The sequence below is a fragment of the Burkholderia sp. BCC0398 genome (assembly GCF_902833245.1).
Classification (GTDB): domain Bacteria; phylum Pseudomonadota; class Gammaproteobacteria; order Burkholderiales; family Burkholderiaceae; genus Burkholderia; species Burkholderia sola.
Window position 1 is genome coordinate 1 of record NZ_CADFEM010000017.1, and the last position, 56,916, is coordinate 56,916.

Here is a 56,916-nt window from a genome sequence, read left to right on the forward strand (position 1 = left end):
TGCGTGAACAGGTTGTACGCGATCCGGATCGTCATCTCGCCCGCGTCGTGCAGCTTGCGGATCACTTCGTAATCGTCGGGGTAATTCTGCGAACCGCCGCCCGCGTCGATCACGCCCGTCACGCCGAGCCGGTTCAGCTCTCGCATGAAATGGCGCGTCGAGTTGTATTGATACTCGAACGGCAGCTTCGGCCCCTTCGCGAGCGTCGCGTAGAGGATCGTCGCGTTCGGGTTCGCGAGCAGCAGGCCGGTCGGGTTGCCGGCGGCATCGCGCAGGATCGTGCCGCCCGGCGGCTCCGGCGTGTCCTTCGTGTAGCCGACGACACGCAGCGCGGCCGCGTTCAGCAACGCGCGATCGTACAGGTGCAGGATGAACACCGGCGTGTCCGGCGCGACCGCATTGAGTTCTTCGATCGTCGGCAGCCGCTTCTCCACGAACTGATGTTCGGTGAAGCCGCCGACCACGCGCACCCACTGCGGCGCGGGCGTGATCGCGACCTGCTGCTTGAGCATCTCCATCGCGAGCGCAAGCGACGGCACGCCGTCCCAACGCAGTTCCATGTTGTAGTTCAGTCCGCCGCGAATCACGTGGCAGTGGTTGTCGATCAGACCCGGCAGCACGCCGCGGCCGCCGAGATCGACCACCTTCGTCGCGCGGCCCGCGAGCGGCATCACGTCCGCTTCGCTGCCAACGGCGACGAAGCGGCCGTCCTTGATCGCGACGGCGGTCGCGACCGGGTTCGCGCGGTCGAGCGTCGTGATGTGCCCGTTGTGCAGGATCAGATCGGGTTGAGTATCGGTTGCGCTCATTGACATCTCCTCGATGCGGTCAGAAGCCGAGCCAGTGACGAACCGGCGCGATGGCCTGCACGCCGACCAGCATGCCGGCGAGGCCCACCAACGCGATCAGCGGCGGCGCAGGCGAGCGTACCTTGATCACGCTGTACACGACGCCGATCAGCACGCCGGCGCCCAATGAAACTAGATAAGATTCCATAACGATTTCTCCCGGCCGGATTAGAATGATCCGCATCGCATCGGCCGCATGCTACGCTCCCCTCGCATCCGTTTCGCTTCCCTGCCATCCGTTCCGACCATGCAACACCTTCCTGATCTCGAGGCCTGGGCCATCTTCGCGCGCGTCGCGGAGACCGGTTCGTTCGCAAAAGCCGCCGAGCTGCTCGGCGTCTCGCAACCGACCGTGTCGAAAGCGATCGCGCGCCTCGAAAAGCGCCTCGGCGCGATGCTGCTGTACCGCACGTCGCGCAAGCTGTCGCTCACGCCGACCGGCGAACTGCTGCGCGACCGCGCGATCCGCCTGCTCGCCGACGCGGAACTGATCGAGAACGAGGCCACCGCGCAAGCGCTCGAACCGCACGGCCTCGTGCGCGTGAACGCGCCGATGTCGTTCGGGCTGCACCATCTGTCGCCGGTGCTGCCCGCGTTTCTCGAGCGCTATCCGCACGTCGACATCGATCTCGTGCTCACCGATCACATCGTCGACATCGTATCCGGCGGCTTCGACGTCGCGATCCGCATCGCCGAGTTGAGCGATTCGACGCTGCGCTCGCGTCGCCTCTGCGCGGTGCGCCGGCCGCTCGTCGCGTCGCCCGCGTATCTCGACCGGCGCGGCCGCCCCACGCATCCGCGCGACATCGAACAGCACGTGTGCCTCACGTATACGAACCTGCCGACGCCCGAGCACTGGCGCTTCCGCCATTCGGCATCCGGCGAGGATGTCGGGGTGAACGTGCACGGTCGCATTCGCACGAACAATGCGGACGTGATCCTCCCCGCGCTCGTCGGCGGTCACGGCCTCGCGCTGCAGCCCGAGTTCCTGGTGTGGGACGAACTGCAGCGCGGCGCGCTCGAGGAAGTGATGAGCGACTGGAAGATCGCCGACATCAACGTGAACCTCGTCACGCCGCCCGGCATGCTGCGCGCCGCGCGCGTGACGGTGCTGCTCGATTTCCTCGCCGAACATTTCTCGCGCGCGCCGTGGGCGCTGCCCGCCGCCTGAACGCGTGACGGCCGACGGCACGCGATCGCCGCAGTAACCGTCGCGGCGATCGCGGCGATCGCGGCCGGCGGCCCGTTACTTCGCCGGCACGGCCGGAATCGACTCGTGCGGCGTCGCGGTACGCTGCTGCGCCTTGTGGACCATCGTGTACGCGTAGTCGATGCCCATCCCGTATGCGCCGGAATGCTCCTTGGCGATCGCAACCACGGCATCGTAGGTGTCACGGCGCGCCCAGTCGCGCTGCCATTCGAGCAGAACCTGCTGCCACGTGACCGGCACGACGCCGGCCTGCACCATGCGCTGCATCGCGAAGTCGTGCGCGGCCTGCGACGTGCCGCCCGATGCGTCGGCGACCATGTAGATCTCGTAGTCGCCTTCGAGCATCGCGCACAACGCGAACGTCGTGTTGCAGACTTCGGTCCACAGGCCCGACACGACGACCTTCTTGCGGCCGTTCGCGGCGAGCGCGTCGCGTACCTTCTGGTCGTCCCACGAGTTCATCGACGTGCGTTCGAGCGTCTTCTGGTTCGGGAACACGTCGAGCAGTTCGGGATACGTGTGGCCCGAGAAGCTCTCGCTTTCGACCGTCGTGATCGTGGTGGGGATGTTGAAGACCTTCGCGGCCTTCGCGAGCCCGACGACGTTGTTCTTCAGCGTCTGGCGATCGATCGACTGCACGCCGAACGCCATCTGTGGCTGCTGATCGATGAAGATCAGCTGGCTGTTCTGCGGCGTCAGTACCTCAAGTTTCGGGTTGCTCATGGCGGATGGGTCCTGTGAACGGAAAAAGGGGCCCGCCTCGACCGTGAAAACGGGAGGCGCCCGGAATGCGTCGGCGCCGGATCGTCATCATCCGGGCCGACACATTTAAGCCGCAAACGCTCGGCGCGAACACCCAAGGAATGGAATCGATCCGATTCCCGAATGGATGTCCGTTCGGGGCCGCCCGCCCTTTTTTTCTTCACGCAAACCCGATACGCTTTCAAGACTCTGACGGCGCCGTTCCGGTGCCGCTCGGCCATCACGAGGCGCACCACCATGAAACCGTATGTCCTGTCGCTGCTCGCCGGCATCCTCGCCGGCGTCATCTACGGCGCGATCGGCGTGAACTCGCCCGCGCCGCCGGTCATCGCGCTCGTCGGCCTGCTCGGCATGCTGGCCGGCGAACAGATCCTGCCCGTCGCGCGGCGCATGCTGTCCGGCCATCGGCTGAACACCGCATGGCGCGATGCGAAGTGCAGCCAGCACATGTTCGGCGCGCTGCCGGGCGGCGCCGCGAACGACCGCAAGCCTTCTTGATCCACCCCATCGCCGCCGGCCACGCATGACCAACGTCGAGCTGTTCCATTACCTGTTGCTGTTGATCAGCGGCGCGGGCGCCCTCACCTGGCTCGCCGAGCGAATCTCGATTCCGCCGGCCGTCGTGCTGCTGCTCGGCGGCTGCGTGGTCGCCGTCGCCGGCAAGCGCGTGCCCGACATGGACCCGGCGCTGCTGCTCGCGGCCGTGCTGCCGCCGCTGCTGATGTCGAGCGGGTTCTATACCGCCTGGAAGGAATTCCGGCAGGAGCTCGCCTCGATCGCGTCGCTCGCGCTCGGGGCCGTGGCGTTCACGACCGTCGCGGTCGCGCTCGCCGTGCATGCGGCGAATCCCGCGCTGCCGTGGGCCGCGTGCTTCACGCTCGGCGCGATCGTGTCGCCGCCCGACGCGGTCGCCGCGAAGGCGATCCTGCAGCGCCACCCGCTGCCCGCGCGGCTCGTCGCGGTGCTGGAAGGCGAAAGCCTCGTCAACGACGCATCGGGCCTGCTGCTGTACCAGATGGCCGTGTCGGCCGCGCTCGCCGTATCGATCACGGCGGCGAGCGCGACCGGCCTGTTCTTCTCGCTCACGCTGATCGGCATCGCGGTCGGCCTCGCGTGCGGCCATGCGATGTGCTGGGTGCTGCAACGCCTGCGCGAGCCGATGCTCGGCATCGTCGTGACGTTCGCGATGGCATGGGGCAGCTACGGGATCGCGGAAGCCGTCCACGGCTCCGGCGTGCTGTCGGTCGTCACCTGCGGCCTCGTGCTCGGCGTGCGCCAGCATCGCGTGTTCGGCGCCGACATGCGGATCAAGGCGAAGGCGACGTGGGAGGCGATCGTGTTCGTGCTCGACGCGCTCGTGTTCATCCTGATCGGCCTCGCGCTGCACGCGATCCTCGCGGGCGTGAACCACGAAGGCGCGGTGCTGATGGCCGGCCTGCGGGTCGCGCTGCCGGCGACGGCCGCCGCGATCGGCGCGCGCATCGTGTGGGTGTTCGTCGCGATGTGGCTGCCGGGCCGCCTGCGCGCGCGGCGCGCGGGCCGCGCGGCGTGGTCGTGGCGCGAAGCCGTCGTGCTCGGCTGGTCGGGCATGCGCGGCGTCGTGAGCCTCGCGGCCGCGATCGCGCTGCCGGCCAATTTCCCGGGCCGCGACCTGATCCTGTTCAGCACGTTCCTGCTGATCATCGCGACGCTCGTCGTGCAGGGCGGCACGCTCGCGCCGCTGATCCGCGTGCTGAAACTGCGCCCGGCCGCGCGCCGCACGATGTCCGAACACGCGGTGCGCGCGCACACGTTCGGCGCGGCGCTTGCCGAGCTCGACGCGCGCGAGCAGCGCGGCGCCGGCCTCGAACGCGCATCGCTCGACCGGCTGCTGACCGAATACCGCAGCCGCGTCGCGTTCAACGAACGCGCGCACCGCGACGGCGCGGAGCCCGCGGACGTGCGCGCGCGGATGCTGCGCGTCGAGCTCGAACTCGTCGGCGTGTCGCGCGACGCGCTGCTCGGCCTGCATCGCGACGGCCGGGTCGACGACGCGGTGCTGCACCGCATAGAATCCGAACTGGATTTCGAGGAGCTGCGGCTGCAGCGCCTGCTCGAACCCTGACGTCCGGCCTGCCGGCAGGCCCGCCCCCTTTCCCCACCTGGAATTTCAATGAGCGAACTCACCGTCGAAGCGAGCATCGGCCCGGTCGATTACCTCGTCCACTTCACCGACGGCGTCCACCAGTGGCGCGCCGACGAACCCGCGTCGCTCGGCGGCGGCGATACGGCGCCGACGCCCGTCGCCCTGCTGCTGTCGAGCCTCGGCGCGTGCACGGCGATCACGCTGAAGATGGTTGCGCAACGAAAAGGCTGGCCGCTCGCCGAAGTGCACGTGAAGCTCGCGCACGAATCGGGCAGCGCGGGCAGCACGATCGTGCGCCGCATCACGCTCGACGGCAACCTGACCGACGAGCAGCGTGAACGCCTGCTGCAGATCGCGAACGCGTGCCCGGTGCACAAGATCCTCACGCACCCGATCGCGATCGACACGGCGATCGCCTGAGTACCTCCCGTCACCGCCACCGCCCCCGTCACGAGATTCCCGTCATGTCCGCCTCGATCAAGACCCTGCTCACGCCGCGCGAAAGCGACATCGGCAACCTCGTCGTGCGCCGCGTGCTGCCCGCGCGCGCCGCGCGCCTCGTCGGCCCGTTCATCTTCTTCGACGAGATGGGCCCGGCCATGCTGCCGGCCGGCCGCGGCATCGACGTGCTGCCGCATCCGCACATCGGGCTCGCGACCGTCACCTACCTGTTCGACGGCTCGCTGATGCATCACGACAGCCTCGGCTTCCGGCAGAAGATCGTGCCGGGCGACGTGAACTGGATGACGGCCGGCCGCGGCATCGTGCATTCGGAGCGCTCGCCCGACGAGGATCGGCCGCGCGAGCAGCCGGTGCACGGGATCCAGACCTGGGTCGCGCTGCCGGTCGAGCACGAAGACACCACGCCCGCGTTCGTTCACCATGCGGCCGACACGCTGCCGTCGTTCACGCGCGACGGCGTGACCGTGCGCGTGATCGCGGGCACCGCGTTCGGGCACGCGTCGCCGGTCGCCGTGTTCTCGCCGACGCTCTATGCGTATGCGGAATTCGCACCGGGCGGGCAGCTCGCGCTCGATGCGGAGCACGACGAACGCGGCGTATATCTCGTCGACGGCGACCTCGGCATCGACGGCACACCGCTCGCCCCCGCGACGATGGCCGTGCTCGAACCGGGCGCGACCGTCGCGCTGGCCAGCACGAACGGCGCACGCGTGATGCTGCTCGGCGGCGCGCACCTGCCGGGCGAGCGTTTCATCGAATGGAATTTCGTGTCGAGCGAACGCGCGAAGATCGATGCGGCGCGTGCCGCGTGGGCCGATCAGACGTTCGGCAAGGTGCCGGGCGAAGAAAACGAATGGACGCGGCAGCCGGAACGCAAGGCATGACGCCACGCGCAACGGGCGGCCACGGCCGCCCGGCGATGCGCGCTCAGCATGGCACGAGGCCCACGACCCCGCCACCCGACTGCGTACACCAGCGCTGTTCCTGCCGAGGCTGCGCCTGCGCTTGCGGCGGCGAGTACGGCACGGCCCTCGCCATGGCAAGCGCGTTGGCCAACGCTTTGGACTCTACCTGCCGCTGTTGCTCGATCGACGCGCGCTGCGCGTCGTCCGCCTGCTTCGTCAGCGCAACCAGCCTCGCATACCGGGGATCGCGCGCGTCCTGGAATGGCGGCAGCGGCGGCGGCACCGGCACGGCAGGCGCGGTGCCTCGGTAGCGGGGGATCGACATCTTCGAGGTCTTCCCCCAGATCGCCGCCTCGCCGATATCCCACATCGCCACCCGCATCTCGAGCGCGTGTTCATAGCCGCGATCGACCTCGGCCGTCGTGGGCGTGCCCGTCGGCGCGGGAAGCGGCTGCAGCGACGTCGGCAGCGGCTGCAGCGACGGATGGACGAGCCGCACCCAGCTCACGGCGGCCACCGAGTATTGATACAGGACGCGCTGGTAAGCGTCGAGTATTCTGGCGCGACTGTCGGGCGTGGAGGCCTGGGCGCTCGACACCAGCGCGATGAACGACGTCAGCGTCTGGGTATAGCGTGCGCCGTCTTCCTTCTGCGCCGCCACGCGTTCCGGCTGCGGGCCGGACGATGCGTTCAACATCCCTGCGCACCCCGACAGCGCGGCGACCATGGCCGCGCACAGCCCTGCCGTTCGAAACGCGATCCGAATGTGATACGACATGGCAGCCCCCAACCGATACGAGACAAACACCCAATGAATCTGCGGTGACCGGCACCGGCAGCTGCGACGCGGATCGCCGGACCGCCCTGGCGACGGCGCCGGTCAGAGCCCGACCGTACGACCTTTACGTTCAAGAGAACGGGCCGCCCTGACGCGGCTGCCCCTTGCGATTGCAAACCGGCGGGTTCGTCATGCCGAAAGACAGCAGATTGCCGCCGTTGATCGTGCACGCGAACTCCTTGCCGTCCCTGGCTTTCAGGTTGACGTAGGTATTCGTCCCTTCGGTGCGGCGATTGACGATGACGAGTTCATCGGGCGAGTACCCCAGCGTGCCGGCCGTACTGGACTTGATCTTGTCGTCGGTCAGCATGTTGGTGCTGCCGGCGATACCCGCGCAGCCGGACACCAGCAATACCGTCAGCCCGACGAGAATAGCGCTTGCCGAACGCATAAACCCTCCATTATTTGACTTTTATCGTCCATTTATCGAATAAACATACGCGCTGCTCGCGCGGCTATTCGATGGAATAGCCGAAACAGCCTGGAACGTATGCCCGATGGACTTCGCCAAATGATATAGACCGGTCTAGTTTCGTGTCAACCACGCCTGATTAAAATCGCGGATCTCCCGCCGGGCCGCTGTTCCTTCAGGCCTTCAATCCCATCAGCTTCGCGAGCGTCGGCCAGCGATCGAGCGACGCGTCGAACGCGCGACGCGCCTGTTCGTCGACGTAGCGCTCGGGATCGAGCGCGGGCAGATGCCGCGCGAGGCCGATCACGTCGTTCGGTTGCGACAGGCGATCGTCGTCGCCTTCGCCGGAAATCGTCACTGTTCGTCGATCCATACGCCGTCCGGAGTTTTCACCGCGTAACCCGCGGCCGTCTGCATCGTCACCGTGCCCTCGTTCTCGCCGATCATCCGCGTGCGCGGCAAATCGGCCGCGTATTGCGCGAGCGTCGCGCCCGGCTTGAACGGGCTGTTCGACACGAGATTCGACAGCAACTGCGCGAGCGCGAGGAAACTGGTCGGCTGGTCGATCACGGTCGTCGCGCCGTGGTTGCCCGTGAAGCCGACGAGCCGCACGCCGACCGGCCCGTGCACGATGCGCGGCGTCGGAATCTCGCGCAGCCCCGCGACCTGGTTCTTGTCGCCGCGCAACGCGGCGCCGTGCTCGGGCACGAACACGATCACCGCACGGCGGCCCGATTGCGCGATCAGGTCGGCGAGACGGTCGAAGTCGGTCATCATTTTCGTCGCGCGCTGCGGGTACGAGTCGATGCTCGTCAGCGCGCTGCCGACGACACGGTTGCCGTCGTGCAGGCTGATCGTGTTGTAGTACAGCGCGACCGGCCCCGGCACCGCCGCGCGCTGCGCGTACCAGTTCGCGAGCGTCGAGTAGTCGTCCTTGATCGCCGACCCGTCGAACGCATGCATCGCGACCGGCGCGGCCGCGTTCGAGATCATCGGCGCATCGGTCACGCCGATGTTGTCGTGGATCACCTGCAGGAAATTGTCGAAATGGCCGTCGTGGTTCAGCAGCGACTGCACCGTGTAGCCGGCGCCCGCCAGTTGCGAGAACAGATGGCACTGCTGCGGCGCGCTCTTGTACAGGTCCGCATGCGCTTCCTGCCCGCAGCTCGCGCGCAGCACGCGGATCGCCGCCGGGCCGCTGTAGCTCGCGGCCGTGCTGAAGTTCGTGAACAGGTAGTCGAAGTGGCTCAGCATCGGATGGTTGCGCACCTTCGCCGCATCGAGGTCGTCCCACGATAGCGAGCAGATGTGCAGCACGATCACGTCGAACTGCGCGGCCGGATCGCTGCCGAGATGGCCGAACGCGACCTGCCGCTGCGACTCCTGCGCGCGGAACGTCGCGAGCGCCGCGTTGTGATCCTCAGGCTGGTCGACGCGCGTGGCGCCCGCCGCGTTCGCCTGCGGCTGCGCTGGCGCGGCGACGCGCGCCATCAGCCCGCTGCCGGCCTGCCACAGCGGCATCACGATCAGCACGGCCACCACGAACGTCGCGACGCGCAGCCAGCGATTGACGATGAAATAGACGATCAGCACGCCGACGATCGTCAGCGCCAGCACGGGCGGCAGCAGCCGCGGCAACAGCTCCATCCAGTAGTCGAGACGGAACGTGCTGACCTCGCGCGCGGCCTCCGCGAGACGGGCGAGCGGCGGCGCATGCAGCTCGCGCGCGAGCAGCGGCACCGCGATCGCGATCGCCACGACCTGCCGGACGATGCGCCACGCGCGCGACCGGATCGGCGCGCTCGCCACGAGCGCCACCGCGAACGCGAGGTTCGCGAGCCAGAACGGCTGCAGGCGCCCGGTCGCGAACAGCGCGAACTTCAGGATGAAATACAGATTCCAGAACGTCATCTAACCCACTCCATGATGCGCGCCGCGTCAGTCGCGCGCGCGATCGAGTTTCGGCGCGAGCATGGCCTGCACGCCGCGCGCCGCACCCTTCCACATTCGTACATAACCGTCCAGCCCGATCCGCAGCACTTCCTTGAGCCCGCCGAGCGGCGTGTCGGGCCGCGCGCTTTCGTGCCAGTCGAGCCACGCATCCGCGCGGCCGAACGTGCATTGCACGAGCTGGCGCTCCTGCTCGAGCGTCAGTTCCTCGAAGCTCACGCCGACATGGGTCGGCGTCGCACGGGTCACGCGCACCGGGAACGGAAACGCGCGGTCGCCCCGCGTCACGCACACCGTCAGCGTGTCGCCGACGGCGAGCGGCAGCCCCGGCACCGCTTCGAGCCCGAGGCCGCCGGTCGAGTAGTCGCTCGTGAAGCACGCGGCGGTCGAGCCGTCGGCGAGCAGCAGCATCGCCGGCACGCGCATCGCGATCCGATGCGTGACGCGCACCTGCCTGGTCTCGCGCGCGACGGCCAGCGCCGCGCCGAGCATCGCGAGGTTGTAGACGGTCCAGCCGAGCGTGATCAGGATCGTCGACGCCTCGTCGCCCTGGTCGGCCACGAGCCGCCACAGGCCGGCGACGATCGCGAGCACGTTCAGCGCGAACAGCACGAGATACGGTTTCGACGTCGACCAGTCGACGTAGCCTTCGTCGATCTTGCCGCCCTTGTCGGTCACGTTGAACTTGCCGTGCTTCGGGCTGAAGAACGCGACGGTGGTCGGCAGCGCGATGTACCACGCGAGCACCGATTCGTAGACCTCGGCCCAGAACGAATGACGGTAGCGCCCCTGCATCCGCGAGTTCGCGACGTTCGCGAGCACGAGATACGGGATCACGTAGCTCGCGAGCGCGAACGACGACGCGTTGATGAAGTACAGGTGGAAGAACAGGTACGCGAGCGGGATCGTCAGGAATACCAGCCGCGGAATCCCGTAGAAGAAATGCAGCATCGCGTTGCCGTAGCAGATCCGCTGGATGAAGCCGAGCCCGCGCCCGAGGAACGGGTTGTCGATCCGGAAGATCTGCGCCATCCCGCGCGCCCAGCGCGTGCGCTGCTTCACGTGGCCGGCGAGGCTTTCGGTCGCGAGGCCGGCCGCCTGCACGGTCGGCAGGTACGCCGACGTATAGCCGCGCCGATGCAGCTTGAGCGCGGTGTGCGCGTCCTCGGTCACGGTCTCGACCGCGACGCCGCCCACCTCCTCCAGCGCGCTGCGCTTGAGCACCGCGCACGATCCGCAGAAGAACGTCGCGTTCCACAGGTCGTTGCCCGACTGCACGAGACCGTAGAACAGGTTGCCCTCGTTCGGGACCTCGCGGAACGTGCCGAGATTGCGCTCGAACGGATCGGGCGAGAAGAAATGGTGCGGCGTCTGCACGAGCGCGCATTTCGGGTCGCGCAGGAACACGCCCATCGTCGTCTGCAGGAACGAGCGCGTCGGCACGTGATCGCAGTCGAAGATCGCGATGTAGTCGCCATGCGTCTTCGGCAGCGCGCGGTTGATGTTGCCGGCCTTCGCGTGCAGGTTGTCGTCGCGCGTCAGGTAGTCGATGCCGGCCTCGGCCGCGAATGCCGCGAACTCGGGGCGCCGGCCGTCGTCGAGCAGGTACACGCGCAGCTTCGCGCTCGGCCAGTCGATGCTCTGCGCGGCGAACACGGTCGGCTTCACGACCGACAGCGGCTCGTTGTAGGTCGGGATATAGACGTCGACGGTCGGCCAGGTGTCCGGATCGTCGGGCAGCGGCACGATCGGCCGGTCGAGCGGCCACGCGGTCTGCACGAAGCCGAGCAGCAGGATCATCCACGTATAGGCTTCGGCGCCGTACAGCAGGTAGCCGGCGACGGCCTCGACCGGGCTGCGGAAGTCGAGCGTCTGCGTCGTGCGCCACCACACGTAGCGCAGCGTGGCCAGCAGCGCGAGCGACGCGAGCGCGAGGGTCGGCAGATGGCCCGGCAGGCGGCGCAGCGCGAGCGCGAGCACCGCGACGATCGCGAAGAACGCGAACTGCGCGCCGGGCATCAGCGGCGACATCCCGGCCGCGGCCCACAGCACCGCGCCGGCGACGAGCAGCAGCGGCGCGAGCCACGGGCGCCGGCCGACGCCGTTCGCGCGCGCATCGAGCCAGCCGCCCCAGCGCCCCCACGGCAGGCGCTCGAGCAGCGCATTGAGGCGTCGGCCGACCGCACGGCCGGCCACATAGACGGGCACGACGAACGTATCGAACCACGCGAGCGGATCGCGCGCGGGCCGGCCGTCGGCCGCACGCGGCGCGCGCACGATCGCGCGCCACAGCCATTCGCGCACGCTGAGCGGCTGCAGCACGCCCCAGTCGTACGCGAGCCGCAGGAACGCGACGCGCACCCAGCGGCGCACATGATCGGGGCGGCCGGGCGGCGGTGCGTGGAAGAACAGCCGCACGAACCAGTCCACCCGCGTGCGTTCCGCCGGCAGCCCGATGCCGCGCGCGCACCAGTCGGCCGCGCGACGGCCGAACGCGCGCAGTCGCGACGCGAGCGCGGCCTTCATCGCACGCCTCCCGCGCGGCCGGCGACGGCCGCCGTCAGCCACGTGTCGACCCAGTTCGCGACGCCGTTCAGGTCGTGCGACGCCTGCGAATACGGCGCATCGTCGAAGATCCAGCTGCCGCGCGCGAGCGCTTCGGGCACCGCCGCGTCGACGTGGATGCGCTGCTCGAGCATCGACGCCGGCCCCGCGACCGCGCGCAGCATCGCCAGCGCGTCGCGCTGCATGTCGCGCGCCGGGTTCAGCCGGTTCACGACGATCTGCAGTTCGCCGCGGCCGGCCCGCAGCGCGCCGAGCCGCGCGGCCGTCGTCGCGCACGCGACCGGCTCCGGCGGCACGACGACGAGCGTCAGGTCCGCGCGGCGAATCGCCTGCTCGGCCTGCGGCGACGGATAGCGCGCGGTGTCGACCAGCACGACGCCGTCGGCCGGCAGCGCGATCTCGTCGAGCGCGCGCGACAGCCAGGCCGGATCGGCAGCGAGCCGCGCATCGCACGCGGCGGCGCCGGCCGCATCGACCTGCCCGTACGGCACGAACAGCACGCCGTCGGCGTTGCGCCACGTGTGCGCGTGCCACGGTTCGGCGCCGCCGAGCAGGCCGTGCGCGAGACCGTGTTCGGCCAGCGTATCGAGGCCGAGCGTCGCGCCCATCAGGTTCTGTGCATCGAATTCGACGGCGACGACCGGCCGGCCGCGGCGCGCGAGCAGCACCGCGAGCGCGGCGGCCAGCGTCGTGCGGCCCGCGCCGCCCGTCGTCGACGTGAGGGCGATCGTCTTCATCGTGCCGCCTTGCTGTCGCGTTCGTGGCGTTCGTAGCGTTCGTCGGCTTCTTCGCCGCCGACATCCGGCAGCAGGCGGCCGCGCAGCGCGACCGGCACGAGTTCGCACGGCACCGCGTCGCGCCGGTCGATGCCGCGCGGCGCGTGGAAGCCGCGGCCGATGCCGAGGTGCTGCGCGACGATCCACACCGGCACCGCGATCGCGACACCGACGATGAAGCCGATGACGAGTTCGGCGATCATGCGTCCTCCTGCTTGCGCAGCGGCATCGCGCTGCGGACGGCGCCGCGCGCACGCGCGGCGGGAATGACGGGTTGCGACGGCGACGCGTCGACGGCGTCGATGGCGCCGGACGCGGATGCCTGCGGCACGCCGATCGCGTCGAGCGCGATGACGGTATCGATCGCCTCGATCGCGTCGCTCACCTCGCTCGCGTCGGGCAACGCCGTGCCGGGACCAGCGGGCGCAGGCGCCGCGCGCGCGGCGGCGGCCGGTTGCGGCGCCGCGAACAGGTCGCTGTAGTCGGCGATCGGCGCGCGCCGGTTCTCGGCCTTCAGCGCGTCGAGCTCGGTGTCGATGCTGCCCTGGCCGAGGCACACGACGCGATCGGACAGCGTATCGACCGGCACGTCGAAGATCCGCGCGAGCGCATCGTCGGCGTCCACTGGCTCGCAAGCGAACAGGAACACGAACAGATGCCCTGCATCGGCCGTCACGACGTCGCCCGCGCGGCGCGGCCGGCAGTGCCGCAGCGCGTCGACGTGCGACACGCCCGGCAGCAGCGTGAGCTTCGCGAGCGTGTGCGGCAGCGCGAGCACCGCGCCGCGGTCGAGCACCGCGCGAATCCGCTGGCAGAACGTGCCGACCGGCAGATAGCCGAGCACCGAATCGCCGAGCGCGGCCGCGAGCGCCGCGCGATAGTCGGCCGCGACGGGCCGCGCGTAGAGCTGGCCGCGCAGCGCATGCACGGCGGCCTGCATCCGCGAGACGGGCAAGTCGCGCGCGACGACGCGGTTCGCGCCGACGCTCAGCACGAGCACCTCGAACTGGTGGCGCAGCACCTCGCCACGCTCGACGACCGCGATCTTCAGCGCGCCGCCGCACTGCCGGCGCAGCGCGTGCACGTCCGCGCACAGCGCTTCGAGCTGCGCATGCGAGCGGAACACGAGCACCGCGGTCGCGGCCTGCGCGCTCGCGCACGCGGCGACGACGGCCGCGTTGTCGTCGACGATCTCCCAGCCGTCCGGCACGCGGCTCGCGCCGTCGAGCACCGCGCGGCTGACCACCACGCGATCCTCGTCGCTCGCGAGCTTCATCCGGCGCGCCGGTTCGGTCGCGCCGCCATCGACGCTCGCCGACAGCCGGCCGCCCGGCGCAAAGCGCAGCGGGCGCACCTCGCCGGCCGCGAGCGTGTCGCCCGCGCGCCAGAAATCGACGACCCACAGCAGCTCGCCGTGCGTGCGCTGCAACTGCGCGACGCCCGAGCAGATCCCGTGGAAGCCGCTGCGCGGCGTACGATCCGCGTCGCGCACGAGCGGCGCATCATCGGCGCGCGCGTCGTCGCCCGCCCGGGTCGCTTCGGGATCGAGCAGCAGCACGAGCGCGATCCGGCGCGTGCGGCACCAGTCGGCCAGCGCGTGCGCTTCATCCGCGAGCGCGACCGGATCGTCCCAACTGAACCAGCGCTGCGCACCTTCGACGAAATACAGCGAACGGGCATGCAGCCCGTAGCGCTTCATCGCGCGCAAGCCGCCGGTCAGCCGCGCGAACGGGCCCGGCGCCACGCCGCGCGGCGCAGCGGCGATCACACCGGCGTCGGCCGGCTCGGCCGCCGGCGGCATCGCCAGCACGTTCAGGTTGCGCGGCCAGCCGGCCGGCTGCGCGCCGCCCGCGAAGCCGAGCGATGCCATTTGCGCGGCGACGCGCGCCGGATCGCGCGCGAGCACGATCGTGACGTCGCGCGTGCGCGCCTGGCGCGCGCTTTCCCACACCAGCGCGTCGCATCCCGGCGTGCCGCCGGCCGCGTAGATCGCGTAAAGACCGCCGGCCTCCAGTTGCGTCCAGGTATCGGGCAGGCCGTCGATCGCGAGCCGGCTCAATGCGCCGGCGCGGCCGCGCGCCGACCCCACACGCAGCAGCGCGCGCAGGCGATCGACCAGGCTGACAGCGCCGGACGCGGAGCGGGTGGCATCGAATTCCGTATTCACGGCAGTCCCCTAGTAATCCGAATAAAGCCGCACCGGCGTCGGCGTCACGAGCCAGTTGCGCGGCGCGCGCGCATCGAACGCATAGCGCAGGTACACGAGCGCCGAGCTCGGCGCATAGTCGTGCGACCGGTCGATCTGCAACTGCGCGCCGACGCTCAGGTGCGGGTTCACGCGATACTCGACGATGCCGTTCACGCCGTACGAGAACGACACGCCGCGCGTCGAACTGCCCGCGTACACGAACCCGGCCGCGACCTGCGCGGCGCGCTGGCCGGAGAGCGTCGGGTAATACAGCGAATCCTTCTCGTAGCTGTTGGAGATTCCGCCGGTGACGGTCAGGTCCCACGACAGCGCATCGTGCCGCCCGGCCCATTCGATCGGCACGCCGAGCGACAGATAGCGCTGCGGGCTGTAGTAACCGCCCTGCCCGTACGTGTAGTAGCGCAGGTTCTGCGCGTAGTGCCACGCATTGCCGACGAGCCCGGTGCTGACCTTCATCGTCGCGCGCTCGTAGACGGGCACCGTGAAGCCGGTGCGCAGCGTGACTTCCGCATTGCGTTCGACGTTGCGGCCCGACAGCACGCCCGCGCCGAGTTCCGCGAACAGGTTCGTGCGGCCGACGTCGACCGACGCGCGCAGGTTCACGCCGTCGCGGCGCACGCCGCCCCACACCGCGCCGGTCCACGGGTCGCGCATCCCCGCGTACGACAGCACGCTGCTCGTTTCCGGCCGCCGCGACGCGTTCACCGAGAAGCTCGCGGGGCCCGCGTCGAAGCGGTAGCGCATGCCGCCGACCAGGTAATGCACCGGGAAGCCGAGCGGCGACGTGCCGAGATCGAAGCGCCATGCATCGGACAGGTAACCGGCGCCGAGCGCGACGCCCGTGGTCGACTGGTGCAGCGAGCCCGACGGATTCGCGAGCAGCGCGGCGGCCTGCGGATTCGGCTGGAACGGCGGCGGCAGCCCGTTCGGCGCCCTGAGCCCCGCATACGTGCCGAACGTCTTCAGCGAATACGCGTTCGGGTCGCTCGTATCGAGCGTGCCCGGATCGAGATGCACGGTGTCGATCTGCGCGAACACGTGCCCGTCGTAGCGGATCGGCATCTGCATGTAGATCGGCACCTGCTGCGCACGATACGACGAGATGCCTTCGTCGCCCGACTTGTACGCGGGTATCCAGCCGGTCTCGATCTCGGGATTGCGTCGCTGTGCGAGGTCCGCGAACGCGGCCTGTGCGGGCGTGAGCCCGTCGCGGCCCGGGCTCACGCCCGTCGCGCGTTCCTGCGACTGCGACAGCCGGTACAGCGACGCCGCATCGTCGTAGCGGCCTTGCGCCTCGGCCACGCGCCCGGCCGCGACCGTCACGTCGGCGCGCGCCGGATACGCGGCCTGCAGCCGGTCGGTCACCTGCGCGGCTTCGTCCGGGCGGCGCAGCGCGTTCAGGCGACGCACCGCCGACAATTGCGTGTCGACATCGTCGTCCGGCGTGCGCGCCAGCACGGCCTGCACGCGCTCGCGTGCGGCGGCTCGGTTGCCGCTGTCCTCGTCGATCCGGGCGAGCGCGAGCTGCGTATCGGCATCGTCCGGCGTACGCGCGACGACCGGCGCGAGCGCGTCGCGCGCCGCGTCGTAATGGCCCTGCGCGCGTTCGAGATCGGCGCGTTCGAGCGCGTAACGCTTGTCCGCGCGGCCGGCCGGGCTCGCGCGATCGAGCAGCGTGCGCGCCCGTGCATAGTCCTGTCGTGCGATCGCGTCGTCGGTCTGCCGCAGCACGAGCCGCAGCGACTGGTCCTCCAGTCGCGCCGTCTGCGCGGGCGTCAGCGACGGGTCGCGACGCAGCATGTCGAGCCATGCGGCGAGCGCCTCGTCGCGCCCCGCGCTGCCGAGCAGGTCGCCGTAGCGCAGCCGCACGTCCGCGTCGGCTTCGCGCGGATGCGCGGCGATCCAGTCGCGCAGCGGCGCGAGGCCGCGCTCCGGTTCGCCCGCGTCGATCCACTGGGCGCCGATCGCCGCGAGCATGTCGGGATCGTCCGGCGCGCTCGCCTGCGCGTGCGCGAGCGTGGCGGCAAAGGCCGCGCGGTCGCCGCGTGCATGCGCGCTTCGTGCGTCGGCCAGCGCGCTTTGCGCATCGAGCTTGCGCGCCAGCGCCCGCATCCCGTCCGACCGGTGCGCATCGTCGACCGGCGCCAGCGCGGCCTGCGCGCCCGCGACATCGTCGATCGAGTTGCGGTACAGCGCGCTCGCGTAGCGCATCTCGGGCGTGTCGCTGCGCGCGAGCCCGTCGTCCATCACCGTGCGGCCGAGCTGCGGCAGCCCCATGTCGCGATAGAGGCGCGCGAGCGCGAAGCGCGTCCACGGCGCGTCGGGCGCCGCGCGCACGGCCGCCTCGTAGCGTTGCGCGGCCGGCCCGCGCGCGCCCTTGTCGGCCAGCGCACGCGCTTCGTTCGCGAGCACGTCGCCGCGCAGGCCGTCGAGCGTACGGCGATCGTCGGCGCCCGTCACGCGCCCTTGCAGCGCGTCGAGCAGCGGGCCGATCCGGTCCGCGCGGCCGGTGTTTTCATACAGCGTGGCCGTGTCGCGCACGGCCGACACGCTCGGCGAACGCGCGGCCAGCAAGCCGCGCAGCAACGGCTCCGCCTGCGCCCAGTCGCGCTGCGCGAGCAACGCATCGGCGAGCTGCAGCTTCGCGTCGGGGTTGTCCGGCTGCATCGCGAGCGCCGCACGCGCGGCGCGCTCGGCATCCTGCGCTCGCCCGGCGCTGGCCGCTTCGCGGCCTTGCGCGAGCAGCCCCCAGAACTGCGCGGTCCGGGCGAGGCCCTGCCATTTGCCGCGCTGGTCGGTCGCACGCGCCGCGGCCCGCGCGAACAGCGCGCGCGCTTCGTCGTGCCGCCCTTCGCGCAGACGCAGCAGGCCGAGCCCGCCCAGTGCATCGGCGTCGTCCGAGCGCGCCCGCGCGGCGCGCGCGAGCAGCGGATCGGCGGCGGCCAGGTCGCCGCGCGCGAGCGCCTGCAGCCCGCGCTGCTGCGCGATGTAGTCGGGATCGCGTTCGAGCCGGCGCTGCGCGTCGCGCTGCCGGTCGAGGCCGGCCGCACGATCGCGGAATTCGGTGTCGTCCGGCGCGAGCGCGAGATACGCATGCAGCGCATCGAGATACGCGGGATCGCTGCCGGCCGACTGCAGCACGCGCCGCCACAGCGCCATCGCTTCCGTATGGTCCGCGTCGGCGCGCTTCGCGAGCGACGACGCGATCCGGTTCGCTTCCGCGCGCGTGTCGTCGCGCTGGTTCAACAGCCGCGCGAGCGCGACCGACGCGCTCGTGTCCCGCGGATCGGCGGCGATCGCGCGGCGCAGCGCGGCGATCGCCGGCTCCCGCCCGCCCGGCGCGTTCGACACGATCTGGTAATACTCGGCGCCGAGCGCGCCCGACGGCGCGCCGTTCGGAAACAGCGCGACGATGCGCCGGGCCGCCTCGTCGGCGCGGCCGCTGCGCGCGAGCAGTCGAATCTGCGCCATCTCGCCGCGCCCGCTCGTCGCGACGCGGTATTCGTCGGCCACCCGCCGCGTGGCAAGCGCATTCGGCGATTGCGCCTGCAGCCGCGCGAGCGACGCCTGCGCGCCTTTCGCGTCGCCGAGCCGCAGCAGCACGCGCACCTGTTCGGCCAGCAGTTCGGGGTCGCCCGGCGCGATCAGCAGGCCCTTGCGCAACGCATCGCTGGCGAGATCGTCGCGATGCTTGGTGCCCCACATCCGCGCGGTGTCGAGCTCGCGCCGCGCATCGGCGGCGGCCGAGGTCGCCGGTGTCGCGGGGTTCGCGATCGCCGTGCCCGGCGCCGCCGCGCACACCGACGACGCGAGCCACGCGAATCCCGCGACGTGCGGCGCGGCGCGCTTCAGCGGGCGGCGCACGAACGGCCTCCCCAGCGGGTGTCGAGCGTGCCGTCCGCCCCGAACCGGTAACGGCCGTCGCGCCAGCCGAGGCCGAACAGCGTCAGCACGCTCGTGTAATAGCCGGGCGCCGACTGGCGCGCGAGCGTATCGACGCGGGCCGCCTGTGCCTCCGCGAGCGCATGCTGGCCGCGCGCGTCGAGAAACGGCACGGCCGCCGCGGAGAAACCGCCGTTGCCGTCGTTCGGCCCCGCGACGCCCGTCGTCGTATCGACCTTCTCCGGCGGCGCGCCATGCGCGGCGATATGGTCGGCGAACGGCGCGAACTTCGCGAGCAGCGGCGCGGCAAGCGGATCGGCGCGGTCCAGCGTGCCGGCCCACAGGTACACGCGGATCGCGTTGTACGCACTCTCCGCGTGCGTGTCGGGATCGGGCCCGAAGCCCTTGCCCGCGCGATACAGCGCCCAGTCGGGCGAGAAGCCCTTCGGCGCGGTGTCGAGCAGCACGCGAGCGGTGCTGGAGGCGAGCGCGGCCCAGCGCCGGTCGTCGGGCAGCCGCGCGCCGAGCGCGCGAATCACCTGCGGCGGCGAATAGCTCGGATTCACGCGCCATTGGCCGTTCGCGAGCTTGAACCCGGTCGGCCCCGGCAGCAGCGTGAGGCCGAGGCCCGGCACGGTCGCCGTCTCGTCGTCGAGCACGCGCTTCGCGAGCAGCGCACCGCGCGCCGTATAGCTGCGCTCGCGCCACAGCCGCCCGGCCTCGACGAGCGCATACGCGATCCACAAGTCGGCGTCCGACGCCGCGTTCGCGTCGAGCACGCGCCACGCACCGTCGGGCGCACGGCCCCACAGCCACGCGGGCAGGTGCGCGCTCAGGTCGCCCTGCGCGAGGTTGTTCTCGGTCCATGCGAGGATCGTGTCGAACATGCGCCGGTCGTTCGCGACCAGCGCGAAGAACAGTCCATACGCCTGCCCCTCCGATACCGTGCGCGAATCGGCCGAGCCGACGTCGATCACGCGGCCGTCGGCCGAGATGAAATCGCGCTTGAACGCGTCCCAGCGCGGCCACGCCGCGCCGCATCCCGCGCCCGCCGCATCGGCCACACCGGCCGGCGCGGCGTGCGCGCGCGTGGCCATGCCGGCCGCCGCGCACGTCACCGCAACCGCCAGCGCGAGCATCGCGCCGACACGCCGCGCCGGCTGCGTTGCCCGTCGCTTCGTCATTGCCCGCGCCATCCGTTACATCCCCCGTCGACGCGCGGCGATTCGTTGCAGCACGCTGAACACGCCGAGCGCGAGCAAGAGCCCCGCGACGACGCCGACCGCGCCGAGCACGACCGGATGCCGCGCCGCCTCCGTCCATACGCGCGCATACCACGGCACGAAGCCGACCACGTAAGGCTCGCCGACCCGCAGGCTGTCGACCTGCCCCGGCCGCACCAGCGCGAGGTCGCCCTGCAGTTGCGACACGAGCCCGGCGTTCTCGAACACGTCGAGCAGATCGCCGAGGCGCGGCTGGCCGGTCGCGGTCAGCGCGACGACGCTGCGACCGCGGCTGCCCGGCAGCTCGAAACCGGCGAGCGCCGCGAGCGGACCCGCCTGTTCGATGTGCGCACCGCCGTCGGCGACGCCCACGCCGTTGCGCCAGCGCTCCTTCACCGTGAACGCGACGCGCGTCGTGCCCGCGCCGCCGGCCGCGCCCTGCTCGCCGATCGCGAGCGGCAGCGCCGTGCGCCACTGCGCAAGCAGCGGCGACGCGGGCGAGCCGTCGATCACGAGCAGGTCCTTGTGCCCGGACAGCGCGGCGACGTCGCCGGGCCGCGCGACCTGCACGCGCAGCGCCGGGAAGCCGGTCCATTCGCCCATGTGGCCGAGCATCGTCAGATAGGCCTCGAGCTCCTGCGGCGACGGCCGGTCGGGCATCACGACGGCCGTCTGCGACAGGTCGGCGAAGCGGGTGAACGGGAAGCCGCTGTTCGCGAAGAACGCGAGGTTCGGCAATTGCGCGTAATGGACGAAGTGCGAGAAGTCGATCGTCGAATCGGGATCGATCGCCGCGCGCTGCGGCTCGGTGGCCGTGCTCGAACACAGGCCCGTCTTCTGCGAATCGAGCGTGAAGCGGAACTGCAGCTGGTTGCCGCTTCCGACGCGGAACGCGGGAATGTCGACGTCGCTCGTCACGCGCCCTTCCGGCACCGACAGCAACGGCAGCTGCATGCGGCCGTGCGCGTCCTCCGCCTGGGCCGGCCCGAGCCGGTACGACTTCACGAGCTGATCGTTGATCTCGACCGCAAGCGTCGAATTGTCCTGCACGGTCGGCGCCGTGTAGCGGTAGCGCAGCGTGATCGGCACGCCCGCGCCGTTCCACGAATGCAGATCGGCCGGCACGCGCAGGTTCAGCCGGATCGCGTCGGGCGTCGTGCCGCGCACTTCCAGCTGGCGCGGGTCGTTCACGAGTTCGCGGAACGCGATCGGCCGGTTCACCGGCAGCCAGCGCGGCGCGTCGTACGGCTTGCGCGGCGCGCCGAGATCGACGTGCGCGACCGTCGCCGCCGGCCCCGACAGCGCCGCGCGGCCGAGCACGAGCGTCGCGACCGCGTCGTCGACCTCGGCCGCCGTGCGGCCCGTGACGACCAGCAGCTTGCGGCCCGGCGCGGCCGGGTTGTCGGCGACCGCGAGCAGCGGGCCGTTCACGGGCGGCAGCGCGAGACCGGCCGGCAGCGTCGCGACCGTGCCGACCACGACGGCCTGATCGTCGGCCGGCAGCGCGGTCGACACCGGGAAGCGCGCATGCCGGTAGTCGGCCAGCGCGCCGAACCACGACGCGAGCACGCCCGCGCTGCGCAGCGTCGCCGAATCGGGCGTGGCCGGCAGCACGAACGGCAGCCGCACGCGGCCGTTGTCGCGCCGGTCGAAGAACGGCGCGGGCAGCAGCGCGAGATCGTTCGGCAGGCGCACCGGCGATTCGTCGAGGATCAGCTCGCTCGTCGGGCTCACGTCGGCCCACAGCGCCGAGTTCGTCGGATCCTCGCAATGGTCGAGCGTGTAATGCGCGATCAGGCGCAGGCCGATCTGGTTGAAATCGGAAAAGTAGCGCGGATCGATCGGGATCTCTTGCGTGACCGTGCGGCCCGCGCGCGCGGCGTCGAACGGGACGGTCGCAACCACCTCGCCGTTCACCGACACCTTCAGGTGCGACAGCGCAAAGACCAGCGACGGCGAATACGCGTAGGTCAGGCGCAAGCGTGCGCCGGTGATCACGCGGTCGAGCCGCACGCCGGCGTTGATCGTGCGGGCGTCGTCGGCGCCGCGCAGGCGCAGCGGATCGAACGCGCCGAGCGACGCGAACGGCACACGCACGGTCGTCGCCGGCAGGCCGGCGGCCGGGACGCTGGCCGCCGCCGGCGCGGCCGCGGGCACCGCGATTGGCGCCGCATCGGGCGCCGCCGCGTGAGCGGCCGCGGCCGTCGACGCAGCGGCCGGCACCGCCGGCAGCGGCGCGGCCGACAGCGCGGCCGTATGGAAAGCGCCGGTCATCGCGGCCGCCAGGACGAACAGCGACACGGCCGGCTTCATGCGCGGCCCCGCGTCGTCACGATCGTCCGATCATCCTGCGCGTCGCAACCGACGCGCGCAAAGCAGCTATGCCCGTGAGTGCACATCCCCTCTGCTTCCCCTCATATCTGGCTTGATTGCATTTATCGGGACGACGCGGCGGATGCTTCAATGACCGGTTCGTCGCGCTGAGGGACGCCTGGCACCGGCGCCCATCATTCGTCACACTATCTCAAAAATAGAACAAAACTTACCGTGATTCGCGACTGAGAGGCGAAAAAATCTCAATTCGGTCGGAAATGCCGAGCAGGAAGGGTGAATGGCAAGAATGGCGCCGTTGCCAGCCGGACGGCTGGAACGGCATACTGCCGGCGCGATACGGCTGGCCGGGCATCGCCTGCATTCCGTGCGGACCGCCCGGAATGCGCTGCCGCAAGCGGCGCGTATGCTACCGCAAGTACGCGCCGCGCGACGTACTTTCTTCACGGAAAACTGACTTGGATCAAATCGCCGACGCCGCCACCCCGTCCGCCGGGACGCTGCTGCGCATCATCGCCGCTCAGGCCGAAATCGCGAAACTCGGCCTCGACCTCGGCAGCGTGATGGCCTACGTGGCCGAGCAGGTGCCGCAGCTCACCGGCGCGAGCGCCGCCGCGGTCGAATTCGCCGAAGGCGACGACATGGTGTACCGCGCCGCGTCGGGCACGGCCGCCGGGATGCTCGGGCTACGGTTGCGGCGCTCGGGCAGCCTGTCGGGCCTGTGCGTGCAGCAGGGCAAGCTGCTGCACTGCGTCGATTCGGAAGCCGACCCGCGCGTCGATCGCGATGCGTGCCGCCGGGTCGGCCTGCGCTCGATGCTCGTGATGCCGCTCACGCACGCCGACACGACGGTCGGCGTGCTGAAGGTGATGTCGCCGGACGTCGACGGCTTTTCGCCGGCCGACGCGGCCACGCTGCGGCTGATGGCCGACCTGATCGCCGCCGCGATGTTCCACGCGGCCCGCAACGAAGCGAACGAACTCTATCTGCGCGCGACGCACGACGCGCTGACGGGCTTGCCGAACCGCGCGCTGTTCTACGACCGCCTGCGCCAGTCGATGCACACGACGCTGCGCGCGAGCGGCCGGCTCGGCATTCTCAACATCGACATGGACGGACTGAAACCGATCAACGACGAATTCGGCCACCGCGCGGGCGACGCCGCGCTGCGCGAGGTCGCCATGCGGATGCAGGCCGCGGTGCGTCGCTCGGATACGGTCGCGCGCGTCGGCGGCGACGAATTCGCGGTGATCCTGCCGAACCTCGGCACCCGCGACGATGCCCATACGCAGAGCATGCGGCTCTCGCGGCAGGTCGGCGAGCCGTTCGAATTCGACAGGCATCCGCTGCGGCTCGGCGTCAGCGTCGGCATCGCGATGCTGCCGGACGACGGTACCGACATGAATGCGCTGATCGAGCATGCGGACCAGGCGATGTACGAGGCCAAGCGCACGCGGACGCAACGGACGGCCCGCGCATGACGCATCGCATGCATCGCTAGCCGATCGGCGACACCGCGATCGCGATACCGACGACGAGCCACTGCACGACCGCGACGAGCACGGCGGCCCGGCACAGCCCGACCGCGCCGCGCACGCGCGCGTCGAGCGTGCGCCCGGCCTTCGTCGTATCGATCCAGCCCAGATCGGCGAGCGCGCGGTCGAGCGCCGCCAGCCCGGCATCGACCGACCCGTCGCCGTCCACCGCCCGCGCCAGCGCGGCAAACAGCCGCCGATCGATCTCGACGCGCACCGCGTACCACAGCGCCGCAATCCCCGATCCGGTGCTGACGACGGCCAGCAGCACGCGGGCAAGCGTCGCCGGCGGCCAGCCCGCCGCGAGCCATCCGCCCGCGCCGGCCGCGGCCAGCGCGACCGCAATCGCCCACGCACCCGCATCGAGCGCGCCGCGCGCGGCGGCGATCCTGAACGGGCCGGACGGATCGCGCATCACACGCGCCCCGCATCGCGACGGCGATCGATCCACTGCTGCAGCACGGCCACGCCGTCATCCGACCACACCGCGCGCGGCCGGACCGCGCGCACCGAGGCCAGCGCGTCGCGCGCATCCGTCAGCCCGCGCCGCGCCGCGAGCCACGCGGCCGCGCACAGCACGCTGCGTCCGTAGCCGAGCGCGCAGCAGACCAGCACGTCGCGCCCGTCGCCGTGCAGCCGATCGAGCGCCGCGACGGCCTGCGCGAGCTGCGCCGCCGTCGGCGCGACGAGGTCGAGCTGAGGCACGCACGCATACGCGAGCGACGCATCGGCCGCCGCCCAGCGCGGCATCTCGGCGGTCAGGTCGACCAGCGCGGTGAAGCCGTGGCGCCGGATCTCGCGCGTCGTCGGCGTCCGGCCGATCGACACGCGCTCGTCGATCCGCACCGGCGCCGGCTGCCGGAACGTCCACAGCCGCGAATTGACGAACGCGCCGGCGATCGTCGGCGCGAGCAGCCAGCCCATGAAGACCGGAAACCGCCCGTCCGCATCCTTCTGGAACGCGCCGGGCGCGCCGCGCCGGTACGCCCATGCGACGCAGGCGAGCGCCAGCGCGACCCACCCTGCCGCCAGCGCCCAGCCCGGCGCGCGCGCCACGCACGCCAGCGCCGCGAGCGCGACCAGCGCGGCGCCTAACGCATAGCGGCGCGCGAGCGCGCGACCGGCGGCGGACGGCGACGCATCGGCGCCCGGCAAGCGGCCTGCGGCATCGCGCAGCGGAAACAGGAACAGCGCGAGACAGCCGACGGCCGCCCCGGTCGGCACGTCGATCGCATGATGCTGATAAGTCGTCAGCACCGACACGCCGATCGCCGCGAACCACAGATGCAGCACGACGCGCGCGAACGTGCCACGCAGGTGCTTCGCATAGACGGCCCACAGCACGACGAGCAACCCGATATGCAGCGACGGCGCCTGGTTGAACGGCTTGTCGAAGCCCATCAGCAGCGTGAACAGCGCGCCGGCCACGCCGCCCGCGTCGGGCCGCTCGAAGCCGAAGCGCAGCGGCCACGCGACGAAGCACGCGACCGACACCAGTTGCACGGTCAGCAGCCGCTTCACGTGATCGAGCAGATCGTCGCGGCGCGTCCAGAAGAAGAACGACAGCGCATACAGCAGGTCGATCGACCAGTAAGGCACGATCGTCCACGGCACGAACGGGATCGCATGCTCCCAGCCGAACGCGAACGTCGGCACCGCGGCGCGGCGCGCGGCGAGCCAGTTCGCGAAGCCGTACGTCGAGAAGAACACGGCGCCCATCGCCGCGAGCCAGCACAAGCGCAGCGCGAACGACGCGTCGCGCGCGCCGGCTGCCGGCTCGGCCAGACCGCCGCTCGCGTCCGCATCCACACCCGCGCCGCCGCCGAGCGCGCTCATGACGCGTCGACCCGCTGCGCAAGGCTGACCGTGAAGATGCCCATCTCGTCGATGCGCTGGTCGAGCTTGCGGAAACCCGCCCGCGCAACGAGCTCGTCCATTTCGGCTTGCGAACGACGGCGCATCACCCAGGTCGACTCGCCGCGGTGATTGTTCAGCGCGCGCGCGATGAATTCGAGCTGCGGATGCCACGGCTGCCCCGTATAGACGAGATAGCCGCCCGGCGGCACGGCCTGCGCGAGCCCGCGCAGCGAGCGCTCGATCAGCGCGTTCTCGCCGAACAGCTCGTACAGGCCCGACACGATCGCCAGCGTCGGCCGCGGCTCGAGCGTCGCGAGCGACGCCTCGTCGAACGCATCGCCGCGCTCGAAGCGCGCGATCGGCTCGAGGCCGCGCTGCGCGATCAGCACGCGGCCGGCCTCGACGTTCGGCGGGCTGTAGTCGCGCAGCGTGATGTCGTCGGGCGCCGCGCCGTCGCGCTCGGCGGCCATCGCGATCGCGTCGAGCACGTAGCGCCCGTGGCCGGCCGCGATGTCGACGATCCGCACCGGCGTGCCGTTCCCGCGCAGGCGGCCGATCGCCGTGCCGATCAGTTCCTGCAGATGCACCTTGCGCTGGCGGATGCCGACCCAGCCCGGCGAATCGAGATACGTGCGGTCGATCAGCGCGCCGATGCCGAACCGCCCCTGCGCGCGATTGCGGTACACGTAGTCGAGCGTCGAGCCCGAATCGAAGCCGAGCCGCAACCCGAGCGCGATGCCGTCGGACAGCGCGCCGCCGGCTTTCAGGCCGGCGCGCGTGAGCGCCCAGTACGTCCGCGCGAACACGTTGGCCGGCGGCCGGCCGAGCGCCGCGTATTCGTCGTGGAACGCGCCGCGGCGGTCGGCATCGGCGAGCGACACGCGCGGGCTCGGCGCATCGAACTCGCGCAGCACGAACGCACGCAGCGGCGCGAGCGCCTGCGCGCGGTCGCGCTCGCCGAGCGTGTCGTGGTAGAAGCCCGGCAGCACGATGCGCTCCTTGCGCGCCGAGCCGAGCCGCTCGAAGAAACGGTCCTGCGGGCCGCGATGCACGACCCAGTCGGCGCCCGAGATCAGCAACTGGGTCGGCACGGTGATCGCGGCCGCGTCGGCGACGATCCGCTGCGCGGTATCGTGCAGGTCGAGCAGCATGTTGACCGCGATCGGCCGCGTGATCAGCGGATCGGACGCGTAGCTCGCGATCCGCTCGGGGTCGTGCGTGAGGAATGTCGGCTTCACGTAGCTGTTCACGTAGAACAGCCCGCGCAGCTTGTGCATCAGCCTCAGCCCTGGCCGCGCGAACGGTACGTAGAGCTTGATGTGGAAGGCCGGCGACGCGACGACGAGCGCGCGGATCGGCGGCGCGTAATCGTGCGCCCAGGTCGCCGCGAGCACCGCGCCGACGCTCTGGCCAATCACCGCGATATCCTCGATCGCGATGCCGTGCGTGTCGCGGATATGCTCGACGAAGGTCTGCAGGTCGCGCACCGACGCGGCCGCGCTCGGGCTGTAGCCGCGCGCGCCCGGCGAGCGGCCGTGGCCGCGTGCGTCCCACGCAAAAAACGCGAAATCCGGCAGGTCGAGCTCGTCGACGAGGTGCGCGACGCGCGCCGAGTGTTCGTGGCCGCGATGCAGCAGCACGATCGCGCCGCGGCAGCGCGGGCCCGTCGCGGGCCAGTGGCGATAGAACAGCGTTGCGCCGTCGTGCGTGATGAAGTCGGCCTCACGGGCCGTGCGTGCGTTCATGCGATCTCTCTCGTTTCGTTATTCGAATCATGTGGCGCCGCCCTCCGGCGCGGCCCGTCAGCGGCCCGCTTCGGCGACGCCGGCCTGCACGCGCCGCACCGCCGTCACGATCGACAGCACGATCAACAGCCGCCACAGCCACGCGGCGACACCGCCGACCGGGAAGCCGAGGCCGATCCACAGCGCGAACGCGCCGAGGGCCAGCGCCCGGTCGCTCTTGCCGAACGGGCCGTCGTAGCGGCGCGTCGCGCCGACGAGCGGGCCGATCAGCCCCGCGCATTCGACGATCACCGCCGTCAGCGCGAACAGCCAGACGTCCGCCGGCGCGAACGCGGGAATCGCGAGGAACGGCAGCACGAGCGCGACGTCGGACACGATGTCGCCCAGCTCGTTCAGGTACGCGCCGAGCGTGCTCTTCTGCCCGTGCTCGCGCGCGAGCATCCCGTCGATCGCGTTGAGCGCCATCCGCGCGAACAGCCACAGCGGAATCAGCAGGAACAGCGCGCGGGCGAATACGCCGAGCCCGGCGAGCGCGCCGACGACGATCGAGCCGCCGGCCGCGAACAGCGTGACCTGGTTGGCCGTGACGCCGCGTTCGGCCAGCGAATTCGCGAACGGGCGCAGACGGTTCTGGAATTTGGGTTTGAGTGCGTAGAGGCTCATCGTTTCGTATTCGTATTATTCGCGCGGCACGGTTGGATGCGTTTCCCGCCGCCATGCCCCGGGCGGCGAAACGGCCGTCGTCGGCCTGGATTGAACGGCCCCCATCGTCGCCGAGCCGCCCCGATGCGTCAAGCAGGCGGCCCGGCCGGCCCGCGTGGCGCCAATCTGGCGTTTTTCGGCGAAACTCGCGATAATCCGCTGGCCCGATCGCCGCGAGATCCATTCGAACTGCAGACGGGCACTCGTGCAACAGCCGATTATCACGCCGCCGACCGGCGCATTCGCCGCGACGCGACCGCGTGCGACGGCGAATCGTCCGATTATCGCGGACCTGCGACAGGCAGCCACGAACTTTGAAAAAATTTAAACAAGAGCCGTTCGGCGCGCATCCTGCCGCGCCGGCATTCCGGGGTTCCGTCCGCCGCGCGTGCGCGGCGGGCCGGGCATGCACGCAGGAGGCCGCGCGCCGATGAACATCCTTAACGTCTGGCAGCGCGACTTCCTGCTGTCCATCGTGCGGCTCGTCGCCGGCGCGTATCCGGTCTGGCATCAGGCGCCGCCGTCCCCGACGCAGAAGATCTATTTCTCGAACCACACGAGCCACATCGACACGCTCGCGATCCTCGCCGCGCTGCCGCGCGACGTGCGCGCGGTCGTGCGGCCGGTCGCCGCGCGCGACTACTGGGACAGCAGCGACCTGAAGCGCCACATCGCGCAGAAGCTGCTGAACGTCGTGCTGATCGACCGTCATCGCGAATCGGGCGGCGATCCGCTCGACCCGGTGCGCGATGCGCTGCGGCAGGGTCATTCGATCATCATCTTCCCGGAAGGCACGCGCGGCGCCGACGTGCTGCCGCAGCCGTTCAAGAGCGGGCTGTTCCATCTCGCGACCGAGTTCCCGGACGTCGCGCTCGCGCCCGTCTATCTCGAGAACCTGCAGCGCATCATGCCGAAGGGCGCGATCTGGCCCGTGCCGCTGATCTGCAAGGTGCATTTCGGCGCGAACGAAGCGCTCGGCGCCCAGGAAGACAAGCCGACATTCCTCGCCCGCATGCGCGACGCGGTCATCGCGCTCGCGCCGCCGCAGCGGCCGGCCGGCTGAACGCGGCGCGCCCCTTCCCCCTTTTCAGGATACCAACCATGCGAACCCTCTTCTGGGAACTGGTCGCGGGCGTCACGGGCGTGCTCGTCGTCGCGACCGTGATCGGCGCGATCCTCGGCGCGCGCAGCGGCGGCACGAGCGCGACCATCGTCAACCTGAACCAGCGCATCCGCGCATGGTGGGCGATGATCGCGATCATGGCCGTCGCGATCGGCCTCGGCAACAACGTCACGTACCTGGTATTCGCGCTGCTGTCGTACCTGACGCTGCGCGAGTTCATCACGCTCACGCCGACCACCGCGAGCGACCATACGACGCTCTTCATCGCGTTCTTCGTCGCGATCCCCGTGCAGTACCTGCTGCTCGGCATCAACTGGTACGGGATGTACTCGATCTTCGTGCCCGTGCACCTGTTCTTCGCGATGTCGCTCGTGTCGGCGCTCACGCAGGACACGCGCGAATTCCTGAGCCGCAACGCGAAGATCAACTGGGCGCTGATGGTGTGCGTGTACGGGCTGAGCCATGCGCCGGCCGTGCTGATCCTCGACATTCCGCGCTACGCGGGGCAGAACGCGCTGCTGCTGTTCTTCTTCCTGTTCGTCGTGCAGATCAGCGACGTGCTGCAGTACGTGGTCGGCAAGCTGTTCGGACGCCGCAAGATCGCGCCGCAGCTGTCGCCGTCGAAGACGATCGAGGGGTTCATCGGCGGCGGCCTGCTCGCCACGCTGTGCGGCGCGTCGCTGTATCGCGTGACGCCGTTCAGCTTCGGCGCGGCGTTCGGGATCTCGCTCGCGATCGTGATCGCGGGCTTCGTCGGCGGGCTCGTGCTGTCGGCCGTCAAGCGCTCGCTCGGCACGAAGGACTGGGGCTCGATGATCGCCGGCCACGGCGGGATGCTCGATCGCGTCGATTCGATCTGCTTCGCCGCGCCGGTGTTCTTCCACCTGGTGCGCTACCTGTACGTGTGATGCGCGGGCGGCGCCATGCCGCCCGTTCCCGCGCGGCGGATCAGTATCCGTCGCGCAGCGCCTTCGGCACGACGTAGCGGCCGCGCGCGGCGTCGAACTTCACCGTGTAGCGTGCGTGGATCGCCTTGTCGCCGCGCGTGCCCGTTTCCGTGACCGTCAGCGGGTAGACGTCGCCCGAGCCGGTCGTGTCCGGCGCGATCTCGAAGCGGCGTTCCTCGCAACGCGCGCGAGCATGCGCGCATTCCGTCGACTCGGCATTGTCGAGCGCCTCGTCGATGCGCGCCGCCGCATGCACCAGCGCGTTGCCGTACGGCAGCCAGATCGAACGAAAGCGTTGCGTGTAGCCCTGCCGCGTATCGCTTTCGCCGATCACGAACCCGAACAGGTGCGGCCCGAGCCGCTCGATGCGCACCGTGCCCGGTTCGCCGCGCTCGCCCGATGCGATCTCCGTTTTCTTCGCGACCGGCTCGAGCGTCCTGCCGTCCGGCGAAGGCTTCAGCACGTACAGGTCGATCGCGCCCGGCGTCGCATCCGAATCCATGCCCGGCATCCCGTTCTGCACCGCCGCGTCGGTCTCGCCGCACATCGCGAGCAGCATGCGCGGGCCGTCCGCGGTCGCCACGCGCAGCACGCCGCACGGCGAATGGATGAAATCGCCCTCTTCCGCCTGCCAGCCCTTGCGGTCCGCACGCCAGTCGCCGTACGTGTCGTGGATGAAGGTTTTCAGTTGACGGTCGGGTTGGGCCGGCTCGGCGGCATGAACGGGCGACAGCGCGGCGAGCGCCGTGAGTGCCGTGAACGTGCCAAGGGTGACGAGCGGCTTCAGACGTCGGTTCCGGTTCTGAATGGTCATGACGAAATCGGTTCGGATTTGTGTGTGGCGGATTGTTGCAGACTCGACGGATCAAGGTTGCCGCGGCGCGATGCCGGTGCCGTCCGGCTTCAGCCGCGCGGTGCGCACCCACCCTTCGGCGATGCCGCGTGTACGCGGATTCAGGTAGACGACCGACGTGAAGCGGCCGTACTCGGTCCGCGCATCGACGTGGTCGTGCTCGACGATGAACAGCCCGTCGATCCTGCATGCATCGTCCGGTGCGGAAAAGAACGGCAGCCGCCCGTTGCCGATGACGACGCGCCCTGCATCGCTGCCCATCACGTAATCTCCTTGCGTCTGAGCACGGCGGTTCAGCGCATCGCAATCGACGGCACTGTGTACCGGCGCGACCGATACCGCGCACGTCGACACGAAACGCGACAGCGCGCCCCGGTCGATCTTCAGCACGTCCGGCCGGTCGGGATCGCGTGTGACGTCGAGCACCTGCATCGTCCGCGTATCGAGCATCACCCAGCCGACCGTCGCTTCGCGATTCGGCGTGCCCGGATGGTCGGGCGTCGTGAACAGGCGGATCCGGTAGACGTCGCCGTTGCGCTCGTCCACCGCGGCATGGATGTCGCGCCGGGCGAACGCGGTCTGCTGCAGCGCAGGTACGATCAGTGCCGTCAGTCGTTCGTTGCACGACGCCGTCGGCGCGGCGGCGGCGGTGGCCTGCACGACCAGCGCACCCACACACGCGAGCGCGACGCGCACGGCGAGGGCCGCGCGCCGGCTGCGCCACCCGGTCTCGCCATTCACGCCGGTCGGCGTTACGATCTTGTTGTTCACTTCAGGCTCCGTTCGGTACGCGCGGGAATCGACCCGCGAGGCCGTAGCGTACACGCATGCGCGACGGACCTCATCCACCGACACCGCCCATGAAACTGAAGCTCGACATCGTCCAGCTCGCCGGCCGCGACGCCTGCGTCACGCCGGCTCGGGCACCTCGATCGCCAGCAGCGCCGAACTGACCGACTTGCCGTGCGCGTCGAGCGCGAGCGAGCGCGTCACCCCGCCGCCGAGCGCATCGCGCAGCACGAAGTTGAACGCGCCGAGCGCCGGCAACTCGTAGCGCACGACGTCGCCGTGCACGATGCCCGCGAGCCATCTCTTCACCGCTTGCGCATCCAGATGCGTGCGCAGATGGTCGTAATGACGCGGATCGCGGCAGATGACCGACACGTTCAGCGTATTGCCCTTGTCACCGGTGCGCGCATGCGCGAGTTCACGCAGTTGCATCAGGCCTCCACGAATGAAAACGACGGCGTCACGGCCGCGCGCGGCAGCAGCACCGACTGCACCGCGATCACCTCGCGCGTCGACTTGAACGCGCCGCCGCCGCCGGCCGGCCCGTTCGTATAGAGCGTCTCGACTTCGTTGCCGATCCGCGCGGCTTCGGCGGCGTTCGCCGCGCGGCCGGCCACCCGCACGCGCACCTCGGCCGGCTCGCCGCGCACGGCCGGCGTCGCGTCGCCATACAGCGCGTCGACGCCGATCACGTCGAAGCGCAGCTCGCTCGCCGCGATGCCGGTCAGCGCGAGCCGCTCGCGCACGATGTCGAGCGCGAGACGCGCACGCGCGAGCGCGCCCGGTCCGCCGTACGAGATCTGGCCTTCGCCGATCCAGCCGTCGACATACGCGACCGATACCTTCAGCGTATCGGGCCGCGCGGTGCCGCGCCCGCCCGTCACGCGCACGCGATCGGCCGCTTCCTCGGCGACCGCCACGCGCGTGAAATCCGCCACGACGTCCGGCTGCAGATACCGCGCCGGGTCGTGAATCTCGTAGAGCAGCTGTTCCTTGCAGCTCGCCGCGCTCACGCGGCCGCCCGCGTGCGGCACCTTCGTGATCACGACCGTGCCGTCGGCCGCGACCTCGCCGATCGGGAAGCCGAGCCGCGCCAGATTCGGCACGTCCTTGTAGCCGGGATCGGCGAAATAGCCGCCCGTCACCTGCCCCGCGCATTCGAGCAGATGGCCGACGACGGTCGCCGCCCCCAGCGCGTCCCAGTCGTCCATCCGCCAGCCGAACGCATGGATCAGCGGCGCGGCGAACAGCGACGGATCGGCGACGCGACCGGTCATCACGACGTCCGCGCCGGCCGCGAGCGCGTCGACGATCGGCGCGGCGCCGAGATACGCGTTCGCGGACACGATGCGGTCGCGATACGCGGCGACGTCGTCGCCCGATTCCTCGAAGCGGAACGCGCCGCGCAGCACGACGTCGAGCACGTCGTCGCCTTCGACCGCCGCGACTTTCAGCCCCGCGATGCCGAGCGACTGCGCGATCTGCGCGGTACGCCGCGCGGCCGCGCGCGGGTTCGCCGCGCCCATGTTCGACACGATGCGCACGCGCTTCGCCGCCGCAATCGGCAGCACCGCGTGCATCCGCGCGTCGAGCAGCGGATCGTAGCCGAGCGCCGGATCCTTGCGGCGCGCCTGCTGCGCAATCGCGATCGTGCGCTCGGCCAGGCATTCGAAGACCAGATAGTCGAGCCGCCCGTGTTCGGCCAGCTCGACCGCGGGCTCGATCCGGTCGCCCGAGTAGCCGGCGCCCGCGCCGATGCGCACGCGCCGTTCGTGTGATGGCTTTGCTGTCATGTCCGTACCGTCGTCCGGCGAGCGCATCGCCGGCAAATATCAAAAAACGCCGAGCACGACGCACGCGATCGTCATCACGATCGACGCGCCGAACAGCAGCGGAAACGTGAATTTCTGATGCTCGGCCAGCTCGATTCCGCACAGCCCGACGACGAGAAACGTCGCTGGCGTGAGCGGGCTGACCGGAAAGCCCGTCGTCATCTGGCCGAGCAGCGCCGCCTGTCCGACCTGCACCGCCGGCACGCCGAGCTGGCCGGCCACTTCCGCGATCACGGGCAGCACGCCGAAGTAGAACGAATCGGGATCGAACAGCATGCTGAGCGGCATCGACGCGAGGCCGAGCGCGACCGGGATATGGCCTGCCATCGACGGCGGCACGAAGCCGACCGCCGCCTGCGCCATCGCCTTCAGCATCCCGCTGCCCTGCATGATCCCCGTGAACACGCCGGCCGCGAGCAGGATGCCGGCCATCATCAGCGCGGCGCGCGCATGCGCGTCGATGCGCTTGCGTTGCATGTCGACGTCCGGGTAGTTCACCATCAGCGCGATGCACAGCCCGACCATGAACATGATCGCGGGCGGGATCTTCTCGCCCATCACGACCATCGTGCCGAGCACGACGAGCGTCAGCACGAGGTTGAACCAGAACAGGTGCGGCCGGCGCAGCGCCTGCTCGTCGGGCGTCAGTTCGCGCCGGGGCAGCGGGATCGACGCATCGTCGCGCGACAGGCCGAGCCGCTTCTCCTCGCGCCGCCCGAGCCAGTACGCGACGCCGAACACGAACACGAGCCCGATCGCCTGCACCGGAATCAGCGGATTGAACAGCGCCGACACCGGCAGGTGCAGCGACGCCGACGCGCGGATCATCGGCCCCGTCCACGGCAGGAAGTTGATGCCCGCGGCCATCGACACCGCGGCGGCCAGCACGCGCCGGTCCATCTTCAGCCGGTCGTACAGCGGCAGCACGGCCGGAATCGTCACGAGGAAGCAGACGGCGCCCGAGCCGTCGAGGTGGATCAGCAGCGCGAGCAGCGTCGTACCCATCACGATGCGTGTCGGCCGCGTGCCGACCGCGCGCAGGATCCGGTCGATGATCGGGTCGAGCGTGCCGGCGTCGGTGATCGTCCCGAAATAGAGGATCGCGAACACGAACATCCCGACGACGGGCGCGAGCCCCTTCAGCCCGTCGATGACGAACTTGCTGGTGTGCAGCCCGAAGCCGCCGATCAGCGACGCGGCGATCGGCACGATGATCAGCGCGACGAGCGGCGACATCCGCTTCGACAGAATGGCGGCCAGCAGCACGACGATCGTGCCCAGCCCGAGTAACGGCAGCATCCGTGTCTCCTACCTTGTCTTTTGTTGGAGACGAGCGTAAGGTCGGCGCAGCGATAGCACAATTGAAATGATTTGATCGCAGCAATCACGAACCGTTATGGATCTGAATCTTCGCGACATTCGCGCGTTCGTCACCGTCGCGCACGCCGGCAACTTCACGCGCGCGGCCGCACGGCTGCACCTGTCGCAGCCGGCGCTGACCGTGCAGATCCGCCGGCTCGAGGACATCGTCGGCGCGCGCCTGTTCGACCGCAACAGCCGCAGCGTCGCGCTCACGCAGACCGGGCGCGAACTGCTGCCGCTGTTGCAGCGCTCGCTCGACGACATGGAGCGCGTGCTGCGCGATGCGCGTGCGCTCGGCGAAGGCGCGAGCGGCACGGTGCGGCTCGCGTGCCTGCCGACCTTCGCGTCGAGTGTGCTGCCGGAGCTGATCCAGTCGTTCCGGCGCGACGTGCCGCGCGCGGGCTTCGAGATCCGCGACGGCGTCGCGAGCCTCGTCACCGCGCTGGTGCGCAACGAGGATGCCGATCTCGGGCTGACCGGCGGCGATACGTTCGATGCGTCGCTGGAGGTGCTGTATGCGGGCGCCGACCGGCTCGTCGCCGTGTGCCCGCAGGATCATCCGCTCGCGCGCAAGCGCCGCGTCACCACCGCCGACGTCGCCGGCGTGCCGCTCGTGCTCACCGCGCAGGGCACGAGCGTGCGCAGCGTCGTCGATGCCGCGCTGGACGCGGCCGGCTGCACGCCCGACATCGCGTGCGAGCCGACCTACATGATGACGGCCGTCGCGATGGTGCGCGGCGGCCTCGGCGTGACGATCCTGCCCGCGACCGCCCGCGAGGTGCGCGCCGAGCCCGAACTGGTCGCGAAGCCGATCGACGATCCCGCGTTCGTGCGGCCGATCGCGCTCGTCGCGAAGCGCGGGCGCACGCTGCCGCGCGTCGCGCAGGCGTTCGTCGACCTCATGCTGGCGGAATTGAAAAAGCGCGCATGAAGCGCGCCCGATTCGGGAAAGGGCGTGCGGCGCTTACTGCGCGTCCGGATCGACGTACAGCGATTCGCCGATCGCGTAGAAATTGCCGCCCGCGATGTAGTGCAGGCTGCGCAACGCGGGATCGGCCGATTCGAAATACCAGTGGCCGTCGCGAAACACGCGCGTGTCCGACCATGCGCCGATCACCTCGCCGATGAACAGGTCGTAGGTCTGCTGGTTGTGCGGTTCCGGAATCAGCCGGCACGCGAGCCAGCCCGAGCAGCCGGCGACGAACGGCAAGTCGTGACCGTCGACGTCGAACAGCGTGACGCCCGCTTCGCGCAGCTTGTCGGGCCGCTGCGCGAGGCTGTGGCTGCCGACCGCATGCGTGAGCTGCAATTGCGCGGCCGTCGGCACCTGGATCACGAACGTGCCGCTGCGCTCGACGAGCTCGCGCGTCTTCGCGGATTTGTCGAGCACGACCGTCAGCTTCGGCGGCAGGAAATCGAGCGCGCACGCCCACGCGGCGGCCATCACGTTGTCGACGCCGTCGTGGCGGGCCGACACGAGCACGGTCGGGCCGTGATTGAGCAGACGGTAGGCCTTGTTCAGCGCCACCGGCGCGATGTGACTGTCCATACGGGTTCCTTGGAGAACGGCGCGCACGGACGGATGCCGTGCGGCGCGGCGCCGGCCGTCGCACCTGCGCGCGGCCGGGCTGAAGGCCGCATTCTCGCACCCAACGTCAATCGGCGCTGGCGCCCCGGCCGGTCACTTCGCGAACAGCTGGCCGATGTCGCGGAACGCCTTGAATTCGAGCGCATTGCCGCACGGATCGAACAGGAACATCGTCGCCTGTTCGCCGACCTGCCCCTGGAACCGCACGTACGGCTCGATCACGAAAGTCACGCCGAACCCGCGCAGCCGCTCGGCCAGCGCTTCCCAGCTCGCCCAGTCGAGCACGGTCCCGAAATGCGGCACCGGTACGTCGTGACCGTCGACCGCATTCGTATGCGCGCCTTCCTGCGACGCGGTTTTCGGATGCTCGTGGATCACGAGCTGATGCCCGTAAAAGTTGAAGTCGACCCACTGCGCACTCGAACGCCCCTCTTCCAGCCCGAACACGCGGCCGTAGAAATCGCGCGCGGCCGGCAGGTCGTAGACGGGAATCGCCAGGTGAAACGGGGAAAGACTCATGATGGATGATGGCCTCGTGAAGAAACGCTCGCGTGGCGCGAGGACGGCACCATGGTAGACAACGCCGAGCAAAAATTAAATCAATATAAAATTGGCTGATTCACAAACGGAATTGATGAATGATCCGCGAACTGAAAACCCTCGTCGCCGTCGCCCGCGAAGGCACCTTTGCCGCGGCCGGCAACCGTATCGGGCTCACGCAGGCGGCCGTCAGCGCACAGATGCAGCGCCTCGAAGCCGAGCTCGGCTTCGCGCTGTTCGACCGGCAAGGGCGATCGGCGCGGCTCAACGAGCGGGGCCATCACGTGCTCGACCAGGCGCAGGCGCTGATCGGCCTGTACGAGAACCTGAGCTCGGCCGCGCCCGGCTCGCCCGCCGCCGTGCGCGTGACGATCGGCGCGATCGCATCGGTGCAGAGCGCGCTGCTGCCGGCTGCGCTGGCCGATTTCCATCGCCGCCATCCCGGGTGCCGCACGCGCGTGATACCCGGGCTGTCGATCGAGCTGGTCAACCGCGTCGACGCGGGCGAAATCGACATGGCCGCGATCATCCGGCCGCCTTTTGCGCTGCAGAGCGACCTGCACTGGACCACGCTCGCACAGGAACCGTTCCGGCTGATCGTGCCGCGCGGCGTGAAGGGCAAGGACTGGGCCGCGCTGCTCGCGAACGAACCGTTCGTGCGCTACGACCGCGCGTCGTTCGGCGGCCGCCAGGTCGACCGCTTTCTGCGCAAGATGCACATCGCGGTGCGCGACACCTGTGAACTCGACGAGCTCGACGCGATCGTCAAGCTGGTCGAGAACGGCGTCGGCGTCGCGATCGTGCCGCAGACCGCCGTGTATCGCCGCTGGCCGGCCGGCGTGCGCGCGATCGACCTCGGGCATCACACGTTTCATCGCGACATCGGGCTCGTGCATCGTGCGCGGCGCACGATGTCGGAGCCCGCGCAAGCGCTGGCGCAACTGATCGAGGCGGCGTCGCGGCGGCGCGCGGGCGCGAGCGTTTCGTAGTCCATCGTCACGCCTTTCTCGTACGCGAAGATCGCGGCGTTGTCGGGTTGACCGTACACGGTCGCGATCGTGATCGCGCCGAGCCCCGGCTTGCCACGGCTCATCGGCGCCTGCTTGCCGTACGCGTTCGTCGTGCCGGCCGGCAGCCCGGCCGCGATCGGATGCGGCGCGTTGACGAGCCAAGGCGAGTTCGCGGCCCGAGTTTCAACGTGCGGCGGCTACGACGCACCGACAGGCCGTCACCGCTCACGCGCGACGCACATTTATCACATTCATTTCAGCGCAGCCGATTCAATTCGTTAAATAACGATTTGACGGATCGAAAACAATATCGAGATCGCGGTAGTTCACCCGCAAATCACGCCGAATTATCACGACACGCGCAAAGCCCACTGAAAAACCGGTGGAATGGCAGCCCATTGATACGCGCTTATCAATAATCCTGATCCCTCAACGGTGAATTCCGAGAAACATCCCTGTCTACATCAGGCCACAACGAAGCATTCCATTTTTGCCGTTTCAGTGCGGCTCTGTAGTCTCCTGCCATTCCGGATCACGAACCCACCCATGCGCACAGGAGATAAAATGAAACGCACGGCCCTCTCGATGATTGCCCTCGCGTCGTTCGCGGCGACGTCCGTCGCGCATGCGCAGTCGAGCGTCACGCTGTATGGCGTGATCGACACGTCGATCACCTATGTGAACCACGCCCAAGGCAAGGACAACGCGTGGATGCTCGGCAACAGCAGCGCGGGCAATCTCGCCGGCAGCCGCTGGGGCGTGAAAGGCACCGAGGATCTCGGCGGCGGGCTCAAGGCGCTGTTCCAGTTGGAGAACGGCTTCGACCCGAGCAACGGCCGGCAAGGCCAGGGCGGCCGCCTGTTCGGCCGTCAGGCCTTCGTCGGCCTGACGAGCGACCGCTACGGCACGCTCACGTTCGGCCGCCAGTACGACCCGCTCGTCGACCTCGTGCAGGGCATCACCGCCGACAACTATCTGGGCAGCGCGTTCGCGACGCCGGGCGACGTCGACAACTACGACAACAGCTTCCGCGTCGACAACGCGGTCAAGTACACGTCGGCCGTCTATGCGGGCCTGCAGTTCGCCGCGATGTATTCGTTCGGCGGCATCGCCGGCAGCACCGGCGCCGCGCAGTCTTACTCGGCCGCCGTGTCGTACAACAACGGGCCGTTCAGCGTCGCGGGCGGCTACTTCCACGCGACCAACAGCCCCGCGTCGAACGGCGTGCGCAACGGCTGGACCAGCTCGTCGGACGGCACGTTCGACGGCCCGATCAACAGCGGCTATGCGAGCGCGCACGCGTTCGGCATCGCACGCATCGCGGGCCAGTACGTCGCCGGCCCGTTCACGTTCGGCGTCGGCTACAGCAACGCGCAGTACCGCCGCGACGCAAGCTCCGTGTTCGGTTCGAACGAGCACTACAACACGGGGCAAGGCTTCGTGAACTACCAGGCGACGAACGCGCTGCTCGTCGGCGTCGGCTACAGCTACACGCGCTCGGGCGGCGACACGTCGGCGACCTATCACCAGGTATCGGCCGGCGCCGACTACAACCTGTCCAAGCGCACCGACGTCTACCTGACCGCCGCGTACCAGCACGCGAGCGGCCAGACCGGCGACGGCAACGGCGGCTCGATGGCCGCACAGGCGTCGATCGGTTCGTACGGTTACGCGGGCACGAGTTCGCAGACGATGGTCAACCTCGGGCTGCGCCACCGTTTCTGACGGCGATACCGGCGGATGGCTTGCCGTGCGCCGCGCGGCAGGCCGAATTCGCATTGCGCAGACGGCGGCTTCGCCACCGATTTTTTATCGTTTCCTTTCGCTCCGCCAATCGCTGCCGGGGAATTTTCCCTTTCGCTCCGCTTATCGCCAGCTTCGCCGCTCGAGTGACGTAATACGTCAGCTTTCGGGTCGTCGCCATCGCACCTGCATTCGCACCAATCTCGGCCATTTTTACCGATCCCGCAGCACGTGGGCCCGTGATCCGGCGTGATAAAAATGCGCGGCGCACGCACGGGCAAATGCAAAGGAAAGTTTGACGCGAGCCATTTGCCCGCCTGCTATGGCACACTTCGCGTCTGCGTAATTTCCTTGCACCGGGCGGTCGGATTCCGCCCCATCCTGCCATGTCGCGTCATACCACTCGCCCGCTCAGCCGCCACACGCTGACCCTCGCCTCGATGATCGCGCTCTCGTACGCGCTCTGTGGCGTCGCGCGGGCCGATTGCCTGGACGACGCGGCCGCGTTCCAGCACGTGAGCGTCGCGCTGATGCGCGGCATCGCGCAGGTCGAGTCGGGGATGAATCCGAACGCGGTGAACACGAATACCAACGGCACGGTCGACATCGGGCTGATGCAGATCAACAGCACGTGGCTGCCGACGCTCGCGCGCGAAGGGATCACGCGGGAAAGCCTGTTCGATGCCTGCACGAACGCGTATGTCGGCGCGTGGATCCTGTCGCAGAACATCCGCCAGCTCGGCCCCAACTGGAACGCGATCGGCGCGTACAACTCCGCATCGCCCGACAAGCGCCTCGCGTATGCGCGCAAGGTCTATGATGCAATCCGGACCATGCCGGATTCGCCGGATACTCCCATGCCCATCCTTCCACCGTCCTTTAAGCCGCCGCAACAGGCACAGACGTACAACCCGTTCGCGAGCCTGAGCGTGTCGGCGCCGCCCGTCACGCGCGCCCGCACGATCTCGCCGGGCTCGCCGCCTGCGGCGCCGCAGGGCGGCCCCGCCGGCCCGGCCGGCACGTACAACTTCGGCTGGACGGTCACCGGCGCCGACCAGGCCAAGCCGACCCAGGTGTTCGACGACGGCGCGCGGGTCTACGTGCAGTTCAGCGACATGAAGCACGTGCCGGCGATCTTCACCGAGACGTCGGCCGGGCGCGTGCTGATGTCGTGGGAGCTGCAGTTTCCGTATGCCGTCGTGACGCGTCCCGCGCAAACGTTGATCTTCCAGCTCGGGCCGTTCGAAGCGCGGGCGCAGCGCAGTGCGGCGGCCGCGGGCATGACCGCGCAGGCGGGGACGGCGACGGCCGGGGCATCGGCCTCGGCATCGAAGAAGTCGGCCGGAACCGCAATGAACGCGGCGACGAACACGGCGGCCAATACGCCAGCGAAACGCACCGCGTCGGCCGATGCGTTGTGGTACGTGAATACGCCGTCGACGTCGGGCACGGCGACGGCCTCGCCGTCGACCGCGAATATTCCCGCCACGCTGCCGACGGCCATCACGTCGAACACGCCGCCGCCCGCGCCGGCTCAGGCACCGGCCGCTCAGCCGTCGCGCGCCAGCGCGGACGCGCTGTGGTACATCTCGAAGTGACGCACGTCCGAACGCATGCGCATCGCGGCGATTATTTCCGTGCGGTCGTGGGCAGTTCGCGCGCGGCCGTGCCGCGCTTCGTGAAATACGCGCGCAGATAGCGCGACGTCGACGACGCCGGTGGCGGAATCGTCACACCGCCGTCACCCGCGCCGCACCCAGATCACTTTCCCGTCGCGAATGCCGAGATTGCGGCGCTCCTCCCGGTAATCCATCGTACCCGGCAACGACTTGCCGTCGCGCTCGAGCACGCGCCACAGGCAGCCGTCGAGCAGCGCGCTCGCATCGGCCTCGTTCTTGCCGACCAGCGCTTCGTCCGGCGCGGCGTCCGCCTTGCATGCCTGCGCGGCGCCCGGCTGCAACGGGGCCCTGGCCGCGCCACCGGCGGTGGCGTTGCGGTGCTTCGTGTCCATGTCCGCACATCCTGTAAAGGTTGCGCCCGCAACGAGTGCAACGAGCATCGCGATCGTGTTCTTCATCGGTTTCTCCGTGTCGTGGCCCGGCGGTCGATGTGCGGCATTCGTGCACGACCGGGCATCGCATGCGTGATCGGTTCCGCACGCTGCCGGCCGTTTCCTGCGGGAGCCGGCCCGCGCATGGCGGCCTTTTGCGACCCGGCCGAGCCGCGTCGGCGCCGCCGCGTCGGAGGCCGGCCTGACGCCGAACCCGCCCGCATGTTACCGCACGCGGTTCGCGGCGACGGCGCGACGCCGACGCATCGTGGGCGCGCCGCGCGCGCCGGCCCGCGTCGGCAATCCGCTCAGAACTTGTACGTCACGCCCGCGATGCCGTAGTAGTTGCTGCGCGACTGCACGATCGGGCTGTCGCCCGCGCGGCCGAGCAGCCGCGTCACGCCACCGGTCGCGAGCACCGACCAATGCCGCGACAGCGTCCAGTTCCATGCAACCGCCATCGACGCGCTGTCGATCCCGCCGCTCGCCGAATACGGCCGGAACCGGCTGGTCATCGACTGTGCATCGGTCACGCCGTAGAAGGTCTGCATGTAGCGGCCCGAACCCGCGTGCACGGTGCCCGTCACGATGATCTCGTGCTGCGACGTCTTGAGCACCGGCACCGCGAGATCCACGTGCCCCGACACGCCGCGCGACGTATGCGTCACCGGCGTATCGATCGTGACGCTCAGCTCCGCCGTGTCGAAGAGCGTCACGCCGGCGCGCACGCCGACGAGCACCGAGCCCGGAATCCGGCCCATGCCTTTCAGGTAGTCGGAGCCCGGCAGGTCGAAGCGGTTCTCGTCCGCGCGGCCCGCGTCGTAGTTCACCGCCGCCGACACGAACGCCCCGTGCGGCAGGTCCAGCCGGTAGCCCGCGCCCTGCGTGCTGTCGACGAAGAAGCCATTGCCGAACGTGGCGGAGAACGACGGCGCAACCACGCCGCGATACTGCTTGCTGCCCGGGTAGCGCGGTGCGACGCCGCCGCCGAGCGACAACGAATACTGGTTTTCCGCGTGGGCGGCGGCGGCGAGGGTCAGGCCGGCGAGCGGCATGCAATAGCGGTAGCGGCGAAGGGATGGGCGCACAATATTGAGATATGAGTGACGAAGCCCGCAGTCTAGGTGCCGCCCCGCACCGAGACTGTCCTGAATGTGCGGCAAATGTGTGCCCAATTGTGTTCGATTGTTCGCGATTGTCGCCCCGCTGCCCCGGCGGTCGATCCGCCGGATAGAATTCGCGTGCCGCGCCGCGCATCGGTCTGCCGGGTGCGAGATGGCGCGTGCGTCCGAGGAAACCATGAACGAAGTTCCACTCAAATACCGCGTGCTGCTGATCGAGGACGACGACCGCCTCGCGCAGCTCGTGCGCGAATACCTCGACGGCTATGAATTCGCGGTGACGGTCGTGCGGCGCGGCGACCTTGCCGTCGCGGCAGTGCGCGAGCACCAGCCGGCCCTCGTGATACTCGATCTGATGCTGCCGAATCTCGACGGCATGGAGGTTTGCCGGCGCATCCGCGCGTTCACCAACGTCCCCGTGCTGATCCTGACCGCGCGGGCGGACGTGTACGACCAGGTCGCCGGGCTCGAGACGGGCGCCGACGATTACGTCACCAAGCCGATCGAGCCGCGCGTGCTCGTCGCGCGCGCCCGCGCGCTGTTGCGCCGCGCGCAGCCGGCCGCGGCGGAAGCGCCCGCGGCCGCGCCCGACGCGCTCGTATTCGGCGAGCTCGCCATTTCGCCGCCGAACCGCACCGTCACGTGGCGCGGCGAGCCGGTCGAACTGAAAACCGCCGAATTCAATCTGCTGCTGATCCTCGCGCGCGCGGCCGGCACCGTGCTGAGCCGCGACGACATCCTGAAGCAGTTGCGCGGGATCGAATTCGACGGACTCGACCGCTCGGTCGATTCAGGCATCTCGAAGCTGCGCCGCCGCTTCGAGGATGCGTCATCGGAGCCGCACAAGATCAAGACGATCTGGGGTCGCGGCTACCTCTTCAGCCCTTCTGCGTGGGACGAATAAATGCTGCGCCCGTTGCTTCGGTTGTACCTCGTCGTGATCCTGTTCGTCGGCGCGTCGATCATGTTCATCCAGCTGTCGTTCGACCGGATCTTCTACGAGCGCGGCGCGCAGGCGCAACGCGACTCGCTGACGACCTATTCGTTCGTGCTGAACGACTACCTCGAACGCCATCCTGGCGCGCAGCGCGAGCTCGCACTGCGCGAACTCGCGCTGCATGGCCGCGAAGGGTTCGGCTTCATGTCGATGGCCGACGCACGCGCGCAACTGAGCGGCGCGCCGCTGCGCGATCTCGATGCCGGCCGGATCGCGATCAGCTACAACGGCAAGGATTACTACATGCCGCTCGCGGACGGTTCGGTGCTGCATGCGCGCCCGATCGAAGCGCCGGATCTCGACATCCGCATCTATGCGTACATGCTGCTCGCGCTCGCGACGCTGTTCGCGGTGGTGCTGTGGATTCACTATCACTGGCGCGACATTCGCCGGCTGCAGGACGCCGCGCGCGCGTTCGGCGCCGGGATGCTGTCGACACGCGTGAAGGTGTCGGGCAAGTCGAACATCTACGAGCTGTCGCAGCAGTTCAACGACATGGCCGCACGCATCGAGGCGTCGATCAAGCAGCAGCGCGAAATGATGCACGGCATCTCGCATGAACTGAAAACGCCGCTCGCCCGGCTGGAGTTCGGGCTCGCGCTGCTCGCCGACGCGGACGAAACGGGCCGGATGCGCGAGCGCCGCGACGCGCTGCGGCGCGACGTGCGCGAACTCGACGAGCTCGTCACCGAGCTGCTGACGATCGGCCGGCTCGAACAGGGGGCAAGCGAGCTCGCGCCGATGGAGGTCGTCGTCGACGCGCTGATCGACAGCGTCGCCGGCAACGTCGCGGACGACATCGCCGATCGCGGCATCGCGCTCGACGTGTCGACGCTCGACGCGCCCGCGGCCCACGTCTGCGATCCGAAGCTCGTCGCCCGCGCGCTGCTGAACCTGATCCGCAACGGCGCGCGCTATGCGTCGCGCAAGGTCGTGCTGGCCGCCGCCCGCGACCGCTCCGGCGCGCTCGTGCTGAGCGTCGACGACGATGGCCCCGGCATTCCGCCCGCCGAGCGCGCCCGCGTGTTCGAGCCGTTCCAGCGACTCGACTCGAGCCGCGACCGGCAGACCGGCGGCTTCGGGCTCGGGCTCGCGATCGTGCGGCGCGTCGCGCAGGTGCACGGCGGCGACGTGCGGCTCGAGGATTCGCCGCTCGGCGGCGCGCGCTTCGTGATCACGCTGCCCGTGCGCGCGCTGCCCGACAGCCTCTTCGACGTCGCGCAGCACGTCGCGAACCGGCACGCCGATACGCGCCGCCGCGGCGGCATGACTAGCGTCGTCCCGCTTTGATGAAACGGGCGGCGGGCCCCGCCCGCCGTCGCCGGCCGCGCGTCGTCAGCGCCGGCGCAGCAGCGCGACGAAGAACAGGCTGCCGAACAGCGCGGTCACGATGCCGATCGGCAGATCCTCCGGCGCCGCGAGCGTGCGCGCGGCGACATCGGCCCACACGAGCAGGATCGCGCCCGTCAGCGCGGCGACCGGCAGCAGCCGGCCGTGCTCGGCGCCGACCACGCGACGGCACAGATGCGGCGTCACGAGCCCGACGAACCCGATCGCGCCGCTGACCGCGACCATCGCGCCCGTCGCGAACGACGCGACGACGAACACCTCGCGTCGCATCCGCGCGCTCGGCACGCCGAGCGACGCGGCGGCGACGTCGCCCGACATCAGCGCATTCAGTTCGCGCCGGCGCGCATGGAGCGCGCAGCCGGCAAGCACCGCGCACACGGCCGGCACCGGCAGCAGATCCCAGCGCGCGAGCCCGACGCCGCCGAGCATCCAGAACAGCACCGACGACGCGGCGCGCTGATCGCCGAGATACAGCAGCAGGTTGCCGAACGCGGCCATCATGAACGACACCGACACGCCCGCGAGCAGCAGCCGGTCCGATTCGAGCCGGCCGCTCCGGTAAGCGAGCGCGACCACGCATGCGGTCGCCGCAAGCGCGCCCGCGAACGCGGCGGCCGACAGCGTGAACGGGCCGAACGCGGCGCCGGCCACCACCGTGACCGCGATCGCGCCGAGCATCGCGCCCGCGCTCACGCCGAGCAGGTGCGGATCGGCCAGGCGGTTCGCGGTTGCCGCCTGCAACGCGACGCCGACCGCCGCCAGCGTCGCGCCGACGATCGCGGCCAGCAGCGCACGCGGCATCCGGATCAGCCACACGATGCTGTCGTCGCCCGCGGCCGCCGCGAACGCATCGCCGCCGCCGACCGCCGACGCGACGTGCGCGGCGACGATCCGCACCGCGGCCGGCATCGCGATCGGCGCGGGGCCGAACGCGGCCGATGCGACGATCGACACGATCAGCAGCGCGGCCAGTCCCGGCAGCACCACGCGCATGCCGGGCCGCGCCGCCTGCCCGCGCACGCTCATCGTGCCGCTGCCGCGAATGCGGCCGGATACAGCGCGCGGGCGAGTGTCTCGACGGCCGCGACGTTCTCGGGGCCCGGCGTCGCCGCATCGTACGGAATCACGACGAAGCGCCGGTCGCGGATCGCGGCCACGCGCGCGAGCGCCGGCTGGCTCGACAGGAACTGCCGCTTCTGCGCGGCCGTGACCGCCGAATAGTCGACGATCACGATCACCTGCGGATCGCGCGCGACCACGCTTTCCCAGCTCACCTGCGTCCAGCTGCGCGGCAGGTCGTCCATCACGTTGCGCGCGCCCGCCGCCGCGAGCAGCGCGGTCGGCATCGCGAGGCCGCCCGCCGTCATCGGCTTGTCGGTGCCGCTGTCGTACACGAACACGCGCAGCGGCGCCGGGCGCCCGATCGCGCGCGACACCGCCGCCAGCCGCGCGCGCATCCCGGCGACGACCTGCGCGGCGCGCGCATCGACGCCGAAGATCCGGCCGAGATTGGTCAGGTCGCGGAACACGTCGTCGAACGACGCGGCCGACTGCTTCATCACGTGCGAACACGATTCGGTCAGTTCGTACGTGCGGATGCCGAACGGCGCGAGCGTCGCCGGCGTCACCGGCCCGCCGACGTGCATCCCGTAGTTCCAGCCCGCGAGATAGAAGTCGGCGCGCGCGGCGGCCAGCACTTCCAGCGACGGATACTGGCTCGCCAGTTCGGGCACGCCGCGCAATGCGTCGCGCACGCGCGCGGTGCCCGTCTTCCAGCCGCCGATGCCCGTATAGCCGACGAGCCGGTCTTTCAGGCCGAGCGCGAGCATCATCTCGGTGAGGTTCACGTCGTTGCTGACCGCGCGCGTCGGCGCGCGTTCGAACGTCACGTCGCGATCGCAACTGCGCACGGTGACGGGATAGGCGAGCGCGTGAACGGCCGCGCCGCCGAACACGGCGGCGGCGACCAGGCGGCGGACGACGGAGGACAGATCAGCAAATGGCATGGCGGTCATTCCGGATGAAGCGGCGTGATGCGCGGGCGGCCCGTGACGGGATGGCGATCGACGAGCGCGGCGACGCCGAACACGTCGCGCAGCAGCGCTTCGGTCAGCACGTCGTCCGGCGCGCCGGACGCGACGACGCGGCCGTGCGCGAGCACATGAAGCCGGTCGCAATATGCGGCCGCGAGATTGAGATCGTGAATCGTCGCGAGCGTCGCGATGCCGAGGCGGCGCACGCGCGCGAGCAGTTCGAGCTGGTGACGCAGGTCGAGATGGTTGGTCGGTTCGTCGAGCAGCAACAGTTCGGGCTGTTGCGCGAGCGCACGCGCCAGCAACGCACGCTGTTTCTCGCCGCCCGACAGCGATGCGAAGCGCTGTGCGCGACGCTCGACGAGGCCGACATCGTGCAGCGCGGCTTCGACGATCCGGCGATCGTCGGCCGACTCCGCATCGAACGGCCGCTTGTGCGGCGTGCGGCCCATGCCGACCAGTTCGTCGACGGTCAACCCGAAATCGTCAGGCGTTTCCTGCTGCAGCACCGCGATGCGCTGCGCGACCGCGCGCGGCCGCATCCGCCACACGTCCTGCGCATCGAGCGCGACGCGGCCGGCGTCGGGCCGCGCGTAGCGGAACACGCAGCGCAGCAGGCTCGTCTTGCCGCTGCCGTTCGGGCCGACCAGCCCGACGAATTCGCCTTCGGCCACCGTCAGCGTCACCGAATCGAGCACGTCCACCGCGCCGCCGGGAGACCAGCTCACGCGTTCGATGTCGAGCATGTGGGTGATGGAGCGCACTTCGTCTCGCCCTAGAAGCGCATCGTCGCGACGAGCTCCGCCGAGCGCGACGGGCCGAGCAGCCATTGTTCGCCGCCGTTCGACGTCGTCACCGCGTACGTGCGGTTCGCGAGATTGCGCAGATACAGCGCGAGCTCGGTGCGCGACGTCGGCTGCCAGCGCAGCGACGCATCGAACACCGTGTACGACGGCACCTGCACGCGATTCGCGTCGTCGCCGTACGTCGCGCCGACGTAGCGCACGCCCGCATTCGCGTGCCAGCGCTCGGCGAACGCCCAGCCGAGCCACAGGTTTGCCGTCTGTTGCGGCACGCCGGACGGCACGTTGCCGGCCCGCGACACCGTCGCGCCGCCGACCGTCTGGTTGAAGGCGTCGTAGCGTGCGCGCAGCAGCGCGACGTTCGCATCGATCGTCCAGCCGTGCGGCAGCCGCGCGCCGCCGGTCAGCTCGACGCCGCGCGACGACTGCCGGCCGACCTGCTGGCGCAGCGCCGGATTGAACGGGTCGGCGCTGAGCAGGTTGCGCTTCGTGATGTCGTATACCGCGAACGTCCAGTACGCGCGACCGTCGAGCAGCGTCTGCTTGAGCCCGGCCTCCCACTGTTCGCCGGTCGCGAGCCGGTAGCCCGCCTGCGACGCGGACAGCGTCACGAGCGAGCCGACGCCCTCCGCGCCCGTCGTGTACTGCGCATACGCGCTGAACGTCGGCGCGATGTCGAACACGAAACCGGTGCGCCAGCCGACGTTCGCGAACCGCTTGTCGAAACCCGCGCCGGTCGCCGCCTGCTCGCGGCTGAACGCGATGTGGTCGTAGCGCAGACCGCTCACCCACGCGAGCCGCGGCAGCACGTCGAGCCGGTTCTCCGCGAATACCGCCACCTGCCGCGCGCGCGTGCTGAACTGCGGCACGGTCGGGTCGGGGCTCGTGAACATACCGGGATCGAAGCCGTGCGCCGGTACCGTCGTTTCGCCGCCGTACGGCGAATTGTTGATGCCGCTGAACGTGATCCGGCTGAATTCCGTGCCGACGACGAAACGGTTCGCGCGACCGAACAGCATCCCGTCGATGCGCGCGCTCAGTCGATCGCCGATCTGCCGCTGATGGTGGCCGATGTCGAGATAGTCGCCGCGCGTGACACGCCCCGTCGCCGCGTCGAGCGCATACGATTCCGCGTTGCGCCAGTGGCGGTTCGACGTCAGGTAGTAGAGCTGATTGTCGATCGTCACGCCGGACGCGGGCCGGTAGCGCGCCGACAGGCGCGTCCACTGGTCGTAGTACGAAATCGTCGCGTCGCCGACCGTGTAGTTCAGCTTGCGCAGCGACGAATCGAGCACGCCGTTCGGCGCGGGCACGCCATAGTACGTCGCGGGCATCTGGCGCCCGTAGTCGTAGTCGAGCGTCAGCGTGAGTCGTGGGCTCACGTCGAATGTCAGCGCGCCGCCGATGGCCGTCGTATGCGTATCGGCCCGCTCGGCGAGACCGTTCGCGCGCGCATCGCTCGCATAAAAACGGTACGACAGCCGCGGGCCGAGCGCGCCCGTCGTATCGAACGCGAAGCGCTTCGCGCCGTCGGGGCCGATGCCGGCCTGCAGCGTCGTCTCGCGCGTGCGCTGCGGCCGCTTCGGCACCACGTTTACGACCCCGCCGATCGCCCCTTCGCCGTACAACACCGATGCCGGGCCGCGCAACACCTCGATGCGCTCGACCGACCACGTGTCGAACGGAAACGTGCTCGTGCCGGCCGCCGGCATCAGCCGCACGCCGTCGAGCAGCGTCATCACCGATTCCTGCCCGCTGAAGCCGCGCACGCTCAACGCGGTGCCGCCGGTGCCCGGCGCGATCGCGCTCGCGAAGCCGGCGGTGCGCGTGACCGCATCGAGCACTGTGCGATCGCCGCGTGCGTCTATCGTATCGGCCGTGACGGCTTCGACGCTCGCGGGCGTGTCGAGGCTCGCGAGCCCGAGCCGCGAGCCGGTTTCGAGCGGTTGCGTCAGCGGGTCGGTCGGTGCGGACGAAGCCGTGACGTTGATCGCCGGCAGCGCGTGCCGGTCGTCCGGTGACGATGCAACGGCTTCGGCGGCCAGCGCGCCGGTGGTCGCGATCGCGCAGCCGACCAGGGTCGTGCAACTGCGTGCCGCGCGCGTGCGCCAGGCGCTCGCGTGCCGGCGCGGCGCGGCATGGCGCCGCTCCCCGCGCGCCGGGGTGGGTCCGATTCTCGTCACGTCGTATCGATCTTCGTTGAATGTCGTCGCACGCGAGCGGCCCGGGCAGCCGGCCGACCGGCGACGAAAACGTCAGATGATACAATATATCAACTTGGTCCGTCAGGATTTTGACAGCTGCGTTGCCGCGCGCCTCGTCGACGCTGCGCACCCCCTCGCGCGCGGGGCCCCGCAACGCGGCCGCAAGCCGGTTGCACGCTAGCCGCCACCGCGCTCAACCGCCGGTCTTGAACGCCGGCAACTGCTGCCCGAGCCGCGCGCCCATTTCCGCGCCGAGCGCCTGCAGCGCATTGAACGGCCGGATCATCACCTCGAACTCGACGATCCGCCCGTCGTCATCGAAACGGATCATGTCGATCCCCTTCAGCGCCTTGTCGCCGATGGTCGCGCCGAATTCCAGCACGACGCTCTTGCCGTCGTCGGCCGCGAACTGGCGGTGATACGTGAAATTCTCGAGGATCGTAATCACCGTGCGCAGCGCCATCAGCAGCGCCGGCGCCGGCCCGTACGACTTGAACGCCATCGGCGAGCGGAACACGGCGTCCGGATGGACGATCGATTCCAGCGCGCCGAAATCCTTGCGTTCGACCATCGCATGCCATGCGTCGAGCGATTTCGCGACGGCGGGATGAAGATGCAGCGGGGAATGTGTCATCGAAGCCTCCAGCATCGTGGTGGGACGGAACAGAAACGAATCGGTATCAAAGGGTCGCGGCCAGCGTCGTGCCCTGGTGAATCGCGCGCTTCGCATCGAGTTCGGCGGCCTCGTCCGCGCCGCCGATCAGGTGCACGCGGCATCCGGCGGCCTGCAGTTGCTCCGCCAGCTCGCGCGACGGCTCCTGCCCCGCGCAGATCACCACGTTGTCCACCGGCAACGTCCGGTCGACGCCGTCGATCGTCACGTGGAAGCCGTCGTCGTCGATGCGCCGGTACGTGACCGACGACGACATCCCGACGCCGCGCGCCTTCAGCGCGGTACGGTGTATCCATCCGGTGGTCTTGCCGAGCCCGTCGCCCACCTTCGAGGCCTTGCGCTGCAGCAGATGCACGTGCCGCGCCGCCGGTTCGGGCCGCGCTTGGCCCAGGCCGCCGGCATTCGCATACGACCGGTCGACGCCCCATTCGCTGAAGAACCGGTCCGCATCGACACGCTCGGCGCCGTCGCGATGAACGAGATACTCGGCGACGTCGAAGCCGATGCCGCCCGCGCCGACGATCGCGACGTTGCGACCGACCGCCTTGTCGTCGCGCAGCACGTCGAGATAGCCGAGCGCCTTCGGATGCCCGATGCCGTCGATCGGCGGCGTGCGCGGCACGATGCCCGTCGCGATCACCACTTCATCGAATGCTTCCTGCAACAGCATCTCGGCGGTCGCACGCGTATTGACGTGCAGCGCGATGCCGCGCAATTCGATCTGCCGGCGGAAATAGCGCAGCGTCTCGTTGAACTCTTCCTTGCCGGGCACCTTCTTCGCGATATTGAACTGGCCGCCGATCTCGGCGCCGGCTTCGTATAGCGTGACCGCATGACCGCGCTCGGCCGCCGTGACCGCGAAGCCGAGGCCCGCGGGCCCGGCGCCGACCACCGCGATCCGCTTGCGGCGCGGCGCCGGCTGGATCACGAGCTCGGTTTCATGACACGCACGCGGATTCACGAGGCACGACGTGATCCGGCCGCCGAACGTATGGTCGAGGCATGCCTGGTTGCAGCCGATGCACGTGTTGATTTCGTCCGCGCGCCCTTCCCGCGCCTTGCGGACGAACTCGGCATCGGCGAGGAACGGCCGCGCCATCGACACCATGTCGCAATAGCCGTCGGCGAGCAGTTGCTCGGCGACTTCCGGCGTATTGATCCGGTTGGTCGCGACGAGCGGGATGCCGACCTTGCCCATCAGTTCCCGCGTCACCCACGCGTATGCTGCGCGCGGCACCTTGGTCGCGATGGTCGGAATGCGCGCCTCGTGCCAGCCGATGCCGGTATTGAGGATCGTCGCGCCGGCCGCCTCGATCGCCTGCGCGAGCCGGATCACCTCGTCGAGCGTCGAGCCGCCTTCGACGAGATCGAGCATCGACAGCCGGTAGACGACGATGAAGTTCGCGCCGACACGCTCGCGCACGCGCCGCACGATCTCGACCGCGAAGCGAATGCGGTTGTCGTACGCGCCGCCCCACGCATCGTCGCGATGGTTCGTGCGCGCGGCGATGAATTCGTTGATCAGGTAGCCCTCGGACCCCATGATCTCGACGCCGTCGTAGCCCGCATGCTGCGCGAGCGCCGCGCATCGCACGAAATCGGCGATCGTCTCGTCGACCTCGTCGCTCGTCAACGCATGCGGCGTGAACCGGTTGATCGGCGCCTGCAGCGCGCTGGGCGCCGCGAGCGCCGGGTGATACGCGTAGCGCCCGAAATGCAGGATCTGCAACGCGATCCTGCCGCCTTCCGCGTGCACCGCACGCGTCACGACGCGGTGACGTTCGGCTTCCGCTTCGGTCGTCAGCATCGCGCCGCCCGGCGCCGGACGGCCGCGCTCGTTCGGCGCGAATCCGCCCGTGACGATCAGGCCGGCCTCGCCCCGTGCGCGCTCCGCATAGAACGCGGCCATCCGCTCGAAGCCGTTCGGCGCTTCCTCGAGGCCGACGTGCATCGAGCCCATCAACACGCGGTTCCTGAGCGACGTGAAGCCGAGTTCGAGCGGGGTCGTCAAATGCGGATAACGGAAGGTCATCGGGGCGTCTCCATCTTTTATGCAACAAGTTGCACGGATGGTAGCGCGTCGACTTCGTTTGTGCAACATGTTGCACAAACATACCTGCGCCGTTTGTGCTGCGGCCCCGATATGGCAAGATTCGGTTCATTGCGCAGCCTTCCTCGATCCGACATGTCCCTGCCTCACGCGCTTCTCACCGCCCTCGCCGAACGCCCTGGTTCGGGGTCCGAGCTCGCCGACCGTTTCGATCGCTCGATCGGCTATTTCTGGCAGGCGACGCATCAGCAGATCTATCGCGAACTCGGGCGTCTCGAGGAAATGGGTTGGGTCGAATCGCTGCCCGCCGAGTCCGGCCGCGGCCGCAAGCGCGCGTACCGGATCCTGCCGGCCGGCAAGAAGGAATTGCGCCGCTGGATCGCCGAACCGGAAGATCCGACGCCGCTGCGCGAGGCGTTGATGGTGCGCCTGCGCGCGGAAGCCGTGCTCGGGCCGGCCGGCCTCGAGCACGAGATCCGGCGGCGCATCGCGCTGCATCAGGAAAAGCTGGACTTGTATTTGCAGATCGAGGCGCGTGATTTTTTGGCGGACGGCGATTCGGTGGCTGGCGATTCACGCACGAAACGCCTGCAGCATCTGGTGCTGCAGGCCGGGATCGCAAACGAACGGTTCTGGGTCGAGTTTTCGCAGCACGCGCTCGACACGCTGCGTTTGCCGAAGGATTGAAGCCGCTGGCGAAGGCCGGCCGGCGGTCGTTTCACCGCCGCTCGGCCTCGTGCGCCCGACTACGTAATCGCGACGCCTTTACAGCAGGTCGCACCGCGCCCGCTTTCGTGAAGCACAGGCCGCGCAGCCTGCGTTGAATCGCCGCGCGGCGAACCCGGATCACGCATCCGGCAAAATCACCACCTTGCCCTTCACCTGCCGGTTCGCCATCCGCGCGATCGCATCGGCCGCGCCGTCCAGCGACACGCGTTCGGTGATCGTGGGCCGCACCTTGCCGGCCGCGAACCATTCGGCGAGCAGCCGCATGTTCGCCGCATGCTGCGCCGGATCGCGACGCACCGCATCGCCCCAGAACACGCCGAGAATGTCGCGCTCCTTCAGCAGCGCGAGGTTCAGCGCGAGCTTCGGGATCTCGCCGGCCGCGAAGCCGACCACGAGGAACCGGCCGCGCCATGCGGTCGCACGCAACGCCGCCTCGCTGTATGCGCCGCCCACCGGATCGTAGACGACGTCGGCGCCGCGCCCGCCGGTCAGTTCGTCGACGCGGCGGCGCAGGTCTTCGGTCGCATAGTCGATCGTCTCGTCGGCGCCCGCTTCGCGGCACAGCGCGAGCTTGTCCGCGCTCGACGCCGCCGCGATCACGCGCGCACCGAGCGCTTTCGCGATCTCGATCGCGGCGATGCCGACGCCGCCGGCCGCCCCGAGCACGAGCAGCGTCTCGCCCGCCTGCAGGCGCGCCCGCTGCTGCAACGCATGCAGCGACGTACCGTACGCAAGCACGAGCGCGGCGCCCTGCTCGAACGTCATGCCCGGCGGCAGCGCGGCGAGTTGGTGCGCGTCGGCCACGCACTGCTGCGCGAACCCGCCGTGGCCGGTAAACGCCATCACCGAATCGCCGGGCCGCCACGCGGTGACGCCGTCGCCGACCGCGTCGATCACGCCGGCAAACTCGGCGCCCGGCGAAAACGGCAGCGCCGGTTTCACCTGATACAGCCCCTGGACGATCAGCGCGTCGGGGAAGTTGAGCGACGCCGCCTTCACCTGGATCCGGACTTGCCCGGCAGCCGGTTCTGGAATCGCGACGTCCTCGATGCGCAAGCGGTCGATCGGGCCGAATGCGGTACACAACAGGGCTTTCATGCGCTTCTGTCTCCTTGCGCGGCGTGGCCGGGCATCGGTACGGTGTGCGGGACATCTCCCCGTGGCCGGTTCACGACGCATATGCGATGCCCTACGGCATCGGCGACATCGTCAGAACGCGAGATCGCGTCGCGACATCAACAGGCTGATCGTGCTGCCTCCCGGGGTGCCGGCCGTGTCAGCCGAATGAAGGGTTGGGTGGCGCCAAGTGCTGGCAGGAATTTAGCACGGTCGTTCACAAGCGACAACGATACACACGCCAGCCAGTATGCGTATTCGGGAAGTGGGCCGGGCCGCACGAGGCGGCCCGGCGCGGGACAGCTATCGCGTCAACCCGCCTGCGGCTTCGAAAGCTGATCCGCAATCGGCAGGCTGCGAATGCGCGTGCCGGTCGCCGCGAAGATCGCGTTGGTCAGCGCCGGCGCGACGGGCGGCAGGCCCGGTTCGCCGACGCCGCCGAGCGGCGTCGCGTAGTCGTCCGGCGCGACGAGATGCACGCGGATGTCGCGCGGCGCCTCGTTCATCCGCAGCACCTGGAAGCCGTTGAAGTTGCTCTGCTCGGGGTGGCCGTCCTTGAACGTGATCTCGCCGTGCAGCGCGATGCCGAGCCCCATCACCACCGCGCCCTCGAGCTGCGAGCGCACTCGCTCCGGATTGACCTGCGGCCCGCAGTCGATCGCGATGTCGACGCGCGGCACCGAGATCCTGCCGTCCGCATCGACCTGCACCTCGCACACCGCCGCCGTGTACGACACGAAGCTGCGATGCGCGGCGATCCCGAGCCCATGCCCCTTCGGCAGCTTGCGCCCCCAGCCGGCTTCGCGCGCGACCGTCTCGACCACGCGCCGCAGCCGGCCCGTATCGACCGGATACAGCGCGGGATCCTCGCCGTAGTTCACGTTTTTCACCGTGATGTGCGGCTCGAAACGCCGCGCGGGCCCGATCAGGTCGAGCAGGAAATCCTTCGGATCGCGGCCGGCCGCATGCGCGAGTTCCGACACGAAGCTCTGGATGCCGAACGCATGCGGAATGTTGTACACCGAGCGAAACCAGCCGATCCGCGTATGCGCTTGCGCGGCCGGATTCTCGATCCGCACGTTCGGGATCGCGAACGGCAGATCCGCGATGCCTTGCGCGAGCTCGCCCGGCTGCTCGTGCACGACGCCGGCGCGGAACGTCGACTGGATCGACGGCGCGACCGTGCGATGCTGCCACGCGACCACCTTCCCCGCCGCATCGATCCCGCCGTCGAACGCTTCGAGCGACACCGCGTGGAAGTAGTCGTGCGCGATGTCGTCCTCGCGCGTGAACGTCAGCTTCACGGGCGCGCCGACCGCCTTCGACAGCAGCGCGGCTTCCACCACGTAATCGGGCTTCGACTTGCGGCCGAAGCCGCCGCCGAGCAACGTCACGTTGACCGTCACACGCTCGGCCGGCACGCCGAGCGCCTTCGCGATCTCGTCGCGCGTGGTCTGCGGCGCCTGCGTGCAGGTCCACACGTCGCAGCGGCCGTCGGCCACCCGCGCGACGGCCGCGGGCGGCTCCATCGTCGCGTGCGCGAGATGCGGAACGTAGTACGTCGCGCGCACGCGTTTCGCGGCGCCGGCGAGTGCGGCCGCCGCATCGCCGTCGTTGCGGATCACGTCGCCCGGCTGCGCGGCGGCCGCTTCGAGCGTCTTGCGAT

Annotated in this window: 51 protein-coding genes and 1 pseudogene (1 of these 52 only partly in view); 16 read left to right on the forward strand and 36 right to left on the reverse strand. The window is 69.8% G+C overall.

The features are described 5' to 3' along the window. Together HWX76_RS29880 and HWX76_RS29885 are read right to left on the reverse strand one after the other, a co-directional pair. The coding region (locus HWX76_RS29880) for an amidohydrolase (RefSeq protein WP_176016768.1) at positions 1–809 on the reverse strand (809 nt) is incomplete at its 3' end. A gap of 19 nt (positions 810–828) precedes the next feature. Beyond that, complete coding sequence (locus HWX76_RS29885) at positions 829–996, reverse strand: DUF1427 family protein (RefSeq protein WP_050018059.1); 168 nt, start codon at positions 994–996, stop codon at positions 829–831. 99 nt (positions 997–1,095) lie between these two features. On the opposite strand from HWX76_RS29885, the gene HWX76_RS29890 reads away from it, so the two are divergent. Beyond that, entirely contained in the window at positions 1,096–2,019 is a 924-nt protein-coding gene (locus HWX76_RS29890) for a LysR family transcriptional regulator (RefSeq protein ID WP_089488349.1), read from the forward strand. Between the two features lie 75 nt (positions 2,020–2,094). On the opposite strand, the gene HWX76_RS29895 is transcribed toward HWX76_RS29890, so the two are convergent. Next, complete coding sequence (locus tag HWX76_RS29895) at positions 2,095–2,781, reverse strand: hydrolase (RefSeq protein ID WP_124556706.1); 687 nt, start codon at positions 2,779–2,781, stop codon at positions 2,095–2,097. A gap of 276 nt (positions 2,782–3,057) precedes the next feature. Here HWX76_RS29895 and HWX76_RS29900 point away from each other — a divergent pair, with 276 nt between their 5' ends. From HWX76_RS29900 to HWX76_RS29915, 4 genes are read left to right on the forward strand one after another with little or no spacing between them, the layout of a single operon-like run. Then, positions 3,058–3,318, forward strand: a complete 261-nt coding sequence (locus HWX76_RS29900) for a XapX domain-containing protein (protein ID WP_050018056.1) — start codon at positions 3,058–3,060, stop codon at positions 3,316–3,318. A gap of 25 nt (positions 3,319–3,343) precedes the next feature. After that, positions 3,344–4,924, forward strand: coding sequence for a sodium:proton antiporter (locus HWX76_RS29905; protein ID WP_176016769.1), 1,581 nt, complete (start codon positions 3,344–3,346; stop codon positions 4,922–4,924). A gap of 48 nt (positions 4,925–4,972) precedes the next feature. Then, positions 4,973–5,365 (forward strand): OsmC family protein, encoded by a 393-nt coding sequence (locus tag HWX76_RS29910; protein ID WP_050018054.1) that lies wholly within the window; start codon positions 4,973–4,975, stop codon positions 5,363–5,365. Between the two features lie 44 nt (positions 5,366–5,409). Continuing rightward, a complete protein-coding gene (locus HWX76_RS29915) occupies positions 5,410–6,291 on the forward strand; it encodes a pirin family protein (protein WP_124631955.1) in 882 nt (293 codons plus the stop codon). A gap of 43 nt (positions 6,292–6,334) precedes the next feature. Here HWX76_RS29915 and HWX76_RS29920 read toward each other — a convergent pair whose 3' ends face one another. From HWX76_RS29920 to bcsB, 11 genes are all read right to left on the reverse strand, one after another. Further along, the gene (locus HWX76_RS29920; protein ID WP_124595148.1) at positions 6,335–7,090 is read right to left on the reverse strand and encodes a hypothetical protein; all 756 of its coding nucleotides are present in this window, start codon (positions 7,088–7,090) and stop codon (positions 6,335–6,337) included. Between the two features lie 130 nt (positions 7,091–7,220). Further along, positions 7,221–7,541, reverse strand: coding sequence for a hypothetical protein (locus HWX76_RS29925; protein ID WP_050018051.1), 321 nt, complete (start codon positions 7,539–7,541; stop codon positions 7,221–7,223). A gap of 196 nt (positions 7,542–7,737) precedes the next feature. Beyond that, the gene (locus HWX76_RS29930) at positions 7,738–7,935 is read right to left on the reverse strand and encodes a hypothetical protein (RefSeq protein WP_050018050.1); all 198 of its coding nucleotides are present in this window, start codon (positions 7,933–7,935) and stop codon (positions 7,738–7,740) included. Further along, positions 7,917–9,473, reverse strand: a complete 1,557-nt coding sequence (gene bcsG, locus HWX76_RS29935) for a cellulose biosynthesis protein BcsG (protein ID WP_124631957.1) — start codon at positions 9,471–9,473, stop codon at positions 7,917–7,919. Before bcsG ends, HWX76_RS29930 begins: the two co-directional genes overlap by 19 nt. A 27-nt stretch (positions 9,474–9,500) precedes the next feature. Beyond that, on the reverse strand, positions 9,501–12,038 hold the full coding sequence (gene bcsA, locus HWX76_RS29940; protein ID WP_050018048.1) for a UDP-forming cellulose synthase catalytic subunit: 2,538 nt from the start codon (positions 12,036–12,038) through the stop codon (positions 9,501–9,503). Further along, positions 12,035–12,814, reverse strand: coding sequence for a cellulose biosynthesis protein BcsQ (gene bcsQ / locus HWX76_RS29945; protein ID WP_089488345.1), 780 nt, complete (start codon positions 12,812–12,814; stop codon positions 12,035–12,037). The genes bcsA and bcsQ overlap by 4 nt, the downstream gene beginning before the upstream one ends. Beyond that, positions 12,811–13,056: a hypothetical protein gene (locus HWX76_RS29950; protein ID WP_124631958.1), complete on the reverse strand. Its 246-nt coding sequence runs from the start codon at positions 13,054–13,056 to the stop codon at positions 12,811–12,813. The genes bcsQ and HWX76_RS29950 overlap by 4 nt, the downstream gene beginning before the upstream one ends. Continuing rightward, the gene (gene bcsE, locus HWX76_RS29955) at positions 13,053–15,020 is read right to left on the reverse strand and encodes a cellulose biosynthesis protein BcsE (protein WP_176016770.1); all 1,968 of its coding nucleotides are present in this window, start codon (positions 15,018–15,020) and stop codon (positions 13,053–13,055) included. The genes HWX76_RS29950 and bcsE overlap by 4 nt, the downstream gene beginning before the upstream one ends. A gap of 9 nt (positions 15,021–15,029) precedes the next feature. Beyond that, on the reverse strand, positions 15,030–18,926 hold the full coding sequence (locus tag HWX76_RS29960) for a cellulose synthase subunit BcsC-related outer membrane protein (RefSeq protein ID WP_176016771.1): 3,897 nt from the start codon (positions 18,924–18,926) through the stop codon (positions 15,030–15,032). Continuing rightward, complete coding sequence (bcsZ, locus tag HWX76_RS29965) at positions 18,911–20,140, reverse strand: cellulose synthase complex periplasmic endoglucanase BcsZ (protein ID WP_176016772.1); 1,230 nt, start codon at positions 20,138–20,140, stop codon at positions 18,911–18,913. The genes HWX76_RS29960 and bcsZ overlap by 16 nt, the downstream gene beginning before the upstream one ends. Positions 20,141–20,143: 3 nt before the next feature. Continuing rightward, a complete protein-coding gene (gene bcsB / locus HWX76_RS29970; protein ID WP_176016773.1) occupies positions 20,144–22,480 on the reverse strand; it encodes a cellulose biosynthesis cyclic di-GMP-binding regulatory protein BcsB in 2,337 nt (778 codons plus the stop codon). Positions 22,481–22,956: 476 nt separating this feature from the next. Here bcsB and HWX76_RS29975 point away from each other — a divergent pair, with 476 nt between their 5' ends. Further along, positions 22,957–23,979, forward strand: a complete 1,023-nt coding sequence (locus HWX76_RS29975) for a sensor domain-containing diguanylate cyclase (RefSeq protein WP_176016774.1) — start codon at positions 22,957–22,959, stop codon at positions 23,977–23,979. Between the two features lie 16 nt (positions 23,980–23,995). Here HWX76_RS29975 and HWX76_RS29980 read toward each other — a convergent pair whose 3' ends face one another. The 4 genes from HWX76_RS29980 to HWX76_RS29995 are packed head-to-tail and all read right to left on the reverse strand — an operon-like array spanning position 23,996 to position 28,298. Beyond that, the gene (locus HWX76_RS29980; protein WP_124631963.1) at positions 23,996–24,448 is read right to left on the reverse strand and encodes a hypothetical protein; all 453 of its coding nucleotides are present in this window, start codon (positions 24,446–24,448) and stop codon (positions 23,996–23,998) included. Beyond that, a complete protein-coding gene (locus HWX76_RS29985; protein ID WP_124631964.1) occupies positions 24,448–25,869 on the reverse strand; it encodes a phosphatase PAP2/dual specificity phosphatase family protein in 1,422 nt (473 codons plus the stop codon). Before HWX76_RS29985 ends, HWX76_RS29980 begins: the two co-directional genes overlap by 1 nt. Continuing rightward, entirely contained in the window at positions 25,866–27,635 is a 1,770-nt protein-coding gene (locus HWX76_RS29990; protein WP_124631965.1) for a bifunctional alpha/beta hydrolase/class I SAM-dependent methyltransferase, read from the reverse strand. The genes HWX76_RS29985 and HWX76_RS29990 overlap by 4 nt, the downstream gene beginning before the upstream one ends. Positions 27,636–27,692: 57 nt before the next feature. Next, positions 27,693–28,298, reverse strand: coding sequence for a CDP-alcohol phosphatidyltransferase family protein (locus tag HWX76_RS29995; RefSeq protein ID WP_050018037.1), 606 nt, complete (start codon positions 28,296–28,298; stop codon positions 27,693–27,695). A gap of 123 nt (positions 28,299–28,421) precedes the next feature. Here HWX76_RS29995 and HWX76_RS36825 point away from each other — a divergent pair, with 123 nt between their 5' ends. The 3 genes from HWX76_RS36825 to HWX76_RS30010 all read left to right on the forward strand — a co-directional run bounded on the left by HWX76_RS36825 (position 28,422) and on the right by HWX76_RS30010 (position 30,368). Beyond that, on the forward strand, positions 28,422–28,655 hold the full coding sequence (locus HWX76_RS36825; protein WP_235356322.1) for a hypothetical protein: 234 nt from the start codon (positions 28,422–28,424) through the stop codon (positions 28,653–28,655). A 112-nt stretch (positions 28,656–28,767) separates the two neighbouring features. Beyond that, complete coding sequence (locus tag HWX76_RS30005) at positions 28,768–29,400, forward strand: lysophospholipid acyltransferase family protein (RefSeq protein ID WP_006481857.1); 633 nt, start codon at positions 28,768–28,770, stop codon at positions 29,398–29,400. A 38-nt stretch (positions 29,401–29,438) separates the two neighbouring features. Continuing rightward, complete coding sequence (locus tag HWX76_RS30010) at positions 29,439–30,368, forward strand: phosphatidate cytidylyltransferase (protein ID WP_050018036.1); 930 nt, start codon at positions 29,439–29,441, stop codon at positions 30,366–30,368. Positions 30,369–30,408: 40 nt separating this feature from the next. Here the strand turns inward: HWX76_RS30010 and HWX76_RS30015 are convergent, their stop codons facing one another. The 5 genes from HWX76_RS30015 to HWX76_RS30035 form a co-directional block, all read right to left on the reverse strand. Further along, positions 30,409–31,221: a topoisomerase IV gene (locus HWX76_RS30015; protein ID WP_124631967.1), complete on the reverse strand. Its 813-nt coding sequence runs from the start codon at positions 31,219–31,221 to the stop codon at positions 30,409–30,411. A 51-nt stretch (positions 31,222–31,272) separates the two neighbouring features. Continuing rightward, a complete protein-coding gene (locus tag HWX76_RS30020; RefSeq protein ID WP_244138035.1) occupies positions 31,273–32,031 on the reverse strand; it encodes a hypothetical protein in 759 nt (252 codons plus the stop codon). Positions 32,032–32,169: 138 nt separating this feature from the next. Continuing rightward, the gene (locus tag HWX76_RS30025) at positions 32,170–32,481 is read right to left on the reverse strand and encodes a hypothetical protein (protein ID WP_050018256.1); all 312 of its coding nucleotides are present in this window, start codon (positions 32,479–32,481) and stop codon (positions 32,170–32,172) included. Then, the gene (locus tag HWX76_RS30030) at positions 32,481–33,842 is read right to left on the reverse strand and encodes an acyclic terpene utilization AtuA family protein (protein ID WP_089488637.1); all 1,362 of its coding nucleotides are present in this window, start codon (positions 33,840–33,842) and stop codon (positions 32,481–32,483) included. The genes HWX76_RS30025 and HWX76_RS30030 overlap by 1 nt, the downstream gene beginning before the upstream one ends. 39 nt (positions 33,843–33,881) lie before the next feature. Then, complete coding sequence (locus tag HWX76_RS30035) at positions 33,882–35,180, reverse strand: citrate:proton symporter (protein ID WP_089488337.1); 1,299 nt, start codon at positions 35,178–35,180, stop codon at positions 33,882–33,884. A 97-nt stretch (positions 35,181–35,277) separates the two neighbouring features. Here HWX76_RS30035 and HWX76_RS30040 point away from each other — a divergent pair, with 97 nt between their 5' ends. Next, positions 35,278–36,174: a LysR family transcriptional regulator gene (locus tag HWX76_RS30040; protein WP_050018258.1), complete on the forward strand. Its 897-nt coding sequence runs from the start codon at positions 35,278–35,280 to the stop codon at positions 36,172–36,174. A gap of 33 nt (positions 36,175–36,207) precedes the next feature. Here the strand turns inward: HWX76_RS30040 and HWX76_RS30045 are convergent, their stop codons facing one another. Continuing rightward, positions 36,208–36,792 carry a flavin reductase family protein gene (locus tag HWX76_RS30045; protein ID WP_176016775.1) on the reverse strand — a complete coding sequence of 195 codons (585 nt, stop codon included), beginning with the start codon at positions 36,790–36,792 and terminating at the stop codon, positions 36,208–36,210. A 132-nt stretch (positions 36,793–36,924) separates the two neighbouring features. Continuing rightward, positions 36,925–37,350 (reverse strand): VOC family protein, encoded by a 426-nt coding sequence (locus HWX76_RS30050; RefSeq protein WP_176016776.1) that lies wholly within the window; start codon positions 37,348–37,350, stop codon positions 36,925–36,927. Positions 37,351–37,469: 119 nt separating this feature from the next. Between HWX76_RS30050 and HWX76_RS30055 the strand changes: the two genes are divergently transcribed. Then, complete coding sequence (locus HWX76_RS30055) at positions 37,470–38,360, forward strand: LysR family transcriptional regulator (protein ID WP_050018260.1); 891 nt, start codon at positions 37,470–37,472, stop codon at positions 38,358–38,360. Here the strand turns inward: HWX76_RS30055 and HWX76_RS36830 are convergent. Next, positions 38,333–38,542, reverse strand: a pseudogene (locus HWX76_RS36830) (hypothetical protein); the annotation flags it as partial. The gene HWX76_RS30055 and the pseudogene HWX76_RS36830 overlap by 28 nt on opposite strands. A gap of 403 nt (positions 38,543–38,945) precedes the next feature. On the opposite strand from HWX76_RS36830, the gene HWX76_RS30060 reads away from it, so the two are divergent. Continuing rightward, positions 38,946–40,106 carry a porin gene (locus tag HWX76_RS30060; RefSeq protein ID WP_176016777.1) on the forward strand — a complete coding sequence of 387 codons (1,161 nt, stop codon included), beginning with the start codon at positions 38,946–38,948 and terminating at the stop codon, positions 40,104–40,106. Between the two features lie 404 nt (positions 40,107–40,510). Further along, positions 40,511–41,722: a transglycosylase SLT domain-containing protein gene (locus tag HWX76_RS30065; protein WP_176016778.1), complete on the forward strand. Its 1,212-nt coding sequence runs from the start codon at positions 40,511–40,513 to the stop codon at positions 41,720–41,722. 143 nt (positions 41,723–41,865) lie between these two features. Here the strand turns inward: HWX76_RS30065 and HWX76_RS30070 are convergent, their stop codons facing one another. Together HWX76_RS30070 and HWX76_RS30075 are read right to left on the reverse strand one after the other, a co-directional pair. Beyond that, on the reverse strand, positions 41,866–42,201 hold the full coding sequence (locus tag HWX76_RS30070) for a hypothetical protein (RefSeq protein WP_050013741.1): 336 nt from the start codon (positions 42,199–42,201) through the stop codon (positions 41,866–41,868). Positions 42,202–42,482: 281 nt separating this feature from the next. Further along, positions 42,483–43,229, reverse strand: coding sequence for a MipA/OmpV family protein (locus HWX76_RS30075; RefSeq protein WP_050013740.1), 747 nt, complete (start codon positions 43,227–43,229; stop codon positions 42,483–42,485). Between the two features lie 244 nt (positions 43,230–43,473). Between HWX76_RS30075 and HWX76_RS30080 the strand changes: the two genes are divergently transcribed. Together HWX76_RS30080 and HWX76_RS30085 are read left to right on the forward strand one after the other, a co-directional pair. After that, complete coding sequence (locus tag HWX76_RS30080; protein ID WP_089488636.1) at positions 43,474–44,199, forward strand: response regulator; 726 nt, start codon at positions 43,474–43,476, stop codon at positions 44,197–44,199. Continuing rightward, complete coding sequence (locus HWX76_RS30085; RefSeq protein WP_050013738.1) at positions 44,200–45,582, forward strand: ATP-binding protein; 1,383 nt, start codon at positions 44,200–44,202, stop codon at positions 45,580–45,582. It abuts the gene before it with no gap. 45 nt (positions 45,583–45,627) lie between these two features. Here the strand turns inward: HWX76_RS30085 and HWX76_RS30090 are convergent, their stop codons facing one another. The 6 genes from HWX76_RS30090 to HWX76_RS30115 all read right to left on the reverse strand — a co-directional run bounded on the left by HWX76_RS30090 (position 45,628) and on the right by HWX76_RS30115 (position 53,387). Continuing rightward, on the reverse strand, positions 45,628–46,668 hold the full coding sequence (locus HWX76_RS30090) for an iron ABC transporter permease (protein WP_176016779.1): 1,041 nt from the start codon (positions 46,666–46,668) through the stop codon (positions 45,628–45,630). Beyond that, entirely contained in the window at positions 46,665–47,657 is a 993-nt protein-coding gene (locus HWX76_RS30095) for an ABC transporter substrate-binding protein (RefSeq protein WP_124595122.1), read from the reverse strand. The genes HWX76_RS30090 and HWX76_RS30095 overlap by 4 nt, the downstream gene beginning before the upstream one ends. Further along, the gene (locus tag HWX76_RS30100; protein ID WP_050013788.1) at positions 47,654–48,430 is read right to left on the reverse strand and encodes an ABC transporter ATP-binding protein; all 777 of its coding nucleotides are present in this window, start codon (positions 48,428–48,430) and stop codon (positions 47,654–47,656) included. Before HWX76_RS30100 ends, HWX76_RS30095 begins: the two co-directional genes overlap by 4 nt. Positions 48,431–48,450: 20 nt before the next feature. Then, a complete protein-coding gene (locus HWX76_RS30105) occupies positions 48,451–50,541 on the reverse strand; it encodes a TonB-dependent siderophore receptor (protein ID WP_176016833.1) in 2,091 nt (696 codons plus the stop codon). A 334-nt stretch (positions 50,542–50,875) separates the two neighbouring features. Beyond that, a complete protein-coding gene (locus tag HWX76_RS30110; protein ID WP_050013735.1) occupies positions 50,876–51,316 on the reverse strand; it encodes a nuclear transport factor 2 family protein in 441 nt (146 codons plus the stop codon). A gap of 46 nt (positions 51,317–51,362) precedes the next feature. Next, entirely contained in the window at positions 51,363–53,387 is a 2,025-nt protein-coding gene (locus tag HWX76_RS30115; protein WP_176016780.1) for an NADPH-dependent 2,4-dienoyl-CoA reductase, read from the reverse strand. Between the two features lie 153 nt (positions 53,388–53,540). On the opposite strand from HWX76_RS30115, the gene HWX76_RS30120 reads away from it, so the two are divergent. After that, positions 53,541–54,092, forward strand: coding sequence for a PadR family transcriptional regulator (locus tag HWX76_RS30120; protein WP_176016781.1), 552 nt, complete (start codon positions 53,541–53,543; stop codon positions 54,090–54,092). Positions 54,093–54,251: 159 nt separating this feature from the next. Here HWX76_RS30120 and HWX76_RS30125 read toward each other — a convergent pair whose 3' ends face one another. After that, positions 54,252–55,232 carry an NADPH:quinone oxidoreductase family protein gene (locus HWX76_RS30125; protein WP_050013732.1) on the reverse strand — a complete coding sequence of 327 codons (981 nt, stop codon included), beginning with the start codon at positions 55,230–55,232 and terminating at the stop codon, positions 54,252–54,254. A gap of 329 nt (positions 55,233–55,561) precedes the next feature. Beyond that, positions 55,562–56,916: the 3' portion of a xanthine dehydrogenase family protein molybdopterin-binding subunit gene (locus tag HWX76_RS30130; RefSeq protein ID WP_176016782.1), read on the reverse strand. It continues 970 nt past the right edge of the window; the window shows 1,355 of its 2,325 coding nt (coding positions 971–2,325); its start codon lies off the right edge, out of view; it ends in the stop codon at positions 55,562–55,564.

Coding starts and splice junctions, on each gene's coding strand:
- HWX76_RS29885 (WP_050018059.1), bottom strand. CDS start 996: ATGGAATCTTATCTAGTTTCATTGGGCGCCGGCGTGCTGATCGGCGTC.
- HWX76_RS29890 (WP_089488349.1), top strand. CDS start 1,096: ATGCAACACCTTCCTGATCTCGAGGCCTGGGCCATCTTCGCGCGCGTC.
- HWX76_RS29895 (WP_124556706.1), bottom strand. CDS start 2,781: ATGAGCAACCCGAAACTTGAGGTACTGACGCCGCAGAACAGCCAGCTG.
- HWX76_RS29900 (WP_050018056.1), top strand. CDS start 3,058: ATGAAACCGTATGTCCTGTCGCTGCTCGCCGGCATCCTCGCCGGCGTC.
- HWX76_RS29905 (WP_176016769.1), top strand. CDS start 3,344: ATGACCAACGTCGAGCTGTTCCATTACCTGTTGCTGTTGATCAGCGGC.
- HWX76_RS29910 (WP_050018054.1), top strand. CDS start 4,973: ATGAGCGAACTCACCGTCGAAGCGAGCATCGGCCCGGTCGATTACCTC.
- HWX76_RS29915 (WP_124631955.1), top strand. CDS start 5,410: ATGTCCGCCTCGATCAAGACCCTGCTCACGCCGCGCGAAAGCGACATC.
- HWX76_RS29920 (WP_124595148.1), bottom strand. CDS start 7,090: ATGTCGTATCACATTCGGATCGCGTTTCGAACGGCAGGGCTGTGCGCG.
- HWX76_RS29925 (WP_050018051.1), bottom strand. CDS start 7,541: ATGCGTTCGGCAAGCGCTATTCTCGTCGGGCTGACGGTATTGCTGGTG.
- HWX76_RS29930 (WP_050018050.1), bottom strand. CDS start 7,935: ATGGATCGACGAACAGTGACGATTTCCGGCGAAGGCGACGACGATCGC.
- bcsG (WP_124631957.1), bottom strand. CDS start 9,473: ATGACGTTCTGGAATCTGTATTTCATCCTGAAGTTCGCGCTGTTCGCG.
- bcsA (WP_050018048.1), bottom strand. CDS start 12,038: ATGAAGGCCGCGCTCGCGTCGCGACTGCGCGCGTTCGGCCGTCGCGCG.
- bcsQ (WP_089488345.1), bottom strand. CDS start 12,814: ATGAAGACGATCGCCCTCACGTCGACGACGGGCGGCGCGGGCCGCACG.
- HWX76_RS29950 (WP_124631958.1), bottom strand. CDS start 13,056: ATGATCGCCGAACTCGTCATCGGCTTCATCGTCGGTGTCGCGATCGCG.
- bcsZ (WP_176016772.1), bottom strand. CDS start 20,140: ATGGCGCGGGCAATGACGAAGCGACGGGCAACGCAGCCGGCGCGGCGT.
- bcsB (WP_176016773.1), bottom strand. CDS start 22,480: ATGAAGCCGGCCGTGTCGCTGTTCGTCCTGGCGGCCGCGATGACCGGC.
- HWX76_RS29980 (WP_124631963.1), bottom strand. CDS start 24,448: ATGCGCGATCCGTCCGGCCCGTTCAGGATCGCCGCCGCGCGCGGCGCG.
- HWX76_RS29985 (WP_124631964.1), bottom strand. CDS start 25,869: ATGAGCGCGCTCGGCGGCGGCGCGGGTGTGGATGCGGACGCGAGCGGC.
- HWX76_RS29990 (WP_124631965.1), bottom strand. CDS start 27,635: ATGAACGCACGCACGGCCCGTGAGGCCGACTTCATCACGCACGACGGC.
- HWX76_RS29995 (WP_050018037.1), bottom strand. CDS start 28,298: ATGAGCCTCTACGCACTCAAACCCAAATTCCAGAACCGTCTGCGCCCG.
- HWX76_RS36825 (WP_235356322.1), top strand. CDS start 28,422: ATGCGTCAAGCAGGCGGCCCGGCCGGCCCGCGTGGCGCCAATCTGGCG.
- HWX76_RS30005 (WP_006481857.1), top strand. CDS start 28,768: ATGAACATCCTTAACGTCTGGCAGCGCGACTTCCTGCTGTCCATCGTG.
- HWX76_RS30010 (WP_050018036.1), top strand. CDS start 29,439: ATGCGAACCCTCTTCTGGGAACTGGTCGCGGGCGTCACGGGCGTGCTC.
- HWX76_RS30015 (WP_124631967.1), bottom strand. CDS start 31,221: ATGACCATTCAGAACCGGAACCGACGTCTGAAGCCGCTCGTCACCCTT.
- HWX76_RS30025 (WP_050018256.1), bottom strand. CDS start 32,481: ATGCAACTGCGTGAACTCGCGCATGCGCGCACCGGTGACAAGGGCAAT.
- HWX76_RS30030 (WP_089488637.1), bottom strand. CDS start 33,842: ATGACAGCAAAGCCATCACACGAACGGCGCGTGCGCATCGGCGCGGGC.
- HWX76_RS30035 (WP_089488337.1), bottom strand. CDS start 35,180: ATGCTGCCGTTACTCGGGCTGGGCACGATCGTCGTGCTGCTGGCCGCC.
- HWX76_RS30040 (WP_050018258.1), top strand. CDS start 35,278: ATGGATCTGAATCTTCGCGACATTCGCGCGTTCGTCACCGTCGCGCAC.
- HWX76_RS30045 (WP_176016775.1), bottom strand. CDS start 36,792: ATGGACAGTCACATCGCGCCGGTGGCGCTGAACAAGGCCTACCGTCTG.
- HWX76_RS30050 (WP_176016776.1), bottom strand. CDS start 37,350: ATGAGTCTTTCCCCGTTTCACCTGGCGATTCCCGTCTACGACCTGCCG.
- HWX76_RS30055 (WP_050018260.1), top strand. CDS start 37,470: ATGATCCGCGAACTGAAAACCCTCGTCGCCGTCGCCCGCGAAGGCACC.
- HWX76_RS30060 (WP_176016777.1), top strand. CDS start 38,946: ATGAAACGCACGGCCCTCTCGATGATTGCCCTCGCGTCGTTCGCGGCG.
- HWX76_RS30065 (WP_176016778.1), top strand. CDS start 40,511: ATGTCGCGTCATACCACTCGCCCGCTCAGCCGCCACACGCTGACCCTC.
- HWX76_RS30070 (WP_050013741.1), bottom strand. CDS start 42,201: ATGAAGAACACGATCGCGATGCTCGTTGCACTCGTTGCGGGCGCAACC.
- HWX76_RS30075 (WP_050013740.1), bottom strand. CDS start 43,229: ATGCCGCTCGCCGGCCTGACCCTCGCCGCCGCCGCCCACGCGGAAAAC.
- HWX76_RS30080 (WP_089488636.1), top strand. CDS start 43,474: ATGAACGAAGTTCCACTCAAATACCGCGTGCTGCTGATCGAGGACGAC.
- HWX76_RS30085 (WP_050013738.1), top strand. CDS start 44,200: ATGCTGCGCCCGTTGCTTCGGTTGTACCTCGTCGTGATCCTGTTCGTC.
- HWX76_RS30090 (WP_176016779.1), bottom strand. CDS start 46,668: ATGAGCGTGCGCGGGCAGGCGGCGCGGCCCGGCATGCGCGTGGTGCTG.
- HWX76_RS30095 (WP_124595122.1), bottom strand. CDS start 47,657: ATGACCGCCATGCCATTTGCTGATCTGTCCTCCGTCGTCCGCCGCCTG.
- HWX76_RS30110 (WP_050013735.1), bottom strand. CDS start 51,316: ATGACACATTCCCCGCTGCATCTTCATCCCGCCGTCGCGAAATCGCTC.
- HWX76_RS30115 (WP_176016780.1), bottom strand. CDS start 53,387: ATGACCTTCCGTTATCCGCATTTGACGACCCCGCTCGAACTCGGCTTC.
- HWX76_RS30120 (WP_176016781.1), top strand. CDS start 53,541: ATGTCCCTGCCTCACGCGCTTCTCACCGCCCTCGCCGAACGCCCTGGT.
- HWX76_RS30125 (WP_050013732.1), bottom strand. CDS start 55,232: ATGAAAGCCCTGTTGTGTACCGCATTCGGCCCGATCGACCGCTTGCGC.